Below are 55,879 nucleotides of genomic sequence, written 5' to 3' on the forward strand. Positions count from 1 at the left end.
TGGCGGGCGAGCATCGCCCTGGCCAGTTCCCGCCGGTGCGCCGAATACGTGAGGACGTGCGCGACGATGCCGTACAGCTGAAAGGACTCCGGTGGGTCGCACAGTGCGTCGATCACGGTGTCGCCCAACCGACCCCGCTCGGCGTGATCGAGGATCATCGCGGTCCACCTGGCGGCGACCACCGCGTGGTCGTCGGCGAGTCGGGCGGCCGCCCGGACGGCGGGTCGCAGGGGCTGGTCGCGGCCCTCGATACTGGCGAGCCACACCTCCTTCGACCAGACGACGGCATCGAGCACCGCACCGATGCTCGGCTCCTCCCCGTCCCAGTCGAGAACGACCTGGCCCGGTGAAAGCCGCTCCCGCCATTGGTCATCGCTCAGTTCGCGGGCCTTGGCGATCAGGCCGGTGGTGTCGGCGACGTCGTGGGCGACCAGCAGCTGTGAGACGTCCGGCTTCTTGGCGTCGTCGGAGCTGTCCAGCCACAGCGACTCCGGCGGATGGAAGTGCAGGCCGTTGGGCGCCGCCAACCGGAATTGCACGTCGTCGGCTTGTGACGGCGGAACCCCGTACGCGCGGCGAAAGGCTCGCGAGAACACCTCGGGTGAGGACCATCCTTCGTCGGCGGCTACCGACGCGACCCGTTCCCCGCGCTGGAGCCGCCACGCGGCCCGCTCCAGCATGACGCGACGGCGGATGGCCGCGGGTGGTTCGCCCGCATGGCGACTGACCTGGCGGGAGAAGTGGAACTCCGAGGCGAAGCTGCTGCGCGCCATGTCGGCGACGTCGGCGTTGTCGGAATCGACGACGGCGTCGAGCAGCTCACGGAGACGGTCTCGTCGCTTCGGGCTCACACTGATTGAGTATGGTCGCGCGCCGACCGCGGCGACATGACGATTCCTGCGCATCGGCCGCACTACACTCGCCGTGCAGTGAGCGAATTCGATGCACTGCGCGCCAATGATGCCGAACTCGCCGAGCTGCGCTCGGCGGTCAGGCACTTTCTGACGTCCGACCGGGACCGGTTCGGGTGGCAACCCGCAGTGGACTGTTGGTTGTCCGGCTGGGACACCGAGTTCAGCGTCCGGCTCGCCGAGGCAGGCTTCGTCGGCCTGACCATCCCCGCCGAGTACGGAGGGCGGGCGCCGGCAGGCAGCACGGGGTACCTGCACCGCTACGTGGTCACGGAGGAACTGTTGGCGCACGGCGCCCCGGTTGGCGCGCACTGGATCGCCGACCGGCAGGTGGCCCCCGCACTCCTGTCCTATGGCACCGAGGAGCAGCGACGCCGCCTCCTGCCGCGCATCGCCGAGGGCCGGTTGTACTCCGCGATCGGCATGAGCGAGCACGGCGCCGGATCGGACCTGGCTGCCGTCCAGACCAGGGCGACCCGCACGGATGGTGGCTGGCGACTCAACGGCTCCAAGGTGTGGACCAGCGGCGCGCACCTGGCCCATCAGGTTGTCGTGCTGGCCCGCACCAGTCCACTCGACCCCGACCACCGGCACGGGGGCTTCAGCCAGTTCATCGTCCCAACCGACCGGCCGGGCGTGACGATCGATCCCATCGTGCTGATGAACGGCGAACACCACTTCAACGAGGTGCTGTTCGACGACGTCGCACTCGCCGACGCCGACGTTCTCGGCGAGATCGGCGACGGGTGGCATCAGGTGACCTCCGAGCTGGGTTTCGAGCGAAGCGGTCCGGAGCGGTTTCTATCAACTGCGACAATGCTTTTCGCGACTATCAAGGCCCTCGCCCGACACCACGTCGACGATCGCACCGCGACCGAGATCGGTGACCTGATCGGGCGGATGGTCTCCCTGCGCCAGCTGTCGATCTCGGTGGCGCGGGCACTGACCGCGGGCGAGGACGCGAACGCCATGGCGGCGCTCGTCAAGGATCTCGGCACGCAGTTCGAGCAGGAGTCCGTCGAGATCGCCGCCGATCTGCTCGACTTCGTCGTCGACGCGGATCTGGCACGGCTGCAAGCCCTTCTGGCCATCGCACGCGTGCATTCGCCTCTGTTCACGCTGCGCGGCGGCACCAACGAGGTCTTGCGAGGCGTCGTGGCCAAGGCCGCGGACATCAGGACCGCGGGCGACGACGAGCTGACCCGGCTGGTCGACGACATCGGCCGTCGATCGCTCGACACGCGGGTCGGCCCCCGAGGCCTGCCCGAGGCGTTCGACGACGCCCTGTGGGGGACGTTGGAGCAGTCCGGATTGACCCGGCTCTTGACCGATCAGGGCGCAGGGCCGGTCGAGACGGCCGTCGTCCTCGGCGGACTGGCCCGCTACGCGGCGGCCGTGCCGATCGCCGAAACCGACCTTCTCGCAGCATGGTTGGCGAGTCAAGCGAACATCGAGATACCCGCCGACGGTCCGATGACGGTCGCCATCGGATACGCCGAGCCGGTCGGCGGCAGGCTCTCCGGAACCGCCGTGGACGTGCCGTGGCCCGATGCGGGAGCCGTCCTGCTGGCCGTCCTCGCCGACGACGGCACCTACGTCGCCAAGCTAGTGGCGAACGCCCGCACCGACGGGCACAACCTGGCAGGCGAGCCGCGCGCAGCGCTGGCGTTCGACCTGTCGACGGACGACGTCGTGCCACTGCCGCGCGCCATCGGTGAGGAATTGCTGCGGCGCGGCGCCTGGGCGCGATGCGTGCAGATCGTCGGAGCGTTCGACGCCGCCGTCGAGCTGACCACGGCGCACACCCGCGAGCGGGTCCAGTTCGGTCGTTCGCTCCACAAGTTCCAGGCCGTTCAACACTCGTTGGCCGCGCTGCTTGGGGAGGTCGAGAGGAGCCGTGCCGCAACGGCATTGGCGATCGCCGCAGCTGCCGATCACGGGTTCGACAGCGCGAGAGCCGATTACGCCGTCACTGTCGCCAAGGTGGCCGTCGGCCGCGCCGTCGGTCCCGTGACCACCATCGCGCACCAGCTGCACGGCGCCATCGGTGTCACCGCAGAACATCGGCTCTGGCTGGCCACGATGCGGGCGCGCAGCTGGGCCGACGAGTTCGGCAGCACCGGCAGACAGGCCAGAAAGCTGGGCAGGTGGGCACTGGCCGCCGACGATCCGTGGGATCTGGTGGTCGGCAGCTAGGCGTCGAGCACCTGGGTGATCCTGGCCTCCGCGACCTCGGGATCGGCCACGTCGCTCAGATCGATGCCGAATGTCTCGTCGAGCGCCACCATCACCTCGGCCGCGGTGTCGAAGCGGATCTTCTCCGTCGAACCGTCGCGGTGGATCGCCAAGTTCCGGCCGCGCAGATTCCAGCGCGCGTCGTCGGTCACCATGGCGGCCGTGAGTCCGGTGACGAAGCCCGATGAGGGATGGGTGGAGACGTACCAACTGCCGACCACCAGGTCGATCGGCGGTCGTGGCTGCGTGCTGAACGCGTAGAGCGGCGTCCAATGTCCACGTACCTGCGCTTCCAACGCCAACCCCTCGGCGTGCTCGACGAGACGGTACGGCTCGTGCCGAGTCTCCTGCACCACGTCGGTGATCACCCTGATGGGCGAGGTCGGCGTCTGGCCGCCGAATCCGACGTCCACCAGGTGCGGACCGTCCAGCTCGGGCCCCGTCACCGCAAGCACGGTGTGCGTCATGGCCGGCAACGCGGCATCGGGCGGTTGCATCCACACCACCCGGCCTGCGAGCCGCTCGACGTGCAGGCCCATCTGCTCGAGCACGTAACCCAGTAGGCCGTTGTGCTCGTAGCAATATCCCCCGCGGCGCCGGTGGAGCAGTTTGTCGGCCAGGACCGGGGCGGTCAGATCGTCGACGGGCACGCCGAACAGCGGGTCGACGTTCTCGAAGGGGATGGACCGGTTGTGCGCCGCGATCAGGTCGGCCAGCACCGCGAGAGTCGGATCCATGGGCCCGCGGTAGTCGATCCGCGCCCGATACGCGGACAGGTCGACGTCCACGGTGGTGTTGGTCATGGCTCCATGCTGCGACTGAAGGGCGCGTCTGGTCCAGATCACACCACTTCTGTGACCCGGACAACTGCGTGGTACCCGCGGGGACCGGCACTATGGTGAGCTATGACTCAATTGACGTCGGCGAAACTTGTTGCCGCTGCGGCGCTGGTAGTGGTGTCGTCAACGACGATGGCCGCCCCCGCCGCAGCCGAGACGGCGACGTTGGGCTCGGCGATGCCCCTGTCCAGCCACTGGCGAGCCTGCGACTTCACCAAGCTCAAGTGGGTCCACGCCGTCGGCGATGCCCGGCCCGTCGCCCACGTCGGCACCGCGGGACCCAGCACCGTCGTCGCCACCGTCGACGTGTTCACCGCACTGCCCAATACGCGCTACGACGTGCGCGTCATCCAAACTCCGAGGCCGTCGCAGGGCTGCGCAGCGGGCGCGGGGGGCGTCGTCACCGGGTCGGTGCAGACCGACGCCGTCGGGGCAGGCAGCACGACCGTCGCGGGCCCCATCGCCAATGGAGCGACCGGAGCGTGGGTCGTTCTCGAACGTCCGTCGGGCAATTCGCAGACCCCGGCGGAGTTCTATACGTCGGAGTTCATCGCCTCGATCTAGCAGCCGGTGCGGATTTCCCTGCCGGAGAGTCCCCCGGTACCCTGGAACTAGAACACGTTCCAATTCCGTCTTGGGGGGCCCGTGACCGACGTCGACCACACCGAAGTCGTGCCGAGCGCCGTCACCAAGTGGGATCCCGGCCTCACCGAACGCGTGATGGGTTGGATCCGCCCCCTGATCAAGGGCTACCACCGCGCCGAGGTGCGTGGGCTCGACGACTTCCCGCGCGGCGGCGCACTCGTCGTCGGCAATCACTCGGGCGGGATCTTCCCGATGGACGTGCCCGTGTTCGCCACCGGCTTCTACGAGAAGTTCGGCTTCGACCGGCCGGTCTACACGCTCAGCCACGACATCATCTTCACCGGGCCGACGGCCGACTTCTTCCGCAAGACCGGCTTCATCCCGGCCAGCCACGCGAACGCCGAGGAGGCTCTGCGCTCCGGCGGCGTCGTCGTGGTCTTCCCGGGCGGTGACTATGACGTGTACCGTCCCACGCTGGCCGAGAACAGGATCGACTTCGACGGGCGCACCGGCTACGTGCGGGCCGCACTGAACGCGGGCGTCCCCATCGTGCCGTCGGTGTCGATCGGCGGGCAGGAGGCACAGCTGTTCCTGTCGCGCGGCGAATGGCTCGCCAAGGCGGTCCGCCTCGACAAGCTGATGCGGGTCAAGATCCTTCCCATCTCGATCGGCTTCCCGTTCGGCCTTTCCGCGGTCATCCCGCTCAACGTGCCGCTGCCGACCAAGATCGTGACGCACGTGCTGCCGCCGATCGACGTCGTCGCCCAGTTCGGCGAGGACGCGTGCGTCGACGAGGTCGATGCCCACGTGCGCCACGTGATGCAAAGGGCCCTCGACGAATTGGCCAAGGAACGACGCCTTCCGGTGCTGGGGTAGCGCGGTGGCACTCACCGACCAACTCGGCGCGACGTTCGGGTTGGTGTCCACGATGACGCGCGCCGGGGTGATCACGCCTCTGCGGCCCGACAAGTATCTGCGCATCGCCGCCGCCATGGCCCGCGAGAACATGGGCATCACTTCGGGTTTCGCCAGCGCAGCGCAACGCTGTCCGGACCGGCCGGGCCTCGTCGACGAGCTGGGGACGCTGACTTGGCGCGACGTCGATCAGCGGGCCGACGCGTTCGCCGCGGCTCTGCAGGCATTGCCCGGCGGTGCGCCCGAGGTCATCGGGATCATGGCGCGCAACCACCGCGGCTTCGTCGCATCACTCATCGCCGCCAATCGCATCGGCGCCGAGGTATTGCTGCTCAACACCTCGTTCGCGGGACCCGCACTCGCCGAGGTCGTTTCACGCGAGGGCCGGGGCAAGTCCGTTGCCATCGTCTACGACGAGGAGTTCACCCCGACCGTCGAGCGGGCCTTGACCGACAGTCCCGACGCCGTGCGGATCGTCGCGTGGACCGACACCGGACCAGGGGAAGACCGCACCGTCGAGACCATGATCTCCGAGCACTACGGCAGGCAGCCCCACCGCGCCGCGGGCAAGTCGAAGGTCATCCTGCTGACCTCGGGGACGACGGGAACTCCGAAGGGCGCCAAGCACTCCGGCGGCGGTCCCGAGACACTGAAGGCCATCCTCGACCGCACGCCGTGGCACGCCGAGGAGACCACCGTCGTCGTCGCACCGATGTTCCACGCGTGGGGATTCTCGCAACTGGCGTTCGCGGCGTCCATGGCATGCACGATCGTGACCCGCCGCAAGTTCGACCCCGAGGCAACGCTCCAGCTGGTCGATCGACACCACGCCACCGGATTGTGCGTCGTCCCAGTCATGTTCGACCGCATCATGGACCTGCCCGACGACGTGCTGGACCGCTACAGCGGGCGCTCGCTCCGGTTCGCCGCCGCGTCGGGGTCCCGGATGCGGCCGGACGTCGTGACCGCCTTCATGGATCGCTTCGGCGACGTCGTCTACAACAACTACAACTCCACCGAGGCGGGCATGATCGCCACCGCGACGCCCGCCGACCTGCGCGCCGCACCGGACACCGCGGGCAGGCCCGCCGAGGGTACCGACGTCCGCATCCTCGACGGTGACCGAAACGAACTACCCGCCGGTGCGACGGGCACCATCTTCGTCCGCAACTCGACGCAGTTCGACGGCTATACCTCGGGCAGCGGCAAGGACTTTCACCACGACTACATGTCCAGTGGCGACGTCGGCTACCTCGACCCCTCTGGCAGGCTGTTCGTGGTGGGCCGCGACGACGAGATGATCGTCTCCGGTGGCGAGAACGTCTACCCCATCGAGGTGGAGCGGGTTCTGGCCGCCCACCCGGAGGTCGCCGAGGCCGCCGTCCTAGGGGTCGAGGATCCGCAGTACGGCCAGCGCCTGGTGGCCTTCGTCGTGCTCGGTGACGGCGCCACCGCAGGCCCGGACACGTTGAAGGAACACGTCCGCGAGAACCTGGCCAACTACAAGGTCCCCCGCGCCATTACGGTGCTCGCGGAACTGCCGCGCGGCAGCACTGGCAAGATCCTCCGACGTGATCTCCAGGCCCTTCTCGAAACGGATGGCAATGCGACGTAAACATCCCCTGCTGCGCGGACATCCCCTGCTGCGCGCCACGGCGGAGCTCCTCAATGCGGCCAACGCCGTCCAGCCGCTCGGCCGCGAGGGATACGTCACACTGCCGGTGTTCTTCCTGGGCTGGCCGACCAGCGAAGCGGCCCCGGTCGTGGCCGGAGCGTCGATGCTCGATGCGCTGCGTCGGGGGCTGCGGGGTGACTTCGCCGGACGACAAGGCCGAATTGCGTTGGGGCTCACGGTGATCTCCTGGGGTACCCTCGGCTACGTCTACCGCCGCAGCGCCCGGTCGCAGGAGAGCTTCGAGGCGCCGTTGCGTGACACCCTCGGCGACGACTACGCCGCCGTCGCCGCCGAGGAACGCCGCCGCAGGCCGCACGGTCTGCTTCGCACGTCGTGGAGCAGGCGCCGGTACGTACAGAAGACCAGCGTCGTGCGCTACGGCCCGCATCGGCAGAACGTCGCCGACGTATGGCGCAGCGCCGATTTGCCCCGCGACGGGCGTGCCCCGGTGCTGCTGCAGGTGCCCGGTGGCGCGTGGGCGATCGGCATGCGTCGCCCGCAGGCCTACCCCCTGATGAGCGAACTCGCCGAACGCGGCTGGATCTGCGTGTCGATGGCCTACCGGGTGAGTCCCCGCAATACGTGGCCCGCCCACATCGTCGACGTCAAACGCGCGCTGGCATGGGTGAAGGAGAACATCGCCGAGTACGGCGGGGATCCCGACTTCGTGGCGATCACCGGTGGTTCCGCCGGTGGGCACCTGACGGCACTGGCTGCGCTGACGCCGAACGACCCGCACTGGCAACCGGGTTTCGAGGACGCCGACACCTCGGTCGTGGCTGCGGTGCCGATCTACGGCCGCTACGACTGGTTCACCCGCGACGGATCCGGACGGCCCGAGTTCATCGCGATCCTGCAGCGCTACATCGTCAAGCGGCGCTTCCGCGACCATCGGCAGGTGTACCGCGACGCATCGCCGATCACGAAGGTGCGCTCGGATGCGCCGCCGTTCTTCGTGCTGCACGGCACCGACGACTCGATCATCCCCGTGCAGGAGGGTCGGGCGTTCGCCGAGGCGCTCAAGGAGGTGTCGGGAAACCCGGTGGTCTACGCCGAGATTCCGCACGCGCAGCACGCCTTTGACTTCTTCGGCTCACCGCACGGGCACTTCACGGCGACGGCCGTCGCTCACTTCCTGGACTGGGTGAGGGCCAAGGCCGGTTAGGGCAACACCGTCTTCATCAGCATCACGTTGTAGGCAGACCACAGCGACAGGTTGTAGTACAGCTCCTTGCCCGTCGACCACGGGTGGAGGTATGGCGCGTAGATGCCGCCGGGGATCTCCGCCGACGTGGCGAGCATTCGCTCGGGACCCCACGGCCCCTGCGGCGCGGGTGCCGTCCTCATCACGACGTCGTTGGGTCCGTTGCAGTAGAGCACCAGGTACTGCTGGAGATAAGTGTTGTACTGAGCCGACATCTCGCCAACGGGGCCGGGAATGACGGGCGTCGCGGCCGCCGGATTGCCGGGCACCCAAGCCTGGCTGTCGGCGTTCCAGTACTCGTACTTCGTCAGGTCCGGAATCAGCCCTGGGGACACCCTGGCCACGTAGGCCGCGCCGCCGCGTCCGTTCGGGGTGCCGAACGTGTACAGGTAGGGGTCGCCTGGGCCCGGCTTGAGGAACGCGCCCATCTGGAAGTTCTCGTTGCCCGCACCCGGGGTGCGCATGGTCCCGGGGTAGACGCCCCAGGTCTCGCCGTTGTCGGGGGACATGGCGATGGCCGAGAAGTTCGTCGACCAAGAGCCCGGGCTGTTCCAGTCCCTGATCGACATGAAGTTGACGAACTGCTTACCCCCGACGGCGACGCCCGCGGTGGGAATGATTCCCGTCTCCGACGGTGCCTGTCCGATGGTGTTGATGATCTGCTTGGCGATGCCAGGCCGCCACACCGGTGCGCCCGAGTACTTGTTGCCGACCACCCCGTCGGTCACGGCGACGGTCTTCGACAGCGACCTGTCCTGGGTGCGGAACAACGCGTTGTAGCGCCACTGCTTGCCAGGGATGCCGCAATAGCCGTTGGTGTCGCCGAAGGCCATCAGCACCTGATTGTTGGCGGGATCGCCGTTGTCCCACATGATTCCGAGATCGGTGCCGGTGATGGCGAAGCGCTGAATGGTCTGATTCGGGCTATCGGGGCCAGTGACCCATCCGACGATCGACGTGCCCGGCGGCGCGGTCGACGCCGCGGGCGCCGGGGCTGCGGCCTGCGCGGGCGGAGCGGCGACGGGTGGCGCCGGGGCGGCCGCGCCCGCGGGATTGGGCGTGGGCACGACGGCGGCCTGCTGACGCACCGGCGCGGGTGTGAGCGCCTTGAGGAGCGCGGGAAGCAGACCTAGTTTCGGCAGTGGTGCCGACTCGTTGGCACCGACGGGCTTGTGCCCGATGGGACGGTCGAACGGTGCGATGCCCGACGGGCTCGGAATCTGGAACGCCTGATTCGGTAGCGGTTGCGCCGCGCCTGCGGCACCCTGGCACGGCTCGGCGCCTGCCGGGGGTGCGACGCCGATCACCGCGACGAGTCCGATCGCGGCGGCAAGCGCCAACGAAACGGGCACGATTCGGGGACGCGGCGACATGTCACACCTTCCAGGGCGGGACGTCGCATCGACGTCAACAGTTTGGCAACTGTGACGATAGTGATCGGTGTGGTTGCTGGGACAGTTGATGCCTGAATGGATACGCTTCCGTGACCGTGTCGCAACCCGCGGCCATCGAGTCGCCCACCGACTCGGGAACCGGCGGCAACGCCTACGGCGCCATCGCATTCTCGACCACAGTCAGCTCACCGGATAGTCCAGCGGCACGCCGAATTTCGACGAAGGCATCGATCATGGCCGTGGTCAGCTCGTGTGGATCCTTCAGCGTCGCGCCGTCGGACAGCACCGAGATGTTCAGCTGATCGACGTAGCTCCACACCGTGATGTTCAGCCCGCTGCCGGTGGTGAGCGGGCCCACCGAGTAGATCTCGGTGACCAGTGCACCGCCCACCCTGCCGTGTTCCCGCGGCCCTGGCACGTTGGAGATCGGCAGGTTCAGCACCTTGTTCTGCCCGTCCTTGTTGGCTAGCCACCGGAACAGCGCCTCGGCGGGTGCGGGCGGAAAGTACGCCGACCACCGGCTCACCAGTTCCGGCCCCATCAGGTGGTGAGTCTCCTTGGCCGACGTCGCCGCGTCGTGCACGGCCCTGACGCGCTCGAGGGGATCGTCGAGTTCGACGGGCAGCACCATCATCACGCCGGTGAAGTAATTGCCGGAGATGCGATCACGCGAGAAGTCGAAACTCACTGGCACGGAAGCCAACAGCGGATGGTCGGCGTTGCCGTCGTACTTCAGCAGAAGCTGCCGCAGCGCACCGGCCGAGATGGCCAACACCATGTCGTTGATCGTGGCTCCCAGCTGCTTGCCGGTCTCCTTGACGTCGGCGAGCGCGAGCGTGGCGGTGGCGAACCTTCGCGTCGAATCGACCATGTGATTCATGAAGCTGGGCGGCGGGGTAAACGGCCTCGTCAGCTCGGGCCCGAGCTTGCGCGAACTCCTGCGCACCCGCCCCATGCCCTGGGCGGTGTAGCGGATGACGCCGGGCAACCTGCCGATCTGACGGAGGTGATCGCCGAACGCCGAACGTACCAATGCGCCGCGCGTCGGCGCGGGATCGGTTGCGTACGAATCACGGTCGGCCGGGCCCGCCTGCAGATCCATGCCGCGTGCCATCAAATTGGCCGAGGCCACCCCGTCGGCCAGCGCGTGATGGATCTTGCCGAGCACGGCGATCCTGCCGTCGGCGAGACCCTCGATGAAGTACATCTCCCACAGCGGCCTGCTGCGGTCGAGCGCGGTGCTGGCGATCTCACCGACCGCCTTGTCGAGTTCGCGTCTGCCGCCAGGGCTGTCCACCCGGTAGGGGCGGATGTGGTATTCGAGGTCGACCTCGCAGTTCTCCCGCCACATCGGATGGTGAAACTTGAGCGGGATGTCGACCAACTCGTACCGGAACGGGTCGAGCTTGTAGAGCCTGCCGTGGATCACCTGCCGGAACTCGTCGACGCCGAAGTGACGGCCCTTGAGGTCGTCGAGTGCGATGACGGCCAGTTTGAGGGTGTGCATGTGCACGCTCGGCGTTTCGCTGTACAGCAGTACCGCGTCCCAGCCGCTGAGCCTCTTCACGCGGCTATATAACCTGCTGCGTTCCCACCACGGTCTGGTTTCGGTGAACTTCGTTGAGGAACAAGCCGATTGCCGTGGCCATCGAGCCGGTGCGGGCCCCGTCGATCATGTCGAAGGCATGCCCGGCGCCGGGCAACTCGACATAGCCGACGACCGACCGCGACGCCGACCGCAGCTTCGCCACGAAGTCACGGGCCTGCTGCACGGGTATCACGGTGTCGGCGCTGCCGTGGACGACCAGGAAGGGCGGGGCGTCGGGACGGGTCCTCGCGATCGGCGACGCCTTCCGGAAGACGTCCGGGTGCTTGGCGATCTTGCGCTTCACGACGACCCGTTCCAGGAAGTCGACGAAGCGGGCCCGCTCGACGGTGGAGCGGTCCTCCCAGTCGTAGCGCCCGTAGATGCCGACGACGGCGTCCACCGAGGTATCCGTACCCTCGGGGAGGTGGGCCTGGAGTTCGGGATCACCCGCGCTCAGCCCTGCCAGCGCGGCCAGGTGACCCCCGGCCGAGCAGCCGGCAAGTGCGACGAAGTTGCGGTCGCCACCGAACTTGTCGACGTTGGCCCGTGCCCACGCGATGGCCGTCTTGACGTCGGTGATGTGTTGGGGCCAGCGATGATTGGGCGCGACGCGATAGTCGATCGACAGACACACCCAGCCCATCTCGGCCAGGTGCGACATCAGCGCGTAGCCCTGCAACAGCCGGCTGCCGTGCACCCAGGCACCCCCGGGCACGAACAGCAGCACCGGAGCGGGCTGATTGGGCAACTCCTCGGGCCGCCAGACGTCCATCAGCTGAGATGGACTGTCGCCGTAGCGAACTGACGTCCGATAGATGTTGCGCCGGTGCTCGAGGGCCTTCCACACCGGCGGCGTCCGCTCCGGGGCTGGCCAGGTGATGTCGAGGTCCTCGGCGGGCACCAGGCCTTGCAGGGCGGCCTCGGTGACGGCGTTGGTGGCGTCGCGCTGTTGCCTCTTGACCTCACCGATGCCCGGCGTGAACCAGGACTTGACGGCGGCGCCGACGAAGTCCGGTGTGTGCCGCACTCCCCAGATGCTCATCGCCGTCGCCCCGCCGAGCGGTTCGAGGTGCTTGCCGATCACCGGCAGCGACGCGGCGGCCACGCTCGCGGCCAGCAGGTAGTCCGCGGGCCCTGCCGTCAGCAACCAGCGGACGCGCGTGGTGAGGGTGGGGCCGGGGTACCGGGTGTCCGGTCGAGCCGTCATGGCGCGAGAGTACCCCCGTTCCCGGCCCGGACACGACAACTATGAAAAGTTGTCTACTACCCAACCCCTCATGGCTTCTCACGGGGCGGCGGCCGGTTCGCGACCACGGGGAACTGGCCGGTGAAGCCCTCCCTCTCCCTGGCGACCGCCAGCACGCGTCCCCGGACGGCGAACCAGCCCGCGATCAGGGCCGGAACGATCAGGATCAACGAGGCAACGGTCCACGTGCCGATCGGCGGGTCGAACGCCATCAGCACCAGCACCCCGAGCAGGAACGCCAACGTCAGATAACCCGTCCACGGGGTGCCCCACAGCCGGAACGACGGCCGCTCCAGGATCCCCTTCTTCGACCAGCGGTAGAGCTGGATCTGGCAGACGACGATGGTGCCCCAGGACGCGATGATGCCGAGGGCAGCCACGTTGAGCACGATCTCGAACGCCTCTTCCGGTACCACGCCGTTGAGCAGCACGCCGAACAACCCGATCAGCGCCGTCAGGCAGATGCCGCCATACGGCACCCCCCGCTTGTTCATCAGTGAGGTGAACTTTGGCGCGCTGCCGTTCATCGCCATCGATCGCAGGATCCGACCCGTCGAGTACAGCCCCGCGTTGAGACTGGAGAACGCGGCCGTCAAGACCACGATGTTCATGATGGTGCCTGCACCGTCGACGCCGATCTTCGAGAAGAAGGTGACGAAGGGGCTCTCACCCGACTTGTAGGCGGTGTACGGCAGCAGCAGCCCCAGCAGGAAGACGGAGCCGACGTAGAACAGCGCGATCCTGGCGATGACGGAGTTGATCGCCCGGGGCATGATCTTCTCCGGGTTCGCCGTCTCACCCGCCGCCGTGCCGACGAGCTCGACCGCGGCGTAGGCGAAGACCACGCCGGAGGTGACGATGACCACGGGGAACAGTCCGGTCGGGAACAATCCGCCGTTGTCGCTGATCACGCTGAAGCCCGTCGCCTGCCCCTGGATGTCATAGCGACCGGCCAGGAAGATCGTGCCTGCGACCAGGAACGTCACCAACGCGATCACCTTGATCAGCGCGGCCCAGAACTCTAGCTCGCCGAACACCTTCACCGAGATCATGTTCATCCCCAACACGATCGCCAGCGCGACCAGGGCGATGAGCCACTGCGGGATCGGGGCGAACGCCTTCCAGAAGTGGAAATAGGTGGCGATGGCCGTCGAATCGACGATCGCCGTCATCGCCCAGTTCAGGAAGTACATCCAGCCGGCGACGAAGGCGGCCTTCTCGCCGAGGAATTCGCGTGCGTAGGACACGAACGATCCCGATGACGGGCGGTGCAGGACGAGCTCACCCAGCGCACGCAGGATGAGGAAGACGAAGACGCCGCAGAACGCGTAAACGAGAAACAGCGCCGGGCCTGCGCTGGCGAGCCTGCCGCCCGCGCCGAGGAAGAGCCCGGTGCCGATCGCACCGCCGATCGCGATCATTTGGAGCTGTCGCGGTTTCAGCCCCTTGTGGTAGCCCTCGTCCTCGCCGGACAGTGAGGAGTTGTCGTATTCGGTGGCCTTCGGGTCGGCAGTCACAGGCTCGTCCCGTCCGACGGCGTGGTCGGTTTCACCGGCGGCGGTTTGGACGTGTCGTTGATGTCGCGGAAGGTGAAGGCGAAGCCGAAGACGGCGATGATCGCCGCGATCGCGTAGCCGACGATCGACCACCAACCCGCATGTAGGTACGCGGTGACCGCGACGATTCCCATCGCCAGGAACACCATCGACATCCCGATCAACGGGATCTTCGCCGTGAAGTCAATACGTGCCATGTGTCTCACCTCGTGTGGTCGACGGGGGCCAAACGGAACATGAATTCAGCGTTAATCGAGTAGATACCCGGCCGCCGGGGCATACGAGGAAAAGGCTTCGACTCACAGGTAAACGAGACATGACACACCGTTGCGGCAGGTCACGGTCCGGCTGCAGACGTAGCGCGGCCACTTCGGCTGTGCCAAGCTCTATGTCCGTGGCTAGCGATCTCGGCCGAGCCACCGCCGTGAAAGGGGCCGCGGAAGGGGCGAGGATGCCGGCACAGGAGAGGGCGGATCGTCGGTGAACGATCCCCGCACTGGCGAGATGCCCGCGATCCGAGAGCCGGAGAGCAAGCGCACCGGTGACCTCGCCTCGGTCTTGGCCGCACTCGAGACCAGGTGTTCGGCCGACGGCTCTCCCAAGCGGCGACTCGCCAGGGCTCAGGCCAGGGGCGTGCTGACCCTCGTCTTGATCGGGCTGATCGTCGCCAGCGCCTTCGAGCTGTTGACGCTGACGCCGACCGCAAGGACGCCCGCCGTCGGAACGCGGGCAAGCATCGTCTTCAGCAACGCGCAGAGCGGCGCGTGCCTCGGCTGGCCGCCCGACGCCCCTGACAAACCGTCGTTCGTTCAGTGCCGCGACGACCACATGTTCGAGGTCGCCAAACCGGTCGGCATGAACAGCTTCGGTGAACCGTGCCAGCTCGCCGTCCGCGAGTACCTCGGCACCCGGTATGACCCCAACAGTCGCTTTACCATCAGCGTGCTGTGGGCCGGCGACGCCGACGGCACCAAGTCCGCACCCCAGAGCTTGTTGTGCGGCCTCCAACTGCTCGGACCCGAAGGTCGGGCGATCCCCTTCAAGGGCCGCATCGCCGACCTCGATCAGTCCAAGGTGTGGCCGGTCGGCACGTGCCTCGGCATCGACTCGTCCAACCGGTCCACCGACATCCCCGTCGACTGCGCCGCGCCACACGCGCTCGAGGTGACGGGCGCCGTCAGCCTGGCGCAGAACTTCCCAGGTGACCTGCCCGCGGACGCCGACCAGCGGGCCTTCATCGACGGTGCGTGCACCCGCATGGCCGACGGATACCTCGGCGCGGGCACGATGCCCGACAAGGACCTGGAGCTGGGGTATGAGCCATTGTCGGCCGCCAGCTGGTCCGCGGGCAGCAAGCAGGTGTCGTGCAGCGTCGGCAAGCCTGCCGAGCGGGGCTGGACGCCGATGACGGGAAGCGTCCGGTCCAACTCCCCTGCCGACCTCCAGCCGTCGCCCAGCCCGACGCCCAGCCCGTCGCCCAGCCCGTCGCCGTCACCGTCCCCCTCGCCTGCGGCGCCGCCCCCACCGCCCGTCTACGAGGAGCCCCTCGTCCCGGTCGGCGCCGCCCCGGCAAGCCCGTCCCCCGAGCCGTCGCCGGTGTCGTTGACTCCGGAGGCGCCGACCACGGTGACGTCGCCGCCGGAGCCGACGTCGACTCCCCCAGCCCCATCCCCCACCCCATCTCCATCTCCATCTCCATCGCCATCGCAGGAGCCGCTGGGTCCCCCGCCGGGCCCCGCGGAAGCACCCAGCGAGAACACCGGGCCGCCGCCGGGCATCCTGGAGATCCCCGGTCTCCCCCCGATCACGCTGCCCGGGTACGTGCCGCCGGAGCCCCCGCCACCGGCACCGGTGCCGCTGGGGCCACCTCCCGGACCCGTTTAGCCGGGACGTGATGTCGACCGGGTAGGAACCGGCCTTCTGCCGCTCGGGCGATGACGCCGCAGGGTCGACGACACCCGTCAGCGCACCGCGGCCCTGCCGCGGATCCGGCCGAGCGCCACCAGCGCGAGCAGTGTGACGGCCAGGAGGATGCTGGTGCACGCCGCGGCCTGGAAGGCCTGACCGCGGTCGGTCAGCGCGAAGATGGTGACGGGCAACGTCTTCCACGTCGCCGGGTACACCATCACCGTCGCACCGAGCTCGCCCATGGACAGCGCGACCGCGAGACCCGCCGCAGCGCCCAGCGCAGGCAACAGCAGCGGCAACGTCACCCGCGTCAACACCCGGATCGGGCTCGCACCAAGGGATTCCGCGGCCTGACGGAAGGCCGGGTCGAGGCGGTCCAAGGCAGCCGACACCGCGCTGAACGAGAACGCCAGTACCAGCACGGCATGGGCCAGGATCACGATCCACCTGGTCCCGCCAAGCAGGAGAGGCTGCGAGTTGAACGCGATCAGCAGACCGAGCCCGATCGCCACCGACGGCACGGCGATCGGTAGGTGGAACACCGCATCGGTGACGCGGCTGAGCCAGCCGGGAGCCTCGCGCGCCGCCAGCGCCGCCCAGGTGCCGAGCACCAGGGCGATCCCGCCGGCGATGAACGCGGTCTGCAGACTGACCGAGAGGCTCGCGAGGTTCTCTCCGGTCAGTGCGTCGGCGAGGTGCATGAAGCCCAGCTGCGAGGGAAGCGCACCGGTCCACGAGCCGGCCAGCGCGGCGAGCACCACCGTCGCCAAGGGCGCGACGAAGACGACGAGGACGACCGCACCGAAGATCCCGAGGACGAGCGCTCTACTTCGCCTGGTCCACAACAACATCGGCGTCTCCCTTCCCTCGGCGGGTCATCAGACGGGCGAAGATCACCCGGTACAGCGTGTACAGCGAGAGGGACAGCACGATCTGCACGGTGGCGATCACGGCGGCGCCTGGCAGATCGAACGTCACGATCCCACGGGTGTAGATGAGTACGGGCAGCGTGGTGACGCCCTTGGCGCCGGTGAACAGCACGATCCCGAACTCGTTGAGCGTCAACAGCAGGACCAGGGCGCCGCCTGCCATCAGGGCGGGCCACGCCTCGGGCATCACCACCGACCGCAGCACCCGCAGCGGAGAGGCCCCGAGGCTGGCCGCGACGTCGAGCTGCGCTCTCGGCAGCATCGAGAACGACGCGAGGAGGGGGCGGATGACGAACGGGGTGAAGAAGGTGATCTCCGCGGCGATCACCCCCGCCGGGGTGTACAGGAAGTTCAGCGCGGGCGAACCACCGCCGGTGACGCCCGCGATGACCGCGTTGACCGCGCCCGCAGTTCCGTAGAGGAAGGTGAAGGCCAAGGTGATGAGGAAGGACGGCAGCGCCAGCACGGTGTCGATGAGCCTGCCGACGAGCCGACTGCCCGGAAACGGCACGAACGCCAGGATCACCGCGAGGAACGTCCCGAGCACCAGGCAACCGCCTGTCGACGTCGCGGCGATCGCCACGGTGCGCCAGAGCGCGTCGCGGAACGACTCCGAGGACAGCACCGATGCCCAACTGCTTTGCACGTCATCGCCTTTCAGCGACTCGAGGCAGACCCGAACCAGCGGGTACAGCGCCACCAGCAGCACGACGACGAGCGGCGGCACGGCCCACCACGCCGCGAGCGACCTCGGCGGCGCCTGCCGTTCCGGCGCCGCAGGTTCCCGATCCAGCAGCGCGGTCACGGCGATACCGTCACCAGCACACCGGCGGGTTCCGGAAGACGCACGCCGATCTCGGCGCCGACGTCGAAGTGCGTGTGGCCGGGCACGTCGACGTCGATGAGCAGGTCGGGCAGATCGTTCACGGCGAGGACGAGGCGGGTAGTCGCGCCACGCCAGACGGCGGCGTTCACCTTGGCTCGCAGCGCATTGCGATCGCTGAGTGCGACGACCTGGATCGCGTGCGGGCGGACGCACAGCAAGGCCTTCGACCCCGGTGGCCAGGCGTCTCGGCCGACCGCCGGCTGCGGCGCCTCCGCGCTGACCGTTTTGTGCGCGAACGTGATCAGTGCCGAGTTGCCGATGACGCGGCCCACCGTGCACGGAATCAGATTCGCCCCGCCGAGGAAGGCCGCGGTGAAGCTGGTCGGCGGCCGCTTCCACAGGTTCTCCGCCGAGTCCACGTCCATCAGCCTGGCGTCGTTCATGACGACGATGCGGTCGGCGAGCGCCAGCGCCTCGGACTGGTCGTGCGTGACGTACAGCATCGCGGTGTCGGGCAGCGCCTCCTTGAGCCGCTGCAGTTCGGCCAACATCGACTGGCGGAGTTGCGCGTCGAGCGCGGCCAGCGGCTCGTCGAGCAGCAGCACCTTCGGTCGGATCGCCAGCGCCCGCGCAATCGCGATGCGCTGCTGCTGGCCGCCGGAAAGCTCACGCGGCAAACGCCTTCCGAAGCTCGACATGCCGACCATGTCCAGTGCCTCGGCGACCCTCAGGCCGATCTCATCGCGCGCGACGCGCTGCGACTTCAGTCCGAAAGCCACGTTGTCGGCTACCCGCATGTGCGGGAACAGGGCGTAGGACTGCAACACCACCCCGATGCCACGCTTGGCGGGCGGAAGGTCGGTCACGTCGCGCCCAGCCAGGCGGACCGCACCCGTCGTCGGCCGTACGAACCCGGCGAGTGCGTTGAGCGCGGTGGACTTGCCCGATCCGCTGGGGCCGAGCAGCGCCACCGTCTCCCCGTTGGCGACCCGGAGATTGAAGTCGACGAGCGCATTCGTCGTCTTCTTGCCGCGCCCGTAGGCGACCCCGACTCGGTCGAACGTGATTGCGGGCGCGCCGCTTTCCGCTGCGCCGCTTTCCGCTGCGCCGCTTTCCCCTTCGCCGCTTTCCCCTTCGGCGGCCCCGCGGTCGCCGATCGCCGCCTCGGTGCGCGGTGACGCCCGCCCGGTGTCGGCCATGATCAGCTACCGGTGGCCTTCTGGTAAGCGGCGACGTCGGCATCGAGCTCGGCGAGCACGGCGTTCCAGTCCGGTACCCACACCTCGACGCCCTTCAGAACACCCGCCGGGGTGTTCGCATCAGCCGCCTGCTCGGAGGATGCGACGAGGGACTGCAGGACCGGTATTCCGAGCGCCTCGGGTGCGACCGTCTTCTGCACGTCCTCGGAAGCCAGGAAAGCCAGCAACTTCTTGGCGCCGTCGGCGTGGGGGGCGCCCTTGGTGACACCGCCGACGTAGGGCACCGAGATCGTCGTCCTCTTACCATCTGCGGTCGCAGGGAAGAAGAGATTGAACTTGGACCCGTCACTCTTGATCGAGTCCAGGTTCATCTGCACGTCGCCGTTGGCGACGAGGAGTTCACCGTTGCTGACCTTCGGCTGGAGCTTGCCGGTGGACGACGACGGGCCAACGTTGTTGGCCTGCAACTTGCCCAGGTACTCCAGCGCGGCGGGCTTGCCCATCAGGTGCTGCAGCAGGACGAGGACGGCGGTGCCGTCACCGGCCTGGCCGGGCGTCGAATACTGAAGCTTGCCCTTGTATTCCGGCTTGAGCAGGTCGTCCCAGGTGACGGGCTGGGGGTTGGCGTCGGGGTTGGCGATGAAGCTCAGCGCGTTGTCGACGATGGGCAGGTAGTTGCCTCCTGGGCCGACCTGATCGGCCGCGATCCCGCTGGTGTCGACGCCGCTCGGCTGCAGAAGGCCGGATTGGTCGGCCTTCTGGATGAACGGTGGCAACGTCACCAGCAGGTCCGCCTGCGGGTTGGACTGCTCCTTCTCGACGCGCGAAACCACCTCGCCGGAACCGGCTTCCACGATGTTGACGTTGATGCCGGTGTCCTCGGTGAACTTCTTGAACTGCGGTTCGTACCAACTGGCGAGGCCGTCGGCGCTATACACGGTTAGGGTTTCACCACTTCCGGAGCCGGAAGAACCCGTGCCGCCGCAGGCGGCCGACGTGATGGCGAGCGCAGCGGCCGAGACGACCGCCAGAGTCTTGCGGAGTTTCATCGGTCAGTCCTTCGGTTGGGGTTGGTGGTGCGATCGGGATGCTGGGGTGTCGGACACGAGTTCTCCCTCAGAGCTCGATGAGTTGGGCGGTCTGTTCGGCGATGGCCGGGCCCAGCGTCATCCCACGGCCGCCGGGACCGGTGACCACCCACACCCCCTCGGCCGTCTGGGTGCGGCTCACCAGCTCACCGGGGTCGACGCACTGGCTGTACACGCCTGCCCAGCGCCGGCGAATCGGCGGCAACGGACGGCCGAGGAACTCCTCGACCAGCGAGGTCAGGTAGGCATACGGCGCGTCATCGGTGTCGAAGGCGAAAGGTTCGTCGTAGGAGTGGGTGTCGCCGATGGTCAGCCCGCCGTGCAGTCGTTGTACGCACAGCAGCTGCATCCGGTGCTCGCCGGCGACGGGGTCCTGAGGTTCGTTGTCCCGCAACGTGTCCAGGGCGGTGCCTGCGAACCCAGGGTAGTAGCGGAAGCTGTCGCCGTCGGCGATCGCCGTCGTCAATGGCTCGCCGAGCGGGTCGGTCTGCATCATCTGCAACCGCACGCGGCGCACGGGCAGCTCACCGGCGACGTCCCTGGTCAGGCCACCGTGGGCGGCACCGGGGCACAGCAGCACCAGATCGCCTTCGTGACGGCGCCCGCGATCGTCGCGCACCGTGGTGCCGTCGATGGCGCGCGCCTCGGTACCGGGCAGGAACTCGTATCGACCCGTTGCGTCGAGATGTTCGCGGATTGCGGGCATGGCCTGCCGCGACTCGACGGCGCCGTCACGCGAACAGTGCAGGGCGGCAACGAACTTGCCACGCAGCGCGGGGTTGATCGCCCGAGCGCGCTCAGAGTCGACCAGCTCGAAGCCGCGCGCCTCCGCGTCGGCACGCGTGGCGACCTGCTCGGCCACCGCCACCTCGCGCGGCGTGCGCAGCAGCGTCAACGAGCCAGCGGGGCGAAAGCCCACGCCGGGAATGCGGGCGCCGATCTGCTCCCACAACTCGCGTGAGCGCAGCGACGCCGCCAGTTCGTGGTCTGCGCGACCGGACACCCACACCAACCCGAAGTTCCGCACGGTGGCGCCGCGCGCCTCGACCTCGCGTTCGAGGTGAGTGACCCGGTGGCCGCGGTCAACGGCTTCCAGGGCGTGGGCGGTTCCGAGGATGCCACCGCCGATGATCGTCACACGCATGGTGAGTGACCTTTCAGATTCAGGGATACGGCCTGCGAAAGCCCCGGTGTTGCCGAAGGGAACAGCAGGTTAACAATTGGACTAGACCAATCGAGGGTATGCTGTGCCCCGTGAACGCGCTGTCTGAAACTGCCGAACTGTTGCGCTCCCTACGCGGTGTGTGGGACGAAGAAGCCGTCGACGAACTCGACCACGCACTCCAATCCGTCTCTCGCGCAATCGATGACGCCGCCGATGACGAACTGGCCCTGGCCGCGGCTTTGCACGACATCGCGCACAGCCCGCTGTTCGACGCATCCGCGGCTAGCCGACACGACCTGACTGCGATGGAATGGCTGACTCCCCGCTTCGGGGAGAGGGTGGGCTGGCTGGCAGGCCAGCACGTCGCCGCCAAGCGGTACCTGGCCGCCACCGAGCCGGGCTACGGCGTTGCCCTGACACCGACGTCGGTGGAGTCACTGCGCGCGCAAGGCGGTGCCCGCATCGACGAGTCCCTCCTCAGGCACCCCTGGTGGCCCGACGCGTTGCGGCTGCGGCGGTACGACGACGCCGCCAAGGATCCAGAGGCGGCAGCCAGGGGAAGGGCGGCGACGATCGAGGACGTGCTGATCATCGCGGAGCGGGTGATGCGGCGTGTGGTCGAGCAACGTCATCTGGCGCCGGAGTCGCGGTGAGCAAGCCGTACGCCGTCCGCACCGCGCTCGACGACGTTCTCGCGCAGCTCGTCGAGGGAGACGCCTTCCCGCCGGAACGTGAGCTGGCCGTGCGCTTCGGCGTCGCGCGCGAGACCATCCGGCAGGCTCTGCACGAGCTGCTGGTCGAGGGTCGCATCGAGCGGCGCGGCCGCGGCACCGTGGTGTCGAAGCCCAAGCTGGTGCAGCCACTTTCGCTGAAGTCCTACACCGAGGGCGCCAAACAGATGGGCCGCAAACCGGGGCGTCTCCTGGTCACCTGGGAGGACGTCGCTGCCACCACGGAGTTGGCCGTGGCCTTGGAGGTCACCGACGGGGACGCGGTGATGCACCTCGAGCGCGTGCTGCTCGCCGACGGTCAGCGCATCGGCCTGGAGAGCACCTACCTCCCACGGCACCGCTTCGGACAGTTCACCGAGACGTTCGATCCGACGACGTCGCTGTATGCCGCGATCCGGGCGACCGGCGTCGAGTTCGGCTCAGCCGTCGAGCGGGTGGAGACGGTCCTTGCCTCGCCGCGGGAGGCCGGGCTGCTGGAGTCGACGACGGCCATGCCCATGCTGCGCTTGAACCGCAGGTCGCTGGACACAGACGGCCGGCCGATCGAGGTGGTGCGGTCGCTGTATCGCGGCGACCGGGTGGCGTTCGAGGCGCTGCTCAACGACCGGGACTGACGCGGAACGCCTCAGCGTGCGCGATGGCAGGCCGCATCGACCATCCCCTGCGGCGTCCATCCTGCGACGTCAGGTCGACCGCATGTACGGGCTGCCGGGCGGCGCCAGTTCCTGCGGCTCGAAACCGTAGGAACTCGCGAACTCCTTTGGCACCAGCACCATCTCAACGGAGAGGTCGTCCACAATCCGCAGATAGAATCCGCCAGAGACGTCGGGCATCCCAGCCGTCGAGCGGGCCCCCAGCGACTCGGCCGCCTCGCGAGCGCGCAGCAACTCCGCGCGGTCTCGATATCCCATCGCCACGTTCATGAATCCTTGGTCGCTCAGCAGCGCGTCGGCCGGTGGCGGCTTCGGCACCGGCGTCACGTAGCGCGACACCTCGAGGACCACGTCGCCCGCCTGGAACACGGCGCACTCGCATTCGGCGCCGGCAAGCCCCCACAGTGCCTCGTGTTCAGGTCGGTGCAGGGCATCGGGCGCGATCTCCTCGAATCCGAGCGCTCCCGCGAAGTAGCCGCGCGCCGCCGCCAGGTCCGATACGGAAACGGCGGCGTACGTCACCGCGGGGCCGGGGCGCACACCCGGATGCCGCGTCGGCTCGTCGTCTTCGATGATCTCGACGATGACGTCGGAGCCGGATTCGCGAAAGCACACGCGCCGTTGGCCATCAACCCGGATCGGTTCGGTGATCGTCGGATATCCCGCCTCGTCAAGACCGACCAAGACCGCATCGAAGTCGGCGACCGTGACGCCGAAGCGCGTCCAGCCCAAGTCGGCCGGACTCCAGTCGGGCCGTCGTGGCCGCTGAGCGGGTACCACGTGATGGAACAACTCCACCTGCACGAACTCCTGACGTCCCAGCATCCACCACAGGATGCACGAGGTGTCGTCTCCGCTCGGAAGTTCCTGCAGCCCAGCCGGGAACGTCCCCCACCGCGGCCTGCCGCCCGCGCTGGAGAACCCGAAGACGTCCACCAACGTACGGATCGTGCGCGGCATGTCTGCGGTGCAGAGCGCTACCTGGATGAGACCTGCCATTGGTCGATCCTTCCTGCCGTGTCGGGTGCAGCCGTGCCGAAGTTGACGAGTTCCGTGACACCGCCGTCGTAGCGGAACTCAGCGCCGGTGAGGGAGCGGTTCGACGGATCGGCGAGATAGACGATTGCGCGGGCGATTTCGTCCGCATCGATGAGATGCCCGAGTGGCATGCGCGCAGTCAACAGCGCCCGGGCGGCATCCGGGTCCGCGTCGTAGCGGCCGGTGACGGCGGTGTGGACGGCACCGGGATAGACCGCGTTGACGCGGATCTTGTCGGCCACGAGGTCGGTCGCCATCGCGCGGGTGAGTGCGGCGACCGCCCCCTTCGACGCGCTGTACACCGCCCGCAAGGGGGTGCCCGCAACGGCGACATTGGATGCCACGTTCACGATGGACGCCGCATTGCCCTGGCGCAGCAGGGGTATCGCGTGCCTGCTGACACGGGCGACTCCGAACACGTTGACCTCGAAGACCGCCAGCCACTCGGCGTCCGTCGCCGTCTCGACGGTGTTCCTCCCGCCGATCCCCGCGTTGTTGACGACGACGTCGAGCCTGCCGTACACGTCAGCGATCCGGGCGAACGCGGTTTCCACTGACGCGTTGTCGGCCACGTCGCACTCGAGCCAGGTCACCCCTTCCATGGGAGGGCCGTCGCGCAGGTCCAGGCCGACGACCGCGGCTCCGGTCGCGGCGAACGCCGCGGCGGTGGCGAGGCCGATCCCCGAACCCGCACCGGTTACGGCCACGATTTGGGGAGTCGCGGGAGATCCCGCCGGGGTAACAGTCATCTTTCATCGTCCTCACTCGCTCCGGATTCGCCGGAGCGGGATGCTCTTTCATGATTTCGAAATATGATTGACATATCGAAACTAACATGATTGCGTGAGTAGCGCCACACCCTCGCGCCGTCGATTCAAGTAGGCCCGAAAGCCCCGGGAGGCGAAATCGCTCGCAGCCGAAGGCAGCCCGACCCGGCCTGCGTCAGGAGAAAGAGAGTCCCATGACTTCCCTGCAATCAAAGGTCTTCATCGTCACCGGTGGCCTGGGAGGGATCGGCAGCGTCACCGCCGGGCTTCTTGCCGATGCAGGCGCACATGTCGTCGTGACCGACCTCGTCGACGGTGGCGGCACGGACCTCGCCGCCGACCTCACCGCGCGCGGCGCCGAGGCGGCGTTCCTCGCCGCCGATCTGACACAGGAGGATCAGGTTCGTGCGCTCGTGGACTTCACCATCGAACGGTTCGGCCACCTCGACGGCGCCTTCAACAACGCGGGTATCCCACAGCACGGTAAGCCCCTGGTGGAGCTCACCTCCGCGGAGTTCGACAAGGTGATGCGCGTCAACGTGCTGGGCGTCTTCCACTGTTTGAAACATCAGATGTCGGCCATGAAGGACGGGGGGTCGATCGTATTGACCTCGTCCGGGCTGGGCGTGACGGCCTTTCCGGACCGGGCTGAGTACATCGCTTCGAAGCACGCCATATGCGGTCTGGCGCGCGCCGCCGCCGTCGAGGGCGCACCGTTCGGAATCCGAGTCAACGCAGTCCTTCCGGGCTCCATCCGAACACCCATGGCAGAGGCCGTCTTCGGGTCACTTGACAACGCGGCCGACCAGCGCGCCGGAGTCATCCATCTGCTCCCACGCCTTGGTGAGTCCGAGGAGGTCGGCTTCGCCGTGCGGTGGTTGTTGTCGGACGAAGCATCGTTCGTGACCGGCGCACTCATGCCGGTCGACGGCGGCACCACCGCGGGCCGACGGGTTTGACGAACGCTTCCGCCCCCAATTCGGTTCGCGGTGAGTGCGCGACGTTCCCACCGTCAGACGAGCACGACTAGAGATCAGGTGAATCACGCTGTGGCAAATGAAGACGTCTCCGCGATCAAGAGCGACATCGAGACAGTCACTCAGTTGATCCTCCTCGAGCGACAAGGCCGTGATCGGGGATGGTGGGATCAGATGCGGGCCCAGTACTGGCCGGACGCCGTGATGCATCTCAGCTGGTTCGACGGCAGCGCCCACGACAACGTGGACATGTCGAAGGAGATGAACTCCGGTGGCAATCTCGCCACCCATCGCCTGTCCCCCATCGTCGTTCACGTCGACGGCGATCGCGCGCTTGCCGAAGTACCGGCGGCGATCGAAGCACCCACCATCATCCAGGGCGTCGACGTCGTGCTCACGTCCTACCTGCGTCTGCAATATCGCGCGATTCGGCGCGAAGGCGACTGGCGACTACTCAGCCTGAACACCGTCTACGAACGCGACCTGCTCGCCGCCACGACACCGGGACGGGTGGTGCACGTGGACGACGCTGAGCTCGCCCCCTTCCGAAAGCCCTACCGGCTGCTCGCCTGGTTTCTGGCGTCCCGCGGTTACTCCGTTCTCGACGACCTGCTTGGCGAGGACCGTCCCGATGAGGTAGCCGCGTTCTACGAGCGCGAACGCCGCTGGCTAGCTGGAAGCTGACCTCAATTCCCATCGCACGCAACCAGACTCGTGAGTCTGGAGAAAGTGGCACTCATGCCTGAAGCAGTAATCGTTTCGACCGCGCGCTCGCCGATCGGACGGGCCATCAAGGGATCTCTCAAGGATCTGCGAGCCGACGAGCTGACCGTCCAAATGGTCCGAGCCGCCCTGGCCAAGGTCCCGGAGCTCGACCCCGCGGACATCACCGATCTCCTGCTGGGTTGCGGCATGCCCGGCGGGGAGCAAGGGTGGAACATGGGCCGCAACGTGGCCGTCATGCTGGGCTATGACCACATCCCCGGCGCGACCATCACCCGCTATTGCTCGTCATCGCTGCAGACCACCAGAATGGCGTTCCATGCGATCAAGGCCGGAGAAGGCAGCGCCTACCTCTCCGCGGGCGTCGAGGTCGTCAGCGGATTCAGCAAGGGCACCAGCGATTCCATCGAGGGGCAGGACCTTCTCAACCCCCGCTTCGCCGACGCGACGGCCCGCACGACGCACCGCGCCGAGAACTCCGCGCCCTGGGTGGATCCCCGCGAGCACGGGGAACTGCCCGATGTCTACATCGCGATGGGTCAGACCGCCGAAAACGTCCAGCAGGTGCTCGGGATGAGTCGGCGCGAACAAGACGAGTTCGCCGTCCGTAGCCAGAACCTCGCCGAACAAGCGATCGCCGACGGATTCTGGGCACAGGACATCACGCCGGTGACCCTGGCCGACGGCAGCACCGTTTCCGCGGACGACTCACCAAGACCCGGTACGACCCTGGACGCAGTCAGCCAGCTCAAACCCGTGTTCCGCCAAGACGGTACCGTGACCGCAGGCAACGCCTGCCCCCTCAACGACGGAGCAGCAGCCCTCGTCATCACGAGTGACACCAAGGCCAAGGAACTCGGCATCACACCGCTGGCCCGAATCGTGGCGACCTCGGTCACCGGAATCTCCCCCGAGATCATGGGACTCGGCCCGGTCACCGCGATCCCCGCCGCACTCGACGCCGCAGGCCTGTCCCTTGCCGACATCGACCTCTTCGAGATCAACGAGGCCTTCGCCGTCCAATGCCTTGGCTCGGCACAGAAACTCGGCATCGATCAAGACCGGCTCAACGTCAACGGCGGCGCCATCGCCCTCGGACACCCCTTCGGGATGACCGGTGCCCGCATCACCAGCAGCCTCATCAACGCCCTCACCCAGCATGACAAGCAGTTCGGCGTCGAATCGATGTGCGTCGGAGGCGGAATGGGCATGGCCATGGTGATCGAACGGCTCAGTTGACGCCGCAAGGCGCCGCGACCGGGGCGTGACCGGCAGCCCGGTCCGCTTCAGGAGCCCAGGAACCGAACGACGTGCTCGACGAACGGCTCGGGCTGCTCCTCGGCGACGAAGTGCCCAGCGCCGTCGATCACGATCATCTCAAGGTCGGGAGCGGCGGCTCTCAGGTCACGCGCAACGCTCTCGCCAAGGGAGAGCCCACCCCCGATCGCGGCGACCGGCATCGTCAAGCGGCCGCCCGCATCGAGCCATGCCGCGTTGACGCGGCCGTCGTCAAGCAGCGCACGGTAGTGACCGAAGCTGCGCGCCAATGCGTCTCGGCCACGGTACGTGGCAGTGGTAGCCGCGATGGCAGCCGGTGGAAACGCGGCCTGGTTCTTGGCCAGGCGGCCGAACCACCACGCGAAGAACGCGTCTTCGGACCCTGCGATCAGCATCTCGGGGACGTCAGGAGTCATGAAGAACCCGTGGTGCCACCGTCCGCCGCGGGCGACGTCCATCGCACGTTCCAGACCAAGCCCGGGGAGCGTCGTATCGACGATGGCGAGTCGCGCAACCTCGCCGGGGTGGATGCGCGCCCACGAAAAGGCGACATAGCCACCGATGTCGTGCCCGATGAGCCTGACCTGGCCGCCGACACCAAGGTCGTCGAGCACGGCCCGCAGCACCTCGGCCTGTGCGTCCTTGCCGTACCCGTCGGGCAGCGGATCGGATTCGCCGAGGCCCGGCAGGTCGGGCGCGAAGACGGTGTAGCCGGCGGCTGCCAGGGCAGGTGCCACCCCAACCCAACACCGCGACGTCTGCGGCCACCCGTGCAGCAGCACCACCGGCGGACCTTCGCCACCGATCAGGTATCCGATGTTGCCGCGCTCCCCGACGTGAGTCAGGCGTCGAAAGCCGTCGGGCACCACCTCATCGACGCGTTCTGAGGGGTCCGTCACACTCGAAGTCATCTCTCTCCCTTCATTGTTCATCGGCTTCGTCGTCGTCGTCTTCGTCGTCATCGGGTGGCCAGCGATCATCGCGACGGGTAGAACCCGGCATCCCGACTGGTGCGCCACACACTGCCGCCAGCCGTGAAACCCCCGTCGACCACGATCTCCTCGCCGGTGATCATCGCGGCGTCGTCGCAGGCAAGGAAGCTCACCACTGCCGCGATCTCCTTCGGTTCCGACGAGCGGCCCAGTGGGGTGTGATCGATGAGCCCCTGCAGATGGGGCGCACCGCGGTTGACGTCGGTCAGCACCACGCCGGGACAGACGCAGTTGACCCGGATGCCGTCGGCGGCCAGCTCCATGGCGGCGGCCTTGGTCAACCCGCGCATGCCCCACTTGCTCACCGCGTAGGCGACGTCCGGGTGGGTGGCGAAGGCAGCGTTCGATCCGATGTTCACGATCGCGCCGCCGCCAGTGGCCTTCATCTGGGGTGCAACCTTCTGGATGCCGAGAAAGGCCCCCGTGAGGTTGACGTTCAGCACGTGCTGCCAGTCATGCTCGGTGTACGTGGCGATGTTCTTCCGCTTGACGATGCCGGCGTTGTTCACTAGCACGTCGATGCGGCCCGTGGCGGCCATCACCGCCGCCACCAGCGTGTTCCACGAGTCGGCCGACGACACGTCGTGTCGGAAGAAGCGGACATCGGCGCCACCAGCGGCAAGGGTCTCGGACGCCGCGACTCCCTCGGCCTCGAGGACGTCGCACATGATCACCGAAGCACCCTTGGAGGTGAACAGTTCTGCCATCGCCAGTCCCTGCCCCCGAGCGGAGCCGGTGACGAGAGCCACTTTGCCATGCATTGCAGCACCTTTCCTTCTTGGCCAGTTGTGTTGTCGCCGTTCATGGCAGCCCGCATACCTGCCGGTCGGCGCGCTCCATGGTGGCTGGCGTCCCGCTCGTCATGCGGGCGGTTCGCAAGAGCCACACGATGATCAGGCCGAGTACCGCAACGCCGAGCGCCGTCGCGATCAGCATCGTGTGAAACGCGGCGGTGTACACGTCAGCGTGTCCGGTCTCCCCCGCCGCGACCCGGGCCGCGGTGCCCGCGGGAAGGGAACCACTGATGAGCGCGGCGATGACCATCCCGTAGACGCCCACCGCAACGGCTGCGCTGCCTGCGCGCATGAAGTTCAGTACGCCGACGGCGGTGCCGCTGCGAGCTTCGGGAACCGCCGATATCGCTTCGCCGTCGACGAGCCCCAACGGAAGCCCGTAGCCGAACCCGACCAGGGCCAGCGGCACGACGAGCCAGCCGAGGGATACCCCTGGCGTCAGCAGCAACAGGCCGAGATCGCCAACGACCAATGCCACCAGCGCGGCGTAGACAATGGTCCTTGGGCGGATCATGGGCACCCGGCGCACCAGATACGCGGCCAGGACCGGTCCCACCAACACCGGAATCGTCGTCGGCAGAAGAAGGATTCCCGTCTGCGCCGCGGTCATGCCCAACATCGCCGAGAGGCCCACCGGCAAGTACGTCAGGATCGTGACGTACCCCACCGCAGGAGCCAAAGGAACCAGAGCGAAGGCCAGGAACCTCCGATTCCGTAGCAGCCCAATGTCTACCGGCCGCTGACGCGGCGGTCGACTCCTGCGAGCAAGCGGCAGCAGGGAGCGCAGCGGAAGCAGGATCAACGCACTCAAGCCGAGAACCGCATATACGCCACGCCATCCCACGGCGGCCACCAAGCCGCCTGCGATGCTGGGCCCGAAGGCAAGTCCGACACCCACTGCGGTCCCGAACAAGGCGAAACTCCTGGCCCGCGCCGACCCGCTCGGATAGGCGTACGACATGGTGGCAGCGCCACCGGCGACGATGGCCGCGCATCCCGCCCCAGCGAAGGAGCGGGCCGCATCGAAGACAATCCAGTTAGGGGCAAGGCAACTCACTACCGACGACGCCAAGAGCATTACCAGTCCGATCACGAAGGTCCGTCGATAGCCGAACCGGTCGGCGAATACTCCCGAGGCGAGGGTGAAGATCGCGAAGGCGCCGTTGAACCCGTTGATCGCGACTTGAAGGCCGAGTTGGTCCGCGCCGAGATCCCTGGCGATCTCGGGCAACACCGTCGCGGTGCCGGTCACGTTCACCGGAGTGAGGAAGACGGCAGCAAGAATGACCGGGCCGACCGGCGTGCGGCGGCTATCCGAGGTCATGCTCACGTTCCCTTCGTTGACTGGCAAGCTGGTGTTCGTTCAGATCGCCCCGAACGACGCGTCCCGGGTGTGGCTGCGCTAGATCCGATCGATTACGCCGTGGCAGTCGCGGGAGCGGGCGCCCTTCCTGGCGGGAGCTGTCCTTGACGCTCGAAACCGTATGCGGCGTCCAGCTCTTCGGGAACGAGGAGCAATTCGACGGACATCCTGTCGACGATTCGCAGATACACCCCGCCAGACACGTCGGGCGGCGGGGTCGATGCCGATGCGCCGAGCGATTCCGCCGCGGCGAGCGCGTGGAGCATTTCGTCGCGGTCGCGATAGCCGATGGCGACATTCATGATGCCTTGATCGCTCAGCAGCCCGTCCTCGGGCGGCGGGTTCGGTGCGGGGCGTTCATAGTGCACCACCTCGAGCAGCACGTCGCGAGCGCGAAAGACCGCGCACGTCCGGACGGGAGCGTCGAAACCCCACATGGCCTCGTGCTCGGGCCGATGGATGGCGTCGGGCGCGAGTTCGGACAATCCGAATGCCTCACCGAAGTAACGACGGGCGCCTGCGAGATCGGACACGGAGACCGCCGCGTATGCCAACCTCGGCATCGAGGCGCGGTCGTCGCAGATGCCCGTCGGGACCACGGCGTCCTCCAAGGCCGCTTCCATGATCTCGATGATGGTGTCCGTACCCGGTTCACGAAAACACACCCGGCGCGCACCATTCACCGCGACGGGCTCCGTCAATGTCGGGCACCCCGCGCGGTGCAGCCGGGTCAGGGTCAGGTCGAAGTCTGCAACCACGATGCCGAATCGAACCCACCCGAGATCGGCGGGCGTCCAATCCGCCCGACGTGGACGTTGGGCGGGCACCGTGTGGTGGAACAGTTCGACCTGAACGAAGTCCTGGCCGCCGACCAACCACCACATCATGACCGAGGTGTCGTCCCCGGACGGCAGCTCCTGAATCTGAGCTGCGTCCGCGCCCCACCTCGGCCGACCTCCCGCATTGGCGAACCCGATGGCCTCCACCAAGATCCGGACCGTGCGGGGCAGGTCCGCCGTGCACAACGCGATCTGAGCGATGTTGCTCACTGATTCGATCTCCTGTAGCTCGAAAGGCCGAACACGTGCGGAACCGACGCGACTGACGTCACTCCGTCTGGATCCACCAATGAAGCGCCCGGCGCTTGAACTCTTCGGCAACCCAGAGCATCAACAGGGCGCACACCGAGAGCACGATGATGACCGCGAACGTCATGCTGGTATCGGCCGCGTTGGTCGCAGTGGTGATCAGAAGTCCCATCCCGGATGCGCCCGTGAGGATTTCACCAGTCACCACTGAGACGATGGCGAAGCTGACGGCAATGGGGAGGCTGGACAGCGTCCAGGCCAACGAGTAGGGAAACCGGACCTTCCACATGATGTCCCATCCGGAGGCACCCAGCAGACGCGCGTTCTGCCGAACGTGTGCCTCGACGGTCCTGGAGCCCTCGTAGGCATTGAACAGCGCCACGAAGAAGACCACCATGAAGGAGATCACGATGGAACTCTGCAGCCCACTTCCGAAGATCACCACGACGATGGGAATCAGCGCCACCCGCGGTACGGCGTTCAGCGCGACCACGAAGGGACGAAACACCGCACCGACGAAGTCGAAGCTCCCGAGAAACAGACCGATCAGGCCGCCGACCGCCATCGCGATGGCCAGTCCTACCAGGGACGCCACGAAGGTCGGCGCGAGGTAGTCCCACACGGCAGGCACACCGTCCCGGCCGAAGAGGAGGTTCACCAGGCTGGCGTAGACCCGCGTCGGTGAGCTGATGAAGTACGGATCGAGGAGCTTCCACTGCGAGAGCCCACCGATCTTGGGGATGAACTCCCATGCCAAGAGCACCAGCACCGCGACCAACGCCTGTGCCGCGACCACCACGACTTTCGACTGGGTGTTGAGCCGTCGTTTCACCGAGTTCGCCGAGCGCTCGGTGGGTAGCCGAGATGCTCGCACATCCTGCACGGTGCCGCCCAACGTCTTGGTTGTCATCACTGCACTCCCTCTGCGTTGACTCGCGCTGGTTCGTTGGCGTGTGAGGCATCGATCTGCAGGTGGAGATCACGCCAGAGCCGGCTGTAGAGATCGAGGAAGGCGGGACTCTCGCGCAGCGCCATCATGTCTCGCTTCGGGCCGAAGTCGACCTCGTGCTTGCTGTAGACGAATGTCGGGCGGGGCCCCATGATGTAGACCTCGTCGCACAAGCTGGCCGCTTCGGCGAGATCGTGCGTGACGAGCACCATGGTGATTCCGAGTTCCCGCACGATGTCGAAGACGTCTTGATGGATCGCTACCCTGCTGGGCTCGTCGATCGCCGAGAACGGCTCGTCGAGGAGAAGAACCTGAGGAAATGCTGCGACGCTGGTGAGAACCGCCACCCTACGGCGCATTCCGCCGGAGAGCTGATACGGATATGCCTTCTCGAAGCCCTCCAGATGAACCATGGCGATGAGCTCCCGGATCTGCCGGTCCACCGCCTGCCGCGACGTTCCCCTGCGCTTCCGCGCTGCCGCGCCCTTCTTGAAGCCGTAGTGCATTCGGACGTTCTGCTCGACCGTGAGCCAGGGCAGCACGGTGTCCTTCTGGAAGACCATGCTCAGCAGGTGGCGGCCCGATTGGTCCGGGCGCACCTGCACGTCTCCTGCCTGCGCCTGGCGCAGTCCAGCGATGAGGCTCAGCACGGTGCTCTTTCCGCACCCGCTGGGTCCGACGATGCCGATGCTCTGCCCACTCGCGACACCGAGGTTGAGGTCCTTGATCACCTCCAACCCGCTGGGATAGTGGTATCCGACGTCCCGGAATTCGATGGAAGCGCCTGTGGCGCGACCATTTTCGAGTGAGTCACCGCCGGGTCGGGAGCGGACCGAGAACTCCGACAAATTAGTCATTGCCTTCCAATCGCTGCATCGTAGTACGACATGTCCACCACGTTCGCGTAGTCGAACCGACTCGGATCATTGCCGAGAAAGTCCAGCCCCCCCTGCCTGAAGAAATCCACCGTGTGGGACCAGGTTTCATCGGAGATGTAGCCGGAGTTCGGGCTGAGGAGCGGTTTGAAGTTCTCCACCCCCTTCGCCAGCACGTCTCGCGATCCCACTGCCGCGAACTTGGGGTTGAAGGACATCAGAGCCTGAGCGATGTCCTTCGGGTCGGCTGCAAGATAATCCGGCATGGCCGCGGCATACGTCTTCAAGAACTTCTCCACTGCCGGCTTCTTCGCCGCGAGCGTCGCCGGGATGCCTCCGATGACGTCGTCGACACCCAGAGTCGGCCAGCCCGGCGGCAGATTCGATTCATCGCTGGGGTCGAAGATCACCCGCAATCTGCCTTCGTCGATGCCTCTCTGGAAGTACGAGATGTTGCCGGTCGCGCAATCGGTGCGTCCACCAACGACGTTGGCCGTGATCGCCGGGACCGAAGTCAGTTGCGTAAGTTGCCAGTCGGCGTCGTAGATGCGCTCCAGTTGCTTCGTCCATGCGTAGAAGACCGTCCCGGGGGTGGCCGTGGTGACGGACTTGCAGTCCGACGGGGTCTTGACCGACTCGTTCGACGCCACCACCCAGCCGCTGATGCCGGCGTCGACGCCGTAGATGGTCTTGACTTGCTTGCCGGAGTTGATGATTCCGAACAATCCACCTTGAGCGCCCTGGTAGAGGTCGACCTGACCGGCGACCAACTGACTGGTGTGCGCAGCCTCACCGATCTTGATCGTGACGTCAAGTCCGGCATCCTCGAAGTACCCCTGCGCCACCATCCAGTTCAAGGCGGCCTGGGGCACCGAGACGTCCCGCACACCAACCACCAGGGACAACCGGTCCCCAGACGACGTGGCCTCGCTGGCGGGTTTCCCGTCGGTGCCACAGCCCGTGACCACTACCGCGACGACGGCTGCAGCGGCCAGCGCCGCACGCCAGCGACGTCGGGCCTCGGATCGTAAGCGGTTGGGCCTCAACCGGATTCCATTGACCTGGTGGACCATGACTTCAGCTCCTTTGCTGTACTGATGGCTCATCTTGACCGAGATTCGTCCCGTCACGGTGCTTCTTCTCGTCACCCCACCGCTGGGCGAGATCGACGTAGAACGACACGAGTTCGGGTCGATCGATGGCTCCGAGGCTCAGCACGTCCTCGGCTGGGGCGCCCTGCAGGATCCGCTTGAGCGGCACCTCGAGTTTCTTGCCGGTCTTGGTGTGTGGGATCGCTGGCACGACATGGAACTCGTCGGGCACGTGTCGGGGGGAGCATTCAGTCCTGAGTCGGTGCCGGATCAGATCGATGGCCTCGTCGTCGACGACGGCGTCCGTCTGCGGGACGAGGAACATCGGCATGCGATAGGTGCCATCCGGGAGTTCGACGCCCAGCACGAGCGCCTCGGAGACACCACCGACGCCTTCGACCACGTTGTACAGATCCGCCGATCCGATGCGCACGCCGTTGCGGTTGAGCGTGGAGTCCGACCGACCGTGCACGACGAAGGAGCCACGGCTGGTGTGGGTGACCCAGTCGCCGTGCCGCCAGATCCCGGGATACACGTCGAAATACGCTTGCCGGTACCGTTTTTCATCCGGGTCGTTCCAGAACCTCACCGGCATCGACGGCATCGGCAGCGTCACGACGAGTTCCCCAACGGTGTCGCGGACCGGCTTTCCGGACTGGTCGAACGCTTCGACCGCCACGCCGAGCAGCGGGCCCGGAATCTCTCCTGGACGAACCGGCAGGCCAGGCGCGCCGCCCACGAATGAACTGACGACGTCCGTTCCACCGCTGGTCGAGATCAGCGGGATGTCCGGCGACACGGCGTCGGCGGCCCACTGGTAGAGCGATTCGGACACCGGCGCGCCGGTCACCATGATCCTGGCGAGCTGCGACAGGTCATGTGCGCGGCCGGGGCGCAGGCCGGCTGAAGCCGTCACTTGCAGGTACCCGGGATTGGTGCCCAACTGGTTGACACCGCACTCCTCAGCGATCTCCCACAGCCGGTCCGCCGTTGGAAAGGTCGGGCTCCCCTCGTAGGCGACGGTGGTGGCACCGGTCAGCAGTGCCGACACCACGACGTTCCACAGCATCCAGTTGGTGGTCGTGTACCAGAACAGGATGTCGCCAGCGGCCAGGTCCTGCTGCAGGCCGAGGAATGCCAAGTGCGTCACGGCGACGCCTGCGTGGCCGTGCACGATGCCCTTCGGGATGCCCGTCGTCCCCGACGAGAACAGGACCCACAGCGGATGGTCGGGCGGGACCTGCTCCGTGCGAAGCGGCTCGTCACCGCTCGGTGCGACGGCCTCCGCCCAGGTGAGCCACTGCGGCCCCGCGATGCGGTCGGCGGGCTCCATGTCGAGGCCGCCCCGTGGAACGGTCACCACGACGCGCGGCGCGAGCCGAACCACCAACTCGCCGAGGACATCCCGACGGTCACGCAGCACCCCGCCGAAGGAGTACGCCGTGGCGCCGATCAATACCGTCGGCTCCAGTTGAGCGAGGCGATCACTGGCGGCTGACGCTCCGTAGTCGGGTGCACAGCATGCCCACACCGCCCCGACTGCCGCCGTCCCCAGGAAGGCGACGATCGCCTCGTCGGCATTCGGCAGGTAGCCGACCACGCGGTCGCCGGGCACCACACCCGCCGATCGCAACGTGGCTGCGAAGGCAGTGACACGATGCCCGAGATCCTCCCAGCTGACGTCGTGACGGTTGCCGTCTTCGGCGACCACGACGATCGCCGGGGTACTCAACGAGCCGACATGGCGCAACACCTGATCGGCGTAGTTCAGCCGGGCACCGGTGAACCACCTCGCGCCGGGCATCTGGCGGTTCTCGAGGACGGTGTCGTAGGACTGAGACGACACCATGCCGAAGAAGTCCCACACCTCGCCCCAGAAACTCTCTGGCTCTGAGATCGACCAGGCATGGAGCAGCCCGTAGTCGGATACGTCAACCCCGAATCGGTGAGCGATGCGGGCCGCGAAGCGGCCCATCGCGGAATCGACGCCGAGGGGTGCGTCAGCCCGGGTAGCGCTCGGCCGGTTCGTCTCCACGCTCATGACGAGTGGGATCCCGTCATCAGCTCGGCGAGGTCCTCGGGTGCGAGGAACGACGGCGGCGGTGGCGGACCCCAATCGTAAAGCGACCGTGCACCTTCCCACACGCCCGGCACCCATAGCGCGTCGTCGACGATGCAGTCGATGTCGGAGTAGTACTCAGAGAAGTTGCCCGCCGGATCCTTGAGATACCAGAAGAAGTTCGAGCCGATGGCGTGGCGGCCCAGTCCCCAGACATGCCGCTGCGGGTCCTGTTCCAGCATCCGCGCGGCACCCCGGCCGACCTCGTCGACGTCGTCGACGAGCCAAGAGGTGTGGTGCAGCAGGTTCGTCGGCGCGCTCTGCACCATGATGTTGTGGTGGTCGGTCGAACAGCGCATGAACGCGGCGATGCCCTTCACCGTGTCACTCACCTTGAAACCGACACCGTCGGTGAAGAACCGCTGAGATGCCTCCTGATCGGTGGAGCCAAGGACGACGTGCCCGAGTTTCCTTGGCCTGACCCGACCTTCGCGCAACACTGATTCAGCACGCGCGTTCTCGCGGGCGATCACGCCCGGCCTGTTGTATACCGGCGCGGGGGTGGGCTCGGACTCTACGCGCGGTGCGATCTCCACCCGCACTCGCACCTGAGTGCCGGGATCGAAGGCCTCCACCGACGTCGCGGAACGCACGGTCTTGACGTCGAGCCTGTCCATCGCCCGCGCCACCCGGTCGAGGTCATCGGGGTCGTCGACACCGACTCCGAGATCGAGTAGGCGTCGACGGGGGGCGTGGGCGATGACCAGCTGCTCCCCACCGTCGAGTGTGCTGAACTTCGCGACCTCGGACGCGCCGTTGGTCGCGGCGGTGGGTGTCAGTCCGAAGTCCGCGTAATAGTCAGCGGTGCTCCGAACGTCCGGTACACCGATCGTGATGCTGGTGAGTCGATGCAGGGTCATCGAGAATCCTTCCGTGGTTGGACGCGGCTAGCTGGCGACGCACACTTGGCGCAGACTGCCGATGCCTTCGATGGATGTCTCGACCACATCACCGACCTGGAGGTAACGCGCCGGCGTGCGGGCGCCACCGACGCCGGCAGGTGTCCCGGTGAAGATGACGTCGCCTGGCAGCAACGGAAGTACTGACGACAGCCGCTCCAGCAGAGTCGGCACGGAGAAGATGAGGCGGCTGGTCGAGCTCTTCTGCACGGTCTCGCCGTTGATCCTGCATTCGATCGCGACGTTGTCGGGTGCAGCGATCTCGTCCGGTGTGACGAGCCACGGACCCTGCGGCGCGAATCCCGGGAACGACTTGCCGAGCGAGAACTGCGGAGCAGGCCCGGAAAGCTGAAGCGTCCGTTCGGAGAAGTCCTGCCCGACGGTCAGGCCCGCCACGTGGGACCAGGCGTCAGCCGCCGCGACGCGGTCGGCCCGACGCCCGATCACGACGACGAGCTCGGCCTCCCAATCGACGGTCTCCGCGGACAGTGCGAGATGGCCGACCGGGCCGGCGAAGCTGCCTACCCACTTGGTGAACGTCGTCGGTGAGTCCGGGTACGCCAGCCCCGCCTCGTCGGCGTGGTCTCGGTAGTTGAGCCCGATCGCGAAGACCTGCCGCGGATCTGGCGACGGGGGTCCGAGCGCTTCGAGTGGGACCGGCGCGCCATCGGCCGCGAAGTCGATGGACGCGGTGGCCGCCCAGGCTAGGAATTCGTCCCATGCGTCGTACACCCGGCGTGGGTCGGGCCCGAACTCTCCGTCGCTTGCTCTCGCGATGTCGACCATCGATGCCTCGTCGGGAGAAATCATCACCGTTCGACCGGACCATGTTGCGATGCGCACTCGTTCGCCTCTCTGAGTCGTGATTGTCGTTACGACCAACCACCGTTGTGGTGTCACTCACACAACCAGGGAGAATTCGAGATGTCAAGATTATTTCGAAATATTGCACCGCCCGCTCCTTCCAACGGCAGCGTGACAAATTTCGAAACTTCGCTAGGGTGTCGGCATGGCGCGTCCCCGATCAGTGAGCCCGACCCGCTCCGACGTGGTCCTCGGTCAGATCCGAGCCGACATCCTCAACGGGCGGCTCGCCCCGGGCTCCCGCCTCGGGTTCGTCGACCTTGGCAAGCGGTACGCGGTGAGTTCCGGCGTGCTGCGAGAAGTGCTGCCCCGCCTCGTCGAGCAAGGGCTCGCGGAGTCAGAGGCGCAACTGGGATTCCGGGTCGTCGACGTCTCCATCGAACGCCTGGCCCAACTCACCGATGCCCGCGTCGCCATCGAAACCCTGGTGACCCGGCAGGCCATCGCGTCCGGGGACATCGCATGGGAGTCCTCCGTGGTGGCGAGCCACCACGCCCTGGCCCGCATCGGCGATTCCACCTTCGCCGACGGGATGACCGAGGAGTGGTTGACCGCGCACGAAGCCTTTCACGTGGCGATTCTTGCTGGCTGCGAGAACGCCTACCTCGTCGACACCGCCGTGCGACTGCGCTCGATCTCCGAGGTCTACAGGTGCTGGTCGCGGCCCGCACATCGCAGCACCCATCGCGACGTGGCCCGCGAACACCACGACATGATGAAGGCGGCGATCGCGCGGAACGCCGACCTCACGGTGAAGTTGACCGAGACACACATCCGGCTCACGACCGAGCTGCTGATCGCCAGTCGCACCGCCGAGCTGTCGGCGTCCTGACGGACCCCCGTCAACTCCTGACGGACGCCGTCATCTCCCCGGCGCGAGGGTGCGCGTCGACGTCACGCTGCGGGGATCGGGCGACGCCCGAATCCTTCGCCACCCACGACGACTGAGGCCCGCTCGACGTTCTGCTCGTGGGGCTGCCCCAGCGGAATCCGGCTGGCCTCGTCGAGCCGGTCGTAGATCTCGTCGCCGAGCGTGACGTCCAGCGCGGCGACGTAGTCGTCCAGTTGGTCGACGGTCCGCGGACCGATGATCGGCACCACGCCCGTCGTCGACCGGCGTGCGCGCTCCAACAGCCATGCCACTGCCACCCGCGCCGCGGGCACGCCCAGCGCGTCGGCGGCCGCGAGCACGGCGTCTACCGTGGCCGCCTTGACCGGTTCGTCCTCCGCGTGCACCAGCCGGTTCCACCCGGTGAGCCTGCCCTCGGCGCTGCTGCGGTACTTGCCCGTCAGCAGTCCCCCGCCGAGCGGTGACCACAGGGCGGCACCGATTCCGAGCGCCTCCGCCATCGGGAGATTGTCCCGGTCGCCACTGCGCTCGACGAGGCTGTACTCGAACTGCACGCCGGAAATCGGAGCCCACCCGCGCAGCTCCGCGAGCGTGACACCACGGGAGGTCATCCAGGCCGGGAAGTTCGACAGCCCGGCGTAGAGGATCTTGCCTGCGCTCGCGAGATCGTCGAAGGCGCGCACGATCTCGTCGATCGGGGTGACGAAATCGGGAAAGTGCACCCATAGCAGGTCGACGTAGTCGGTACCGAGCCTGCGCAGACTGTCCTCCACCGAACGGAACATCGCGCGGCGGCCGTTGCCCGTCTGAAGCACCCCGCTGCCCGCGGGCGTCCCGCCGATGGCGAACTTGGTGGCGATCGAGAACTGCTCACGGCGCCCGCTCAGGATGCGGCCGAGGTTTTCCTCGGATTCGCCAACCTGGTACCCGGCGGCCGTGTCGATGAAGGTGCCGCCCGCTTCGGCGAACCGGTCGACGATGGCGCGTGCAGTGTCGGGGTCGGCGCCGTACCCCCAGCCGGTGCCGAAGTTCCCAGCGCCGAGCGCCAGGGCGGAAACGCGCAGACCGTTGTTGCGGCCGAAGGTGAAGTGCTCCATGTCGGATCCAAGCCCATCACAGCTGAGTTTATTTCTCAATACCCAGATGTCGCGCCTGGGCATCGGCTGGGAGTCTCGCCGGATGCGGCTCGGATCAACGGGAGTACTTGGTGATCAACTCCTGCTTGTACAGCTTGCCCGTGTCGGTCCGCGGCAACTGCCCCTCGAAGGAGATCGAACGCGGACACTTGTAATGCGCCAGGCGCTCCCGCAGCCACGCCAACAGCTCGTCGGCGAACGCGTCGGTGGCGTCCGCGGGATCCACGGCTTGCACGACGCCCTTGACGCTCTGACCCATCTCGTCGTCCGGGATGCCGAACACCGCGGCATCCATCACCTTCGGATGGGTCACCAAGAGGTTCTCGGCTTCCTGCGGATAGATGTTCACCCCGCCCGAGATGATCATGTGGTGGCGTCGGTCGGTCAGATAGAGATAGCCCTCCTCGTCGAGATAACCGATGTCCCCCACCGTCATCCAGCCCTGAGCGCTGCGGGACGACGCAGTCTTCTCGGGATCGTTCAGGTACTCGAAGCTGTTGCCGCCCTCGAAGTAGATCTCCCCTGGCTGTCCGACCGGGGCCTCGTCACCGTTCTCGTCGAGGATGTGAAGGCCGCCCGACATCGGCCTGCCGACCGACCCCGGATGGGTGAGCCACTCGTCGGCCGAGATGAGGGTCGATCCGTGCGCCTCCGATGAGGCGTAGTACTCGTCCACGATCGGACCCCACCAGTCGATCATCTGCTTCTTGATCTCGACGGGGCACGGTGCGGCGGCGTGGATCACCCGCTCCAGGCTTGATACGTCATACGAGTTGCGCACGTCCTCGGGCAGTTTCAGCATCCGGGTGAACATGGCGGGCACGAACTGACCATGGGTGATCCGGTGCCGCGCAATGGCTTCCAGGCAGCCCTCGGCGTCGAACTTCTCCATCACGACCGTCGTGTGACCGGCGGCCTGAACGTTCATCGACCACACCGACGGAGCGGTGTGATACAGCGGCGCGGGGCTGAGATAGACGGCGCCGGGGTGCATCCAGACGCCGACCAACGCCGACATCAACCCTGGCGCGTCGGCGGGTGCGACGTGCGCAAGGGCGCGCTTGATGCCCTTGGGGCGGCCGGTCGTGCCTGACGAGTACTGAAGCAGATCGCCCTCCCACTCATCGTCGATGGGTGTATCCGGTTGATCGGCAACGCATTCCGGATAGGACTGCCAACCGGAGAGCTCACCGTCCGCGATCAGCAACGTCGGAGGCAGTCCGCAGGGAAGGTGCTCGGCGAGGTCTTCGCACACCCTTCGCAACGCGTCGGACCCGACGATCGCCTTGGCATTGCTGTTGTCGACGATGTAAGCCGCCTCGGCGGCGGTCAGATGGGTATTGATCGGCACGTAGTACAGACCACTGCGCCGTGCGGCCCACATGACCGCGTGAAAGTGCTCGTTGTTCTCCATGAGGATGGCGACGGCGTCGCCTTCACGCAGCCCGCGCGACCTGAAGTGGTGGGCGAGCCGGTTGGCGCGCGCCTCCAGGTCGTCGAACGTGACGACGGTGCCCGACGGGTGCAGGACGACAGCTGGCTTGCCGCTGCCAAGGTGCTCGCGGATCTGCATGAGGGGACTGTACGGCGTGGCTTCGAGGCCCGACCGCGAGACCCCCCAAGACTTGACATCCGTCAAGTCTGGAGAGATCTACCATCGCGGGCAGTCCGCCGACTCGCCCTGGGCACGCATGTCTGGCGAAGTCAGATGCCGTAGCCAGACGCGAGTCTTCACCGTCAATTTGCAGGTAACTGCGAATTATTACAAAAGTATTGTCTAGCTATAGTTGCTCACGCTAACTTTGTATCGAGAGTCGAGACACACCGTCGACTCCGTCCGCCGACGAAGAGAAGGACCCCGATGTCCGCACCGACACGCCCCAGCCCCACGGCACTGCCCGACGATCTGACGACCTGCGCGCGCGACGTCGTCGAACAGATCGATCAGCGCGGCATTGCCTGCCTGGAGTCGGCAGTCGATCCGCAGTGGCTGGCCAGGGCGCGCGAGTACGCGAGAGCCGCCGCGTCAGAGGTGCACGAGGCGATGCTCGCGGGCCTCGACGAGGACGGCCCGTCGTTCGTCGGTGAACTCGCCAACGATCCGCGGCTGGCCGAGCTGTTCGATCGCGTGGCCACCGAAGGCCATCCCCACGGAGACCAACGGGACCGCCGGCTCGAGTGCGGAGTCCGGATCGTTTCTGGCCCTGACGCCTTGGACAAGCCCCTCTGGTTTCATTACGACGCATCCGTCGTCACCATGGTGATCCCGATCGACATCCCCGACGGCGAGCCGGGACAGTCTGGCGAGTTGGTGCTGTACCCGAACCGGCGACCCTTCCGAAAATTCGCGGCGCACAACGTCGCCGAAAAGTCGATCACCCAGACCGACGCGTACCAGAGACGATTCCTACGGAAGACCGACGTGACCCGAGACGCCGAGATCGTCGCGTTTACGCCCGGCAACGCCTATCTGTTCTGGGGCTACCGTTCCTACCACGCGACCATGCCATGCCCGCCGGGCTCCACGCGGATCACCTTCATCGTGCACTATCGGGACGCGCACTTCGGCAGTCGCCTGCTTCAACTCGCCAAGGCGGCCTACCGGCACACCAGGGCCAAGTCGTCCTAACCGCTTTCGGCGAGCCTGGTCTTCAGCGCGTCGAACTCGTCCTTGATGCCGGTGGGTAGCTTCTCGCCGACGAACTCGAACCACTCCTCGATGAGTGGCAGTTCCTTGCGCCACTCGTCGGCGTTGACCGCCAGCGCCTCGTCGACGTCGGCCGGCTTGACGTCGAGACCTTCGAGGTCCAAGTCGGCGGCCGTCGGGACGATGCCGATCGGGGTGCTCTTGCCGTCGGCTCGATGCTCGATCCGCTCGATGGCCCACTTCAGCACTCGACTGTTCTCGCCGAATCCCGGCCATAGGAATCGACCGTCACCACCGCGACGGAACCAGTTGACGAAGAACACCGCGGGCATCTTCGACTCGTCGGCGTTCTTGCCGAGATTGATCCAGTGCTGGAAGTAGTCGCCGACGTTGTAGCCGAGGAACGGCAGCATCGCCATCGGATCGCGACGCACGGTACCGACCTTGCCCTCGGCGGCCGCGGTCTGCTCGGACCCGAGGGTGGCGCCGATGAACACGCCGTGCTGCCAGTCGCGGGCCTGCGTGATCAACGGGACCGTCGTCTTGCGGCGGCCACCGAAGAGGATCGCCGAGATGGGCACGCCCTGCGGATCGTCCCACTCGGGGGCCAAGGTCGGGCACTGCGAGATCGGGGTGCAGTAGCGCGAGTTCGGGTGCGCTGCCTTGGTGTCCGACTCGCGGTCCCAGTCGTGGCCCTTCCAGTCGATGAGGTGGTCGGGGTCGCCCTCGAGACCTTCCCACCACACGTCACCGTCGTCGGTCTTGGCGACGTTGGTGAAGACGGTGTTGCCCGCGGCGATGGTCTTCATCGCGTTCGGGTTGGATTTCCAGTTGGTGCCCGGCGCCACGCCGAAGAAGCCGAACTCGGGGTTGACGGCGTAGAGCCGACCATCCTTGCCGAACCGCATCCAAGCGATGTCGTCGCCGACGGTCTCGGCGCGCCACCCCGGGATGGTGGGCTGCAGCATCGCGAGATTGGTCTTGCCGCACGCCGACGGGAACGCCGCGGCGATGAAGTAGGCCTTGTTCTCCGGTGAGATGAGCTTGAGGATCAGCATGTGCTCGGCCAGCCAGCCCTCGTCGTGCGCCATCGCCGACGCGATGCGCAGCGAGTAGCACTTCTTTCCGAGCAGGGCGTTGCCGCCGTAACCGGAGCCGTAGCTCCAGATCTCCCGGGTCTCCGGGAAGTGGGTGATGTACTTGGTGTCGTTGCAGGGCCACGGCACGTCCGCCTGGCCGGGCTCCAGGGGCGCGCCGATCGAGTGCAGCGCCTTCACGAAGAACCCGTCGTCGCCGATCTTGTCGAGCGCAGCCTGGCCCATCCGGGTCATCGTGCGCATCGACACGACGACGTACTCCGAGTCGGTGATCTCGACGCCGAGCTTGGGGTCCTCGGCGTCGATCGGGCCCATGCAGAAGGGCACCACCCACAGGGTCCTGCCGCGCATCGAGCCGCGGTAGAGGCCCGTCATCAGCTCCCGCATCTCGGCGGGATCCATCCAGTTGTTGGTTGGGCCCGCATCGATCTCGCGCTCGGAACAGATGTAGGTCCGCGATTCCACCCGCGCCACGTCGGACGGATCAGACAGCGCCAGATACGAATTCGGCTGCTTCGCGTCGTTCAGCTTCTGAAAGGTGCCCGCGTCGACGAGGTGTGCGGCGAGGCGCTGATACTCCTCTTCGGAGCCGTCGGCGAACACCACGCGGTCGGGCTGAGTCAATTCTGCGACCTCGCGGACCCAAGCCAGCAGCCCTTCGTGTTTGGTCGGTGCGCTTTCCAGGCCTGGAATGGTCGCTGAGGTCATCAAACTCTCCTGAACTGTCCTGCTGGCGGTCGCGGAAGAACCCTTGACTGAGGTTAACGCGGGTGACATACCCGCGGTAAATCGGGAGTATGTCCGATCCCTCACAGGAACGATTCAGAAACGCTGATTTGATATCGGGGCCCTTGGCGAGTTGAGAAATCGCTCTGGACACCGAGCAATCGTTCAGTCACGACCGCCTCCGCATGCCACCTCAAAGTCGTCGTGACCTCCACCGACCACCTCTCGCCCAACGCGCGATCGAGGAGCAGCCCGCGGGTCCGCACCACCCACGTGGTCAGCGCCACCCCGACCGCCACGCCCACGGCCAAGGCGGCGACCGAGGCCCCGGGCGCCAACCCGGCGACCACCCGGCTCGACGCCAACGCGACCCCCACCCCGAAGCCCGCCCCGAGCACGGCCATCAGCCGAGCCTCCAGTCGGCGCGACGCCGATGCGGGCGGGGTCAGATCCGGAGGACCGGGCAGACTGACCGCCCGCGATTCGGTCACCGGCAGTTCGGCAGCGACCGCGCCGACGGCCGCGTCGAGTTCGGTGTCGAGTTCGGCGAGGAACTGCCAGGCCCGATCCCGCACCATCGCCGCCAAGCCCGGCGCCCCGCCCCGCGGCATGGTCGCCGCGGCGTCGCGAAAGTCGTTGCGCAGCCCGGCGCAACGATCGCGGACGAAGTGCAGCAGCGGCATCCGGGCCCTCTGCAAAGCGCGCCGCAGCTCGGCGTCGGCCACCGCTCGCGCCGACCCGGACCCACGTGAAGTGCTCCGACGCAATGCATTCCGCCGATCGAGTGCAGGATCGGCGAGGACCTCGCGCAAGAGGTCGACGAGCTCGGTGACGATGGGTGCGCCCACGTCTGGCGCGGCGGCCACGCCCAGCCACGGCATCGACGCGCGATGCGGCACCAACCCCGCCACCGTCGCCCGGTCTTCGTCGAGCACGGCCCGCCAGCCGCGATGCGCGTCGATCTTGGACACCACCCCCACCACCAGGTCGGTGCGCCACGCGACGCGCTCGATCGCCGACCAGTCCGACGCCACCAGCGGTGCGGTGGCGGACATGACGGCGACGACGGCATCCGGGACCCGCTGGCGCAAGTCCGCCTGCTCCATCACCGCGTGTTCGGGCAGGTGTCGTCGAAGTGTCCGGACGACGCCGCCGACTCCGGACAGTCGCGGCCCCACCACCAGGACGACCCGACGGGACACAGTCACGGTGACATCACGGTGACGACTCCCCCGCGGCCGCAAGGAGCCGCAGCGAGCCACGCACGATGTCGGCGCTGCATGCGCGGTGCAGCGCGTTCACCGGCCCCCGCCCGTATCGCCGCCAGCGCACCGCGCGGTCGAGGTGTGCCGACGCGGAGTCACCGCGATCCACCACCAGGCCGTCGGCCTCGACGACCGCGACGGCGGCGGACATGGCACCGAACACCGACTCATCCGTCGCCAGTAGCGCGGACAGCTCGCTGGACTCCAGTTGTACTGCGAGCGTGCGTATTTCGATCAGCGCATGGCACACGCGGCGGTACCGGGCCTGCGCCACCGCCCCATCAAGCACCGCCATCACCTCGTCGGCGTTGCCGAGGCGCCGCAACCGCTCCGGCACGTCACGGGAAGCGACGCCGCCGGCAAGTGCCACGACGGCGTGGGCTATCCCGAATCGGTCGAGGCGATCGAGGAGCCGCACCCGCACGTCGCGACTCACCGGATGCGGGTCGTCGACGAACGCGTCCACGCCGGAGAGGTTGGGCGGCGTTTCCGTGAAGGCCCGCAACGCGGCCACCAGTTCGTCGTCGAGTCCAGCCGCGGCGTCGAGCGCAGCGAGCAGGCCGACCATCGGGACCGTCGGGATGCCCGTCAGGCCCTCGATGGCCGCGGCCCTGCGCCGGGCGACCTCGGTGGGACCGCCAGGTCCATGGCCCGCCAGATCGGCCTTGGTGAGGACGATCAGCGACGGCTTGGCTGCCGAGCCCACCGCGGCCACGTCCTCGGACTTGACGAACTCCGCGACGACCCACAGCAGAACGTCGAACGCGCGGCCGTCCGGTGCCACGACCACACCGCGCTGCCGCAATGCGGTGGACAACGCGGCAGACACCGTGGTCCGGCCGGTTCCACTGCGCCCAGAGACGGCTACTCGGACCGGCTGACGCAAGCGCGCCGCGATGGGCAACAACTGTCGGCAGCATGACTCCTCAGCGAACTGACACAGCTGATCGGCGAAAAGATCTGACACGACGAGAACCCCCGCATGCCATCCTCGCACCCCGGCGCACCCCGAACCGGCGGCGAATTCACGGGGCCCGCCATAGCGGGCAAAGGCAACTGTTGGGTATCGAATTGCACCACGATGCGGGTACACAGGCCTTCATGGGCCACGATGGACGGATGCACGTGCAGCGGGAGGAGGCCGCCTCCGAGACGTTGGAGACCCCTGCGACGACGTTGGAGACCCCCGTGACCTCCGAGGACGCCGGCCACGCCGCGCGCTCCTTTCCCCGCGTCACCAGCTTCCGCTCGCGCCGCTCGGCGCTGTCCGGGCTCCAGCGCGAAACCTGGGACCGTCGCTGGGCCGAGCTCGGCATGCAGGCCAGGGACGCCGACGGCCAGGTGGCGGGCGCGCTGGACACCGCGTCGTGGTTCGGTCGGTCGGCGCCACTCATTCTCGAGATCGGCTGCGGCACCGGTACCTCGACGGTCGCGATGGCCGCTCAGGAGCCCGATCTCGACGTGATCGCCGTCGAGGTCTACCGCCGCGGGCTCGCCCAGCTCCTCAACGGCATCGACCGTGAAGGCCTCACCAACGTGCGACTCGTCCGCGGCGACGGCGTCGACGTGCTCGAGCACATGCTGCCGTCGGCGTCGCTGACCGGTGTGCGGGTGTTCTTCCCCGACCCCTGGCCCAAGGTCCGTCACCACAAGCGCCGACTCCTGCAGGCCGGGACCGTCGCACTGATCGCCGACCGCCTCCGACCGGGCGGCATCCTGCATGCCGCCACCGACCACGCCGGATACGCCGAACAGATCGCCGAGGTCGGTGACGCGGAGCCCACCCTGCGTCGACTCGACGTCGGCCCCTCCGATGCCGCCGAGGTTCCCATCTCGGTGCGCAGGCCCGTCACCAAGTACGAGGGCAAGGCACACAGCGCGGGAAGCGCCGTCACCGAGCTCGTCTGGGAGAAGCCGCTATGAGTGTGACCCACGAGATGGAAGATGCCGGGTCGGAGACCGCCGACGGCACCGATGGGGTCACCACTGAGGTCACCACGAACGAGGCCGCCACCAACGAATGCGCACCGCACCGAGTCCTCCTGGTGTGGGACGCCCCCAACCTCGACATGGGGCTGGGTTCGATCCTGGGCGGCAGGCCCACCGCGGCGCACCGCCCACGGTTCGACGCGCTGGGGCGCTGGCTGCTGGCCCGCACCGCCGAACTGGCCGGCGGCCGGGCCCCCGAGGAACCGCAGGTCAGGCTGGAGCCGGAGGCCACGGTCTTCACCAACATCGCACCCGGCAGCGCCGACGTGGTGCGCCCGTGGGTGGAGGCCTTGCGCAACGTCGGCTTTGCCGTGTTCGCCAAGCCGAAGATCGATGACGACAGTGACGTCGACAGCGACATGTTGGACCACATCGCGCTGCGCAAACGCGAAGGCCTGGCCAGCGTAATCGTGGCGTCCGCCGACGGGCAGGCCTTCCGCCTACCGTTGGAGGAGATCGCCCGCGAAGGTACCCCCGTCAGCGTCCTCGGATTTCGCGAACATGCGAGTTGGGCGTTAGCGTCGGATACCTTGGAGTTCGTCGACCTCGAGGACATCCCCGGTGTCTTCCGAGAGTCGCTACCGCGAATCGGCCTCGATTCGTTGCCCCAACAGGGGGCGTGGCTGCAGCCGTTCCGGCCGCTGTCGTCGCTACTCACCTCGCGCGCGTAGAAGCAGCCGAGGTGCAAGAGAACTTGAAGAAGATCAGTTAGGAGCCGACGTGTTCGCCTGGTGGGGTCGAACGGTGTACCGGTACCGATACATAGTCATCGGTGTCATGGTCGCCCTGTGCGTTGGCGGCGGCATCTTCGGAGCAAGCCTGGGGCAACACGTCACCCAGAGCGGCTTCTACGACGAGACGAGTCAATCTGTCGCGGCCTCCGAACTCGCCGACGACGTGTACGGCCGAGACCGGCTCAGTCACATCGTGGCCGTCCTCGACGCGCCCGACGGGAAGAAGGCCAACGACCCGCAGTGGTCCAAGAAGGTCAAGGACGAACTCGACCAGGTAGTGGCCGATCACCCCGATCAGATCCTCTACTGGCGGGGGTATCTGGAAGCCCCATCCGGAGACCCGACCACCAACGCGGCCCTGGCCAACGACGGCACTCGCACGTTCATCGTCATGCCGCTCAAGGGTGACGACGACGACACCATCCTGAAGAATTACAAGACCATCCAGCCCGACCTTCAGACGGTCGACGACGGCAAGATCAAGCTCGCGGGGCTGCAACCCATCGCCAGTGAACTCACCGGCACCATCGGTGACGACCAGAAGCGCGCCGAGGTCGCGGCCATCCCGCTGGTCGCAGTGGTGCTGTTCTTCGTGTTCGGCACCGTCATCGCGGCAAGCCTGCCCGCCATCATCGGCGGTCTGACCATCATGGGCGCGCTGGGCATCATGCGCCTGGCCGCCGAGTTCACTCCCGTGCACTTCTTCGCCCAGCCGGTGGTCACCCTGATCGGCCTTGGCATCGCCATCGACTACGGCCTCTTCATCGTGAGCAGATTCCGGGAGGAGATCGCCGAGGGATACGACACCGAGACCGCGGTACGACGGACGATGATGACGTCGGGCCGCACCGTCATGTTCTCCGCGGTGATCATCGTCGCGTCGTCGGTCCCGCTGCTGCTCTTCCCGCAGGGCTTCCTCAAATCGATCACGTACGCGATCATCGCCTCGGTCATGCTCGCGGCGATCATGTCGAACACGGTGCTCATCGCCGCCCTGGCCGTCCTCGGACCCCGCGTCGACGCCCTCGGTGTCAATTCGCTGACCAAGTTCGCGCTGCCGAACACGATCCACTCGGACCCGGCCAACCCGAAGAAGAACCCGCTCGCGATACCCACGATCCCGGCGGCCATCCTGTTCCCGCCAGCCGGTATCGCGCTGGGGCACGTGGCCCGTACCCAGATCAAGAAGACGGGCGAGCAGGGCGCGGACCTGGCGCTCATCGGCCTCGTCATCGCCTACGTCGGCCTGTACGCGTGGCTTGGCTACGGCGTCTACGCACTACGCGACGCAGGCATCATCGAAGGCGCCCTGTTCTGGATCCTGCTGGGCATCGTGATCTTCTGCGCCACGGTCACCGCGATCCTGGCGCTGGCCCGGTACGTCCCGCCGATCCGCAAGATCACCGTCTGGTGGCTGAACTTCCTCACCGAGAAGACGCAGAAGACCAAGACCCGGGCAGAAGTCGAGAAGGGCTTCTGGGGTGTCCTCGTCAACCGCGTGATGAAGCGGCCCGGCGCGTTCGCGCTTCCGATCGTCATCGTGATGATCCTGCTGGTGATCCCGCTCGGCCAGCTCGCCCTCGGCGGCATCAGCGAGAAGTACCTGCCGCCGGACAACGCGGTGCGCCAAGCCCAGAACGCATTCGACTCCAGCTTCCCCGGGTACCGCACCGAGAAGCTGACGCTGGTCGTCCAGCACGCGTCACCCGAACAGCTCGCCGAAGTCAAGAACAAGGCCTCTCAGATCACCGGCTTCACCGGCACCTGGGATGAGCGCGCCGTGGCGCCCGACGTGAAGGATCCCGCCATCCCGGTGGGCGCCGACGGCCAGGGCCACCCCTGCCTGTCGAAGGACATGCCCTGCGTCCTGCAGAACGGCCTCGTCGAGCGCAACGACGCCGCCAAGAAGATCGAAGAGCTTCGCAGCATCCCAGCGCCCAAGGGCGTGTCGATCTGGGTCGGCGGTACGCCAGCCCTGGAACAGGACAGCATCCAGAGCCTGTTCGACCGGCTGCCGCTGATGGTGGTCGTGCTCATCCTGACCACCACGATCCTGATGTTCCTCGCGTTCGGATCGCTCGTGCTGCCGATCAAGGCCGCCTTGATGAGCGCCCTGACGCTTGGTTCGACGATGGGCATCTTGACGTGGATGTTCGTCGACGGGCACGGGTCTGGGCTGATGAACTACACGCCGCAGCCGCTGATGGCTCCGATGATCGGGTTGATCATCGCCGTCATCTGGGGCCTGTCCACCGACTACGAGGTGTTCCTCGTCTCCCGAATGGTCGAGGCCCGCGCGCGCGGGCTCTCCACCGCCGAGGCGATCCGCATCGGCACGGCCACGACGGGCCGTCTGATCACCGGCGCCGCGCTCATCCTGGCCGTCGTCGCGGGTGCGTTCGTCTTCTCCGACCTGGTGATGATGAAGTATCTCGCCTTCGGTCTGCTGCTGGCACTTCTGTTGGACGCCACCATCATTCGTATGTTCCTGGTGCCCGCGATCATGAAGATGCTCGGCGACGACTGCTGGTGGGCGCCGCGTTGGATGAAGCGCATCCAGGAGCGCCTCGGCCTCGGTGAAGTCGAGTTGCCCGACGAGCGCAAGCGGCCAGCCGCCCGCGACACCGAGGTGGACTCCGAGGCACTCGTCGGCGCGGGTGCACCCGTGCGGGCCCTAACCCCACACGACCCCACCCACCCGCAAGCCGGCCAACGGTCGCTCGCCACCGGCAAGGTTCCGCCGCAACGCGTGAGTCCGCCGTCGGCCGCAGGCACCACCCGCATTCCGACGACGACGCCGCCAGCCTCCCCCGTCGAGCCGCCGACGACGCGGTTGTCCACCCCGCCCACCGGCGATGCCACCACGCGGCTGCCGACGCCGCCGCGCGCCGAGGCGGGCAGGTCGGGTACGCCCCGCGGTGCGGCACCGTCGCGCGGACGCGGATCCAGTGGCAGCGGCGGCCGCGAGATCGAGTCGTGGCTCGGCGACCTGCGCGGCAACGGCGCGGGCGCCAGCCAGCGCCCGCCGCAGGGCGAGGCCAAGCCCGCGCAGCGTGAGCGGCGCCAACCGCCCGCCGCCGAGCCGCCGACCACCGCGATCCCCACCCAGCGACCGCCGGAGTCCGACGCCACCGAGAAGATCGACGCGCGCGAGATCCAGGAGGCTCAGGAAGCTCGGGACGCCGACGCGAAGAACCCGAAGCGCCGCGGCGGCGGGGTCAGCGCGGCCGACCTGCTGCGCCGCGAAGGCCGTCTCTAACCTTCTCGGCTCGGGCCGTCCAGATCGTCGGCGTCGGCTGAGATCGCCGGCCCCACGTCGGCGGCGAGGACGGCCTCTTCGGCAGCGGGATCGTCCGCCAGCAGCACACGGGCCGCGCTGTTGACCACCGCGACGATCGGCACCGCGAGCAGAGCTCCGACGATTCCGGCCGTCACGCCCCCGGTGGCGATCGCGAGCACCACCGCGAGCGGGTGAATCGACACGGCGCGGCCCATCACCAGGGGCTGCAGGATGTGCGATTCGAGCTGCTGAACGGCGATGATCAGGCCGAACGTGATCAGCGCGTACACCCAGCCCTTGGCGATCAGCGCCACGATCACCGCCAGCCCGCCCGCGATCACCGCGCCGATCAGCGGGATGAAGGCGCCGAGAAACACCAGCGATGCCAGTGGCAACGCCAGCGGAATCCCCATGATCGCCAGGCCCGTGCCGATGCCGATGGCGTCGACGAGGGCAACCAGGAACGTGGCCCGCACGTAGCCGATGAGCGAGTGAAAGCCGGCCCGCCCGGAATCGCGGACACGCTCACGCACCGACACGGGGAAGATCTTCGTCACGAAGGCGTAGATGTGGCGCCCGCCGTGCAGCAGGAAGATCAGGGTGAAGAACACCAGGAACGCCCCGGTGACGATCTCGGTGATGGTGCCCGCGGTGGACAAGGCCCCGGACGTCAACTTGGCCTGATTGTTCTTCAGCGTGTCGATGGCCGTCGTCGTCGCGCTCTGGATCTGGTCGTTGCTGAAGTGGGACAGCAACCCGGTGTCGAGCGATTGCTTGGCATTCGAGATGCTGATGGTCACCTGGTCGACCAGCGCTGGCGCGCCCTGGATGAACTGGCTGACGACAAACGTCAGGATGCCGCCGACCACGACGATGCTCGCCAGCAGCACCAAGGCCACCGCCGCCCCCCGGGCCAGCCCACGTCGGTCGAGGTAGTCGACGAGCGGCACCAGCATCGCCGTGATCATCGTCGCGAGCAGCACTGGCACCACGATCACTTCGAGGTGCTTGACCACCCACAGCAACGCGACGAGCGCGGCGAAGATCACCAGCAGCCGCCACGACCAAGCCGCCGCCTTGGCTACGAGTGGTGTCACGGAAACGTCGGCATCTGGGGTAGGGCCCTGTGGCATCCCGGTAGCGTAACGACTCGACGCGCCCACGCCGGCACTCTCGTTCGTCGTGGTCACCGCCGTTACCCTGATAGGCGTGCCGCGCGACATGCCGGAGGCCAGGAGCGAAGCGACCCGGGAAGTCGATCCCGAGAGCTGCACCGAAACGACCCGCCAGCGGGGCAAGTACTGGTGGGCGCGGTGGGTGCTGATCGGTATCGCCGCAATCGTGCTGACCGTCGAGATCGTGCTGGTGTGGGATCAACTGGCCAAGGCCTGGAAGAGCCTCATCTCCGCCAACTGGTGGTGGGTGCTTGCGGCCGTGCTGGCGGCTCTGGCGTCGATGCACAGCTTCGCGCAGATTCAACGCACCCTGCTGAAGTCCGCGGGCGTACACGTGAAGCAGTGGCGGTCGGAGGCGGCCTTCTACGCAGGCAACGCGCTGTCCACGACGATGCCGGGTGGTCCCGTCCTCTCGGCGACGTTCGTCTACCGCCAGCAACGGATGTGGGGCGCCTCCCCCGTCGTCGCCTCCTGGCAGCTGGTGATGTCGGGCGTGCTGCAGGTCGTCGGCCTTGCCCTTCTCGGTCTCGGTGGTGCGTTCCTGCTCGGTGCCAGCAAGAACCCGCTGTCGCTGATCTTCACGCTCGGTGGCTTCGTCGCACTGCTGGTGCTGGCGCAGACCGTGGCGTCGAACCCTCAGCAGATCGACGGCATCGGCGTGCGCCTGCTGTCCTGGTTCAACTCGCTGCGAGGCAAACCCGCGGACGTCGGCCTCGACAAGTGGCGCGAGATGCTGCGCCAACTCGAATCGGTGAGCCTGTCCCGCCGCGCACTGGGGACCGCCTTCAGCTGGTCACTCTTCAACTGGATCGCCGACGTGGCGTGTCTGGCGTTCGCGGCGTACGCGGCGGGCGGCAAGCCGTCGCTGGCCGGACTGACCGTCGCCTACGCGGCGGCGCGGGCGGTCGGCTCGATCCCGTTGATGCCGGGCGGTCTGCTGGTCGTCGAGGCCGTCCTGGTCCCCGGTCTGGTGTCCAGCGGGATGACCCTGGCCTCGGCGATCTCGACGATGCTGATCTACCGGCTGGTCAGCTGGATCTTCATCTCCGCGATCGGCTGGGTGGTCTTCTTCTTCGTGTTCCGCACCGAGAAGGACCTGGACCCGGATGCCGACCCCGACGCGGCCTTCATCCAAACCGAAGGGGCCGCAGCCGAAGGAGCCGCATCCGAAGGGGCCGTAGCCGAAGGGGCTGAAACCGAAGTGACCGTAACGAACGGGGCCGACGTGGAAGTCTTACCGGCGCAACCGTTCAGCCCGGATCCCGAAGCCGCTCGCGATCCGGAACCTGGGCCATAGGATCGCCTCATGCACCGCTCCGTCCAGAACACGCTCGCGATTCTGGGCGCGGTTGCCCTCGTCGCCGCCTGCGCCAACACGACAGAATCCCCGACCACTCAAACGGGTTCGCCCGCACCGAGCAGTTCGGCCGAACCGCCTGCTCCCGCGCCGACCACGGCCGCCGCGGCCGACGCGGCCGCGGCCACCCCGGTGCTGGCCAGTGTGCTGGCTGCTCCCGTCCCGGTACCCGCCACGGACGGCAAGGTGCACCTTGCCTACGAGCTGCAACTGACCAACGCCATGCCGGACGCCGTGACGTTGAAGTCGTTGTCCGTCAAGGCCGGAGATGCCGACCTCCTGACCCTGGCCGGTGGCCAACTGTCCTATTGGACCCGCGCGCTCGGCGACAACGCGACGCCGACCACCACGCTCGGGCCGGGCCGGGCCGGCCTGGTGTGGCTCGACGTCGCGCTCGATCCGGGGACACCAGCACCGACCGAGCTGACCCACACGATCGTGGTCGACCTCGCCAAGCCGATGCCTCCGCTGCTGCCTGCCACCATGATCCAGGACGACGTCGCTCGCGTTACGGTGTCCACGCAGCCGCCGGTCGCCATCTCACCGCCGCTTGATGGTCCAAACTGGTTGGACGGCAACAGTTGTTGCGACATGACCGCCCACCGGATGGCCATGAACCCCCTCAACGGACAGCTGTGGGCCGCCGAGCGGTTCGCCATCGACTACGTGCAGCTCGGCGCCAACGGCACCCTCTTCAAGGGCGATCAAGCGAAGGTGGAGAGCTATCCGTACTTCGGCGTCGACATCCACGCCGTGGCCGACGGACCCGTCGTCGCCGTCCTCGACGGGCTGCCCGAACAAGTCGCAGGCAGATCTCCGACTGGGCTCGAGCTCGAGCAATACGGCGGCAACCACGTCGTGCAGGACATCTCCGGCGGAGGCACCGAGAAGAGGTACGCGTTCTATGCGCACCTGAAGACCGGCAGCGTCAAGGTGAAGGTCGGCGATCGACTCACGTCGGGCCAGGTGATCGCCAACCTGGGCAACACCGGGAACACCGACGCGCCGCATCTGCACTTCCACGTCATGGACTCGCCAGACCCATTGCGGTCCAACGGGTTGCCGTTCCTCATCAAGTCCTACGAGCTCACCGGGCTCATGGCGTCGATGGATGCGCTCGACCCACTGCTGGAGGGCAAGCCCGCGCCGTTGCGGCCTG

General features: G+C 67.3%; 46 protein-coding genes and 3 pseudogenes. 19 read left to right on the forward strand and 30 right to left on the reverse strand.

The genetic code is table 11. The features are described 5' to 3' along the window. The coding region (locus ABW137_RS19510; RefSeq protein WP_526402978.1) for a helix-turn-helix transcriptional regulator at positions 1–905 on the reverse strand (905 nt) is incomplete at its 3' end. Between the two features lie 24 nt (positions 906–929). On the opposite strand from ABW137_RS19510, the pseudogene ABW137_RS19515 reads away from it, so the two are divergent. Both ABW137_RS19515 and ABW137_RS19520 read left to right on the forward strand, forming a co-directional pair. Further along, positions 930–2,090, forward strand: a pseudogene (locus ABW137_RS19515) (acyl-CoA dehydrogenase family protein); the annotation flags it as partial. Then, positions 2,067–3,107: an acyl-CoA dehydrogenase family protein gene (locus ABW137_RS19520; protein ID WP_526403062.1), complete on the forward strand. Its 1,041-nt coding sequence runs from the start codon at positions 2,067–2,069 to the stop codon at positions 3,105–3,107. The pseudogene ABW137_RS19515 and the gene ABW137_RS19520, both read left to right, overlap by 24 nt. Here ABW137_RS19520 and ABW137_RS19525 read toward each other — a convergent pair. Next, complete coding sequence (locus ABW137_RS19525) at positions 3,104–3,949, reverse strand: arylamine N-acetyltransferase family protein (protein ID WP_526402980.1); 846 nt, start codon at positions 3,947–3,949, stop codon at positions 3,104–3,106. The genes ABW137_RS19520 and ABW137_RS19525 overlap by 4 nt on opposite strands. 102 nt (positions 3,950–4,051) lie before the next feature. On the opposite strand from ABW137_RS19525, the gene ABW137_RS19530 reads away from it, so the two are divergent. The 4 genes from ABW137_RS19530 to ABW137_RS19545 all read left to right on the forward strand — a co-directional run bounded on the left by ABW137_RS19530 (position 4,052) and on the right by ABW137_RS19545 (position 8,325). After that, positions 4,052–4,549: a hypothetical protein gene (locus ABW137_RS19530; RefSeq protein WP_526402982.1), complete on the forward strand. Its 498-nt coding sequence runs from the start codon at positions 4,052–4,054 to the stop codon at positions 4,547–4,549. 156 nt (positions 4,550–4,705) lie between these two features. Further along, positions 4,706–5,446, forward strand: coding sequence for a 1-acyl-sn-glycerol-3-phosphate acyltransferase (locus ABW137_RS19535; RefSeq protein WP_526403064.1), 741 nt, complete (start codon positions 4,706–4,708; stop codon positions 5,444–5,446). A gap of 4 nt (positions 5,447–5,450) precedes the next feature. Beyond that, a complete protein-coding gene (gene fadD12 / locus ABW137_RS19540) occupies positions 5,451–7,100 on the forward strand; it encodes an acyl-CoA ligase FadD12 (RefSeq protein ID WP_526402984.1) in 1,650 nt (549 codons plus the stop codon). Beyond that, on the forward strand, positions 7,090–8,325 hold the full coding sequence (locus ABW137_RS19545; protein ID WP_526402986.1) for an alpha/beta hydrolase: 1,236 nt from the start codon (positions 7,090–7,092) through the stop codon (positions 8,323–8,325). Before fadD12 ends, ABW137_RS19545 begins: the two co-directional genes overlap by 11 nt. On the opposite strand, the gene ABW137_RS19550 is transcribed toward ABW137_RS19545, so the two are convergent. The 5 genes and pseudogenes from ABW137_RS19550 to ABW137_RS19570 all read right to left on the reverse strand — a co-directional run. Then, positions 8,322–9,737, reverse strand: a complete 1,416-nt coding sequence (locus ABW137_RS19550) for a DUF4185 domain-containing protein (RefSeq protein WP_526402988.1) — start codon at positions 9,735–9,737, stop codon at positions 8,322–8,324. The two genes, ABW137_RS19545 and ABW137_RS19550, sit on opposite strands and share 4 nt — an antisense overlap. 172 nt (positions 9,738–9,909) lie before the next feature. Further along, positions 9,910–11,325, reverse strand: a complete 1,416-nt coding sequence (locus tag ABW137_RS19555) for a WS/DGAT/MGAT family O-acyltransferase (RefSeq protein WP_526402990.1) — start codon at positions 11,323–11,325, stop codon at positions 9,910–9,912. 4 nt (positions 11,326–11,329) lie between these two features. Further along, complete coding sequence (locus tag ABW137_RS19560) at positions 11,330–12,553, reverse strand: alpha/beta hydrolase (RefSeq protein ID WP_526402992.1); 1,224 nt, start codon at positions 12,551–12,553, stop codon at positions 11,330–11,332. A gap of 68 nt (positions 12,554–12,621) precedes the next feature. Next, positions 12,622–14,109, reverse strand: a complete 1,488-nt coding sequence (locus ABW137_RS19565; protein WP_526402994.1) for an amino acid permease — start codon at positions 14,107–14,109, stop codon at positions 12,622–12,624. 56 nt (positions 14,110–14,165) lie between these two features. Beyond that, positions 14,166–14,345, reverse strand: a pseudogene (locus ABW137_RS19570) (hypothetical protein); the annotation flags it as partial. 283 nt (positions 14,346–14,628) lie between these two features. On the opposite strand from ABW137_RS19570, the gene ABW137_RS19575 reads away from it, so the two are divergent. Beyond that, positions 14,629–16,032: a septum formation family protein gene (locus tag ABW137_RS19575; protein WP_526402996.1), complete on the forward strand. Its 1,404-nt coding sequence runs from the start codon at positions 14,629–14,631 to the stop codon at positions 16,030–16,032. Positions 16,033–16,109: 77 nt separating this feature from the next. Here the strand turns inward: ABW137_RS19575 and ABW137_RS19580 are convergent, their stop codons facing one another. The 5 genes from ABW137_RS19580 to ABW137_RS19600 all read right to left on the reverse strand — a co-directional run bounded on the left by ABW137_RS19580 (position 16,110) and on the right by ABW137_RS19600 (position 21,242). Continuing rightward, positions 16,110–16,907 (reverse strand): ABC transporter permease, encoded by a 798-nt coding sequence (locus ABW137_RS19580; protein WP_526402998.1) that lies wholly within the window; start codon positions 16,905–16,907, stop codon positions 16,110–16,112. Further along, on the reverse strand, positions 16,882–17,790 hold the full coding sequence (locus ABW137_RS19585) for a 2-aminoethylphosphonate ABC transporter permease subunit (RefSeq protein ID WP_526402999.1): 909 nt from the start codon (positions 17,788–17,790) through the stop codon (positions 16,882–16,884). The genes ABW137_RS19580 and ABW137_RS19585 overlap by 26 nt, the downstream gene beginning before the upstream one ends. Further along, positions 17,787–19,010 (reverse strand): ABC transporter ATP-binding protein, encoded by a 1,224-nt coding sequence (locus ABW137_RS19590; protein WP_526403001.1) that lies wholly within the window; start codon positions 19,008–19,010, stop codon positions 17,787–17,789. Before ABW137_RS19590 ends, ABW137_RS19585 begins: the two co-directional genes overlap by 4 nt. Before the next feature lie 2 nt (positions 19,011–19,012). Beyond that, positions 19,013–20,059, reverse strand: a complete 1,047-nt coding sequence (locus tag ABW137_RS19595) for a 2-aminoethylphosphonate ABC transporter substrate-binding protein (RefSeq protein ID WP_526403003.1) — start codon at positions 20,057–20,059, stop codon at positions 19,013–19,015. A gap of 67 nt (positions 20,060–20,126) precedes the next feature. Further along, the gene (locus ABW137_RS19600; RefSeq protein WP_526403005.1) at positions 20,127–21,242 is read right to left on the reverse strand and encodes a TIGR03364 family FAD-dependent oxidoreductase; all 1,116 of its coding nucleotides are present in this window, start codon (positions 21,240–21,242) and stop codon (positions 20,127–20,129) included. Positions 21,243–21,352: 110 nt separating this feature from the next. Here ABW137_RS19600 and ABW137_RS19605 point away from each other — a divergent pair, with 110 nt between their 5' ends. Further along, positions 21,353–21,916, forward strand: a complete 564-nt coding sequence (locus tag ABW137_RS19605) for an HD family phosphohydrolase (protein ID WP_526403007.1) — start codon at positions 21,353–21,355, stop codon at positions 21,914–21,916. After that, entirely contained in the window at positions 21,913–22,608 is a 696-nt protein-coding gene (locus ABW137_RS19610) for a GntR family transcriptional regulator (protein ID WP_526403009.1), read from the forward strand. The genes ABW137_RS19605 and ABW137_RS19610 overlap by 4 nt, the downstream gene beginning before the upstream one ends. A 69-nt stretch (positions 22,609–22,677) precedes the next feature. Here the strand turns inward: ABW137_RS19610 and ABW137_RS19615 are convergent, their stop codons facing one another. Together ABW137_RS19615 and ABW137_RS19620 are read right to left on the reverse strand one after the other, a co-directional pair. Next, on the reverse strand, positions 22,678–23,646 hold the full coding sequence (locus ABW137_RS19615) for a VOC family protein (protein ID WP_526403011.1): 969 nt from the start codon (positions 23,644–23,646) through the stop codon (positions 22,678–22,680). Continuing rightward, entirely contained in the window at positions 23,625–24,434 is an 810-nt protein-coding gene (locus ABW137_RS19620) for an SDR family NAD(P)-dependent oxidoreductase (RefSeq protein WP_526403013.1), read from the reverse strand. The genes ABW137_RS19615 and ABW137_RS19620 overlap by 22 nt, the downstream gene beginning before the upstream one ends. 212 nt (positions 24,435–24,646) lie before the next feature. Between ABW137_RS19620 and ABW137_RS19625 the strand changes: the two genes are divergently transcribed. From ABW137_RS19625 to ABW137_RS19635, 3 genes are all read left to right on the forward strand, one after another. Further along, the gene (locus tag ABW137_RS19625; protein ID WP_526403015.1) at positions 24,647–25,411 is read left to right on the forward strand and encodes an SDR family NAD(P)-dependent oxidoreductase; all 765 of its coding nucleotides are present in this window, start codon (positions 24,647–24,649) and stop codon (positions 25,409–25,411) included. 90 nt (positions 25,412–25,501) lie between these two features. Beyond that, on the forward strand, positions 25,502–26,113 hold the full coding sequence (locus tag ABW137_RS19630; RefSeq protein ID WP_526403017.1) for a nuclear transport factor 2 family protein: 612 nt from the start codon (positions 25,502–25,504) through the stop codon (positions 26,111–26,113). A 54-nt stretch (positions 26,114–26,167) separates the two neighbouring features. Continuing rightward, positions 26,168–27,391, forward strand: a complete 1,224-nt coding sequence (locus ABW137_RS19635) for an acetyl-CoA C-acetyltransferase (protein WP_526403019.1) — start codon at positions 26,168–26,170, stop codon at positions 27,389–27,391. 47 nt (positions 27,392–27,438) lie between these two features. On the opposite strand, the gene ABW137_RS19640 is transcribed toward ABW137_RS19635, so the two are convergent. From ABW137_RS19640 to ABW137_RS19685, 10 genes are all read right to left on the reverse strand, one after another. Then, on the reverse strand, positions 27,439–28,341 hold the full coding sequence (locus tag ABW137_RS19640) for an alpha/beta fold hydrolase (RefSeq protein ID WP_526403021.1): 903 nt from the start codon (positions 28,339–28,341) through the stop codon (positions 27,439–27,441). Positions 28,342–28,406: 65 nt separating this feature from the next. Then, positions 28,407–29,183 carry an SDR family NAD(P)-dependent oxidoreductase gene (locus ABW137_RS19645; RefSeq protein WP_526403022.1) on the reverse strand — a complete coding sequence of 259 codons (777 nt, stop codon included), beginning with the start codon at positions 29,181–29,183 and terminating at the stop codon, positions 28,407–28,409. A gap of 40 nt (positions 29,184–29,223) precedes the next feature. Further along, positions 29,224–30,540 (reverse strand): MFS transporter, encoded by a 1,317-nt coding sequence (locus ABW137_RS19650; protein ID WP_526403024.1) that lies wholly within the window; start codon positions 30,538–30,540, stop codon positions 29,224–29,226. 92 nt (positions 30,541–30,632) lie between these two features. Next, entirely contained in the window at positions 30,633–31,628 is a 996-nt protein-coding gene (locus ABW137_RS19655) for a hypothetical protein (RefSeq protein ID WP_526403026.1), read from the reverse strand. Between the two features lie 58 nt (positions 31,629–31,686). Continuing rightward, positions 31,687–32,577 (reverse strand): ABC transporter permease, encoded by an 891-nt coding sequence (locus ABW137_RS19660; RefSeq protein WP_526403028.1) that lies wholly within the window; start codon positions 32,575–32,577, stop codon positions 31,687–31,689. Then, positions 32,577–33,473, reverse strand: coding sequence for an ABC transporter ATP-binding protein (locus ABW137_RS19665; protein ID WP_526403030.1), 897 nt, complete (start codon positions 33,471–33,473; stop codon positions 32,577–32,579). Before ABW137_RS19665 ends, ABW137_RS19660 begins: the two co-directional genes overlap by 1 nt. After that, positions 33,470–34,564 (reverse strand): ABC transporter substrate-binding protein, encoded by a 1,095-nt coding sequence (locus tag ABW137_RS19670; RefSeq protein WP_526403032.1) that lies wholly within the window; start codon positions 34,562–34,564, stop codon positions 33,470–33,472. The genes ABW137_RS19665 and ABW137_RS19670 overlap by 4 nt, the downstream gene beginning before the upstream one ends. A gap of 4 nt (positions 34,565–34,568) precedes the next feature. Continuing rightward, positions 34,569–36,623 (reverse strand): acetoacetate--CoA ligase, encoded by a 2,055-nt coding sequence (locus ABW137_RS19675; RefSeq protein ID WP_526403034.1) that lies wholly within the window; start codon positions 36,621–36,623, stop codon positions 34,569–34,571. Continuing rightward, positions 36,620–37,561 (reverse strand): VOC family protein, encoded by a 942-nt coding sequence (locus ABW137_RS19680; protein WP_526403036.1) that lies wholly within the window; start codon positions 37,559–37,561, stop codon positions 36,620–36,622. The genes ABW137_RS19675 and ABW137_RS19680 overlap by 4 nt, the downstream gene beginning before the upstream one ends. Positions 37,562–37,588: 27 nt before the next feature. Then, positions 37,589–38,443, reverse strand: coding sequence for a fumarylacetoacetate hydrolase family protein (locus tag ABW137_RS19685; RefSeq protein ID WP_526403038.1), 855 nt, complete (start codon positions 38,441–38,443; stop codon positions 37,589–37,591). 166 nt (positions 38,444–38,609) lie between these two features. On the opposite strand from ABW137_RS19685, the gene ABW137_RS19690 reads away from it, so the two are divergent. Next, positions 38,610–39,296, forward strand: coding sequence for a GntR family transcriptional regulator (locus ABW137_RS19690; protein ID WP_526403040.1), 687 nt, complete (start codon positions 38,610–38,612; stop codon positions 39,294–39,296). Positions 39,297–39,358: 62 nt separating this feature from the next. Here the strand turns inward: ABW137_RS19690 and ABW137_RS19695 are convergent, their stop codons facing one another. Continuing rightward, a complete protein-coding gene (locus tag ABW137_RS19695) occupies positions 39,359–40,411 on the reverse strand; it encodes an aldo/keto reductase (RefSeq protein WP_526403042.1) in 1,053 nt (350 codons plus the stop codon). Positions 40,412–40,505: 94 nt separating this feature from the next. Beyond that, positions 40,506–42,023: a fatty-acid--CoA ligase FadD4 gene (gene fadD4, locus ABW137_RS19700; protein ID WP_526403044.1), complete on the reverse strand. Its 1,518-nt coding sequence runs from the start codon at positions 42,021–42,023 to the stop codon at positions 40,506–40,508. Positions 42,024–42,311: 288 nt separating this feature from the next. Between fadD4 and ABW137_RS19705 the strand changes: the two genes are divergently transcribed. Further along, the gene (locus tag ABW137_RS19705; RefSeq protein ID WP_526403046.1) at positions 42,312–43,079 is read left to right on the forward strand and encodes a hypothetical protein; all 768 of its coding nucleotides are present in this window, start codon (positions 42,312–42,314) and stop codon (positions 43,077–43,079) included. Here ABW137_RS19705 and ABW137_RS19710 read toward each other — a convergent pair. The 3 genes from ABW137_RS19710 to ABW137_RS19720 form a co-directional block, all read right to left on the reverse strand. Beyond that, on the reverse strand, positions 43,076–44,902 hold the full coding sequence (locus ABW137_RS19710; RefSeq protein ID WP_526403048.1) for a phosphoenolpyruvate carboxykinase (GTP): 1,827 nt from the start codon (positions 44,900–44,902) through the stop codon (positions 43,076–43,078). The genes ABW137_RS19705 and ABW137_RS19710 overlap by 4 nt on opposite strands. A 101-nt stretch (positions 44,903–45,003) precedes the next feature. Then, complete coding sequence (locus ABW137_RS19715) at positions 45,004–46,128, reverse strand: hypothetical protein (protein ID WP_526403050.1); 1,125 nt, start codon at positions 46,126–46,128, stop codon at positions 45,004–45,006. A 7-nt stretch (positions 46,129–46,135) separates the two neighbouring features. Further along, a complete protein-coding gene (locus ABW137_RS19720; RefSeq protein WP_526403052.1) occupies positions 46,136–47,152 on the reverse strand; it encodes a hypothetical protein in 1,017 nt (338 codons plus the stop codon). Between the two features lie 134 nt (positions 47,153–47,286). Here ABW137_RS19720 and trmB point away from each other — a divergent pair, with 134 nt between their 5' ends. From trmB to ABW137_RS19735, 3 genes are read left to right on the forward strand one after another with little or no spacing between them, the layout of a single operon-like run. Further along, positions 47,287–48,108 carry a tRNA (guanosine(46)-N7)-methyltransferase TrmB gene (trmB, locus tag ABW137_RS19725; protein ID WP_526403054.1) on the forward strand — a complete coding sequence of 274 codons (822 nt, stop codon included), beginning with the start codon at positions 47,287–47,289 and terminating at the stop codon, positions 48,106–48,108. After that, a complete protein-coding gene (locus tag ABW137_RS19730) occupies positions 48,105–48,845 on the forward strand; it encodes an NYN domain-containing protein (protein ID WP_526403055.1) in 741 nt (246 codons plus the stop codon). Before trmB ends, ABW137_RS19730 begins: the two co-directional genes overlap by 4 nt. A 49-nt stretch (positions 48,846–48,894) precedes the next feature. Next, positions 48,895–52,167 carry an MMPL family transporter gene (locus ABW137_RS19735; protein ID WP_526403057.1) on the forward strand — a complete coding sequence of 1,091 codons (3,273 nt, stop codon included), beginning with the start codon at positions 48,895–48,897 and terminating at the stop codon, positions 52,165–52,167. On the opposite strand, the gene ABW137_RS19740 is transcribed toward ABW137_RS19735, so the two are convergent. Beyond that, the gene (locus ABW137_RS19740) at positions 52,164–53,321 is read right to left on the reverse strand and encodes an AI-2E family transporter (protein ID WP_526403059.1); all 1,158 of its coding nucleotides are present in this window, start codon (positions 53,319–53,321) and stop codon (positions 52,164–52,166) included. The two genes, ABW137_RS19735 and ABW137_RS19740, sit on opposite strands and share 4 nt — an antisense overlap. Positions 53,322–53,397: 76 nt before the next feature. Here ABW137_RS19740 and ABW137_RS19745 point away from each other — a divergent pair. Beyond that, positions 53,398–54,544: pseudogene (locus tag ABW137_RS19745) on the forward strand (lysylphosphatidylglycerol synthase transmembrane domain-containing protein). 125 nt (positions 54,545–54,669) lie between these two features. Beyond that, a partial coding sequence (locus ABW137_RS19750; RefSeq protein ID WP_526403061.1) for a M23 family metallopeptidase occupies positions 54,670–55,879 on the forward strand: 1,210 nt, incomplete at its 3' end.

The sequence above is a fragment of the Mycobacterium sp. genome, assembly GCF_040509115.1.
Lineage (GTDB): Bacteria > Actinomycetota > Actinomycetes > Mycobacteriales > Mycobacteriaceae > Mycobacterium.

Excerpts from the sequence above, each read along its gene's own strand:
- ABW137_RS19595 (WP_526403003.1), bottom strand. The coding sequence starts at position 20,059 with ATGAAACTCCGCAAGACTCTGGCGGTCGTCTCGGCCGCTGCGCTCGCC.
- ABW137_RS19705 (WP_526403046.1), top strand. The coding sequence starts at position 42,312 with ATGTCCGCACCGACACGCCCCAGCCCCACGGCACTGCCCGACGATCTG.
- fadD4 (WP_526403044.1), bottom strand. The coding sequence starts at position 42,023 with ATGCAGATCCGCGAGCACCTTGGCAGCGGCAAGCCAGCTGTCGTCCTG.
- ABW137_RS19650 (WP_526403024.1), bottom strand. The coding sequence starts at position 30,540 with ATGACCTCGGATAGCCGCCGCACGCCGGTCGGCCCGGTCATTCTTGCT.
- ABW137_RS19730 (WP_526403055.1), top strand. The coding sequence starts at position 48,105 with ATGAGTGTGACCCACGAGATGGAAGATGCCGGGTCGGAGACCGCCGAC.
- ABW137_RS19680 (WP_526403036.1), bottom strand. The coding sequence starts at position 37,561 with ATGACCCTGCATCGACTCACCAGCATCACGATCGGTGTACCGGACGTT.
- ABW137_RS19695 (WP_526403042.1), bottom strand. The coding sequence starts at position 40,411 with ATGGAGCACTTCACCTTCGGCCGCAACAACGGTCTGCGCGTTTCCGCC.
- ABW137_RS19690 (WP_526403040.1), top strand. The coding sequence starts at position 38,610 with ATGGCGCGTCCCCGATCAGTGAGCCCGACCCGCTCCGACGTGGTCCTC.
- ABW137_RS19670 (WP_526403032.1), bottom strand. The coding sequence starts at position 34,564 with ATGGTCCACCAGGTCAATGGAATCCGGTTGAGGCCCAACCGCTTACGA.
- ABW137_RS19530 (WP_526402982.1), top strand. The coding sequence starts at position 4,052 with ATGACTCAATTGACGTCGGCGAAACTTGTTGCCGCTGCGGCGCTGGTA.
- ABW137_RS19550 (WP_526402988.1), bottom strand. The coding sequence starts at position 9,737 with ATGTCGCCGCGTCCCCGAATCGTGCCCGTTTCGTTGGCGCTTGCCGCC.
- ABW137_RS19560 (WP_526402992.1), bottom strand. The coding sequence starts at position 12,553 with ATGACGGCTCGACCGGACACCCGGTACCCCGGCCCCACCCTCACCACG.
- ABW137_RS19545 (WP_526402986.1), top strand. The coding sequence starts at position 7,090 with ATGCGACGTAAACATCCCCTGCTGCGCGGACATCCCCTGCTGCGCGCC.
- ABW137_RS19645 (WP_526403022.1), bottom strand. The coding sequence starts at position 29,183 with ATGCATGGCAAAGTGGCTCTCGTCACCGGCTCCGCTCGGGGGCAGGGA.
- ABW137_RS19665 (WP_526403030.1), bottom strand. The coding sequence starts at position 33,473 with ATGACTAATTTGTCGGAGTTCTCGGTCCGCTCCCGACCCGGCGGTGAC.
- ABW137_RS19600 (WP_526403005.1), bottom strand. The coding sequence starts at position 21,242 with ATGCGTGTGACGATCATCGGCGGTGGCATCCTCGGAACCGCCCACGCC.
- ABW137_RS19635 (WP_526403019.1), top strand. The coding sequence starts at position 26,168 with ATGCCTGAAGCAGTAATCGTTTCGACCGCGCGCTCGCCGATCGGACGG.
- ABW137_RS19660 (WP_526403028.1), bottom strand. The coding sequence starts at position 32,577 with ATGACAACCAAGACGTTGGGCGGCACCGTGCAGGATGTGCGAGCATCT.
- trmB (WP_526403054.1), top strand. The coding sequence starts at position 47,287 with ATGGGCCACGATGGACGGATGCACGTGCAGCGGGAGGAGGCCGCCTCC.
- ABW137_RS19625 (WP_526403015.1), top strand. The coding sequence starts at position 24,647 with ATGACTTCCCTGCAATCAAAGGTCTTCATCGTCACCGGTGGCCTGGGA.
- ABW137_RS19640 (WP_526403021.1), bottom strand. The coding sequence starts at position 28,341 with ATGACTTCGAGTGTGACGGACCCCTCAGAACGCGTCGATGAGGTGGTG.
- ABW137_RS19535 (WP_526403064.1), top strand. The coding sequence starts at position 4,706 with ATGGGTTGGATCCGCCCCCTGATCAAGGGCTACCACCGCGCCGAGGTG.
- ABW137_RS19615 (WP_526403011.1), bottom strand. The coding sequence starts at position 23,646 with ATGGCAGGTCTCATCCAGGTAGCGCTCTGCACCGCAGACATGCCGCGC.
- ABW137_RS19675 (WP_526403034.1), bottom strand. The coding sequence starts at position 36,623 with ATGAGCGTGGAGACGAACCGGCCGAGCGCTACCCGGGCTGACGCACCC.
- ABW137_RS19580 (WP_526402998.1), bottom strand. The coding sequence starts at position 16,907 with ATGTTGTTGTGGACCAGGCGAAGTAGAGCGCTCGTCCTCGGGATCTTC.
- ABW137_RS19525 (WP_526402980.1), bottom strand. The coding sequence starts at position 3,949 with ATGACCAACACCACCGTGGACGTCGACCTGTCCGCGTATCGGGCGCGG.
- ABW137_RS19620 (WP_526403013.1), bottom strand. The coding sequence starts at position 24,434 with ATGACTGTTACCCCGGCGGGATCTCCCGCGACTCCCCAAATCGTGGCC.
- ABW137_RS19590 (WP_526403001.1), bottom strand. The coding sequence starts at position 19,010 with ATGGCCGACACCGGGCGGGCGTCACCGCGCACCGAGGCGGCGATCGGC.
- ABW137_RS19740 (WP_526403059.1), bottom strand. The coding sequence starts at position 53,321 with ATGCCACAGGGCCCTACCCCAGATGCCGACGTTTCCGTGACACCACTC.
- ABW137_RS19710 (WP_526403048.1), bottom strand. The coding sequence starts at position 44,902 with ATGACCTCAGCGACCATTCCAGGCCTGGAAAGCGCACCGACCAAACAC.